A 57,671-nucleotide genomic window follows, 5' to 3' on the forward strand; every position below is an offset into this window, starting at 1 on the left:
GAAGGCCGTTCGCCCCAGCTGGCCGTGGCCGATTTCGACCTCGACGGCCGTACAGACCTGATTACCGCAGATCACACGGGCAACATTCGCCTTTTTCACGGCGCGGAGTGGGGCAAATGGACAGCGCGCGAAACATTGCTCGTTGAGCGAAACGGAAAAGTTGCGGCGCCATCATTCGGCACTTATCTGTCAGTGGCCATTGGGGATTATAATGGTGATAAGAAGCCTGATATTGCCATCGGCACCAACGCAGGCGGGCTGCGCTTACTGACGAACATTGTGCCCGTGACGATTACAGGCAACGAACCAGCCGCAGGGCCGCTTGTGAATGTTTTTCCAAATCCGGCAGCCCATTATTTAAAGATTAAATCATCAAAATCAGCAACATTCGACATTGTCAGTGTAAGCGGCAGGAAAGTCGTCCAGGATCAAAAGCTGAGTGCGAATGTCGAGCAGGAAATTGTCACGCAACATTGGTCTGCGGGGTTGTATTTGATTGAAATTAAATCGGGAAACAGCCGTGTAGTGAGGAAAGTGATGGTGGTAAATTAGCAAGTAGATAGCCGCAGGAAAGCTCTTACAAGATAAAATTCAATTTCATGCAAGCTCTTCTCGGCGTAATTTTCCATTTTATTGGCGGTTTTGCTTCCGGCAGTTTTTACATTCCATACAAACAAGTCAAAGGTTGGGCCTGGGAGTCCTATTGGATCGTAGGTGGGCTTTTTTCCTGGCTTATTGTCCCGCCGCTGGCAGCATATTTGACCATTCCGGGTTTTACCGACATTATTGCCGGCACAGACGGAGGCATTTTACTAATCACTTACATTTTTGGTGTTTTGTGGGGCATAGGCGGGCTCACTTACGGGTTAGGCGTTCGTTATCTCGGCGTCTCGCTTGGAAGTTCCATCATTCTGGGGCTTTGCTCCGTTTTTGGCGCCTTAATCCCCTCGATTTACTATCAATTTTCACCCAGACCAGGAAAGGACACCATCTCAGATTTGTTCACAAACAGCTGGGGACAAATGGTTTTACTAGGCTTGCTCGTTTGCGTGATCGGCATCGTCATTTGTGGAAAAGCCGGTGCAATGAAGGATAGCGACCTCAAAAAATCAGGTTACATTGCCGATGATAAAACGGAATTCAAAATCGGCCTCGGGCTTACGGTTTCGATCATTTCCGGCGTTTTAAGCGCTTGTTTTGCTTTCGGGATCGATGCTGGAAAAGTGATGGCAGAAGAGGCAAATGCTGCGTGGAAAGCATTGAATCCGGATCAGGGAGAGTTTTTATTCCAAAACAATGTGACTTATGTCGTGATCCTTCTGGGCGGACTTACCACCAATTTTATCTGGTGCATGCTTCTGAATGCGCGCAACAAAACATTCGGAAACTACACCGATTCCCGTACACCGCTGCTATCCAATTACATTTTCTCTGCATTGGCCGGCACGACCTGGTTCCTGCAATTCTTCTTTTACGGCATGGGTGAAAGTAAGCTGGGCAACGGTCCGAGCTCGTGGATCTTGCACATGGCATTCATCATTCTGGTCGCCAATTCCTGGGGATTGATCCTGAAGGAATGGAAAGGAATCAGTAAAAAAACGCTTACGACGATCATTTCGGGCATTTTGGTGATTGTGTTGTCTGTTTTGATAGTTGGTTACGGTAATTGGTTAAGAGAGTAATCTGCGTTTTCACTGCTCCGGAATAAATTCCGAAGGTATAATATGGTTCATGCCTGATGGCATTTCAGGAACAAGTGCCGTCAGGCACGACCCATATCCCAGAGCCGGGTTTCAACCCGGCGATAAAAGCATGAGCGCCAAGCAGTAAAATTCACCATTTGCCTTTTTTATATTACAGATACTAAATCCTTGATGAATGAAAACATTTACAAAACACATAAAATGGCTGTTCCTGGCGCAAATTCTGCTCTTTTCTACGACCAGCATTCACGCACAGACAAAACTAATAAAGGGCAAAGCGATCTCATTCAAGAAGCAGGATCTGACAACAAAATTCATTGCCGAAGGAGCAGCGATGGGCGATGTGAACAAGGACGGGAAAAAAGACATACTCGCCGGTGCTTATTGGTTTGAAGCGCCCAGCTGGAAATCGCACGAATTAGCCAAGCCGGATTCATTTATCGTCAATGGGGGTTATAGCAACTCTTTTCTGGATTTTGCCATGGACGTGAACCAGGACAGCTGGATCGATCTGATCAGAATTGACTGGCCTGGCAAAGCTGCTGTTTGGCATGAAAATCCGAAAGGCAAGCCTGGCCACTGGCCCACACATGTGATACATTCTTCGGTAGGAAACGAGTCACCGATGTTGGTGGATATGGACGGAGACGGTCGTCTGGACTTGCTATGCAACGATCCAACTGCAAAAAAAGTGATCTGGCTGCGTTGTCCTTCTGAAAAAGGGAAGACGGAATGGGAAAAATTCACGATCAGTAACGATCCGAACATTGCTACGCACATGTACACGCACGGCATTGGCTACGGGGACATTAATGGCGATGGTCGTAAGGATGTTATAGTTAAAAATGGCTGGTGGGAAGGTCCGGCAGAAGGGCCTGCTAAGGCTGCAAAAGATGCCGACTGGAAATTTCACCCTGCTGATTTAGGAAAGGATTGTTCGCAAATGTACGTGATGGACTTTAATGGTGACGGCTTGAATGATGTATTAAGTGCATCAGCGCATGATTATGGCATTTGGTGGCATGAGCAGGGCAAAGACGACCAGGGAAACGCAACATGGCGCCATCATACCATCGATAATACATTCTCCCAAACCCACGGCCTCGCCCTGGCCGACATTAACGGCGATGGCAACATTGACTTTATAACGGGCAAAAGATATTTCGCCCACCACGGAAACGACCCGGGAGAATTCGAGCCAGCTATGATTTACTGGTTTGAGTATAAGCCCGGCAAAGTCCCAAATTGGACGCGGCACGAAATTGACAATAATTCCGGTGTAGGATTGCATGTCACTGTGGAAGACATTAATAAGGACGGACTGCTAGACATTGTAACGGGAAACAAAAAGGGCGTGCGCATTTTCACTCAAAGCCGGTAACATGAAATTCGGGATCAACACCTATTTGTTCTCCTCACCATTCACGAACGAAAGCGTTTCCTTTTTTCCAAAATTCAAGGAATGGGGATTCGATTTCGTAGAAATTGCCGTTGAAGAACCATCGAACATTGATGCCAAATACATCAGAAAAGCGCTGGATGACAATGAACTGGAATGCCGTTCAGTATGCGCAGCAACCGGCCCCGGACGCGACTTGCGAGGCAACCGGAAAGAGCAGGTCACCTCATTGGAATATGTTCAAACTTTAATCGACATTGCCCCGATACTGGGAAGTCAGCTCGTTGCCGGTCCTGTTTATTCGTCCGTCGGCCGGGCGGAACTCGTTCCCGAGGATAAAAAGGACAAGCAATGGAGAACTGTCGTTAAAAACCTCAAAATCCTCGCTGATTACGCAGCTGAGCGCAAAGTTAAGCTAGCATTAGAGCCTCTAAACCGCTACGAAACCGATTTCATCAACACCTGCGAACAAGTGCTTCACCTAATAAAAGACGTGGGAAGCGACTCACTAATGGTGCATCTAGACGCATTTCACATGAACCTGGAAGAAAAGGACCCAGCCCTGGCCATAAAAATGGCGGGAGACAAATTGGCCCTTCTCCACGCATCAGGCAGCGACCGCGGAACCCCCGGCGGCGACCAGATCAACTGGGACCGAATCTTCGCCGCCTTAGACAACATCAACTACCAAGGCGACATCGTCATAGAATCTTTTACACCGGATGTGAAAATCATCGCCAAAGCTGCCTCAATTTGGAGACAAGTTGAGCCTTCGAAGGAGGCGATTGCGATTGATGGATTAAGGTTCTTGCGGGGGTTGGCGATTTGAGGTTGCGGCGACAGCTTTGATTCTAGAAAGAATCAAAAATAGTCTTATGGTCCAAATTCAGCTACTGGTAAAGTACTCCATTATTGCTTAAACACAAGCCTTCCGCTGAAAAAGGATTCCTCTGGAAGAGTTGCCAAAATGCCTGGTTGATCAGCAACTAAAGATGCTTCAACATGAATTAAATCACCTTGTTGTAACGCAATGTCAGCTGAGATGGTAGAATGAGTGTCACCGATTGTAGTATGTTTAGATCTTGCTACTACCGTTTTATTATTATTTCGAGTCAACACAAGTGAAAGTCTAAAATTGTAGTTACTTAAATTCGCAGAATAGAGGATTGTTTGCGTATCAAAATGATAGATCCCATTGTGAGGCACTATGAAGCTACTGTGAGGAGAAGCATTTGCATCATTGTAGTCATTTCCTATATCATAGTTCTGTCCAGCGAATGTGATTTTGGTAGAGCTTCCATCTCCAGGCAATTGTCCGCTTCCATTATCCAACGTCCCACTCGCCCGAAAAGCCACACCCCCCGTAATATTCTCCCAAGTAGCATTCCCATTCACATCAGACATTAGCAATTTACCATTTCCCGGAGACTGACCCGGTCCTGCAATCCGCATAGGGCCGCTTACTTCTAGTGCCTTGCCATCAGTATCTACTGCCGATGCGAAAACTCCTGTGCCTGTTGAGCCGGCATGTCCGACAACACCTTTGCCGGATAATGTAGCTCCTCTAACACCAATTGCACTGGCACCAAGTCCGCTAATGGCAACTGAATTGGCATTTGCATCCGTGTTATTGATCAAAAACAATGGACCGCCGTTTGTAGCGATTTGAGAAAACGGGAGTGTTAAACTTCCCCCTCCGCCTACTGGGCTCCATGAAGGGCTTGCCGCTGTTCCGGCATTATAGTAAAACCCAGCTTTTCCAAGTCCTGCATTCGTATTGTAAACAAGCAACGCGGTCGCGGGATTGGGGACTGTTGTGTTATCCGTAAGGGATTGTAGCGATACGCGGGGGATTAGCAGACCTTTATCCGTTCCTACAATTTCAAGGGCAGCGCTGGGGTCGGGTTGCTGGGTGTTGATGCCGACGTTTTGTGCGAAGAGGCTTTGACCGCATGACATTAGGATTGCAGATAATGCAAACTTGCCGAAAGTCAGTTTCAGCTTTTGGCTGCTGATTAATGGTAAATAGGATGTTCTCATGTTATCGCTGGATTAGGTAAAATTTACAGAAGCCAAGATTGTCAGGAACAGTCCAAGATAGCGAAAGCGATGAGCCGGCGGTGGAGTAGGGTGAGTAAACGGAAATGAAAAAGTCCCGACGCGATGCCGGGACTTTACATTAATATAATATGAAGCGAAATTTTAAGCAGTAAACTCCTCGGAATAATGTGAAGCGCCCAGTTCCAGGATTTCAGTTGTTCTAGCGCGTGTTTTGGCAGCCAGTTCAGCGTTTTTGGAAAGGGATTCTCCGAATGATGGGATAATTTTTTTGAATTCAGCCTGCCATTCTTCCGTTTTGGCTTCTTTAAAGCACTTCTGAATCAGTTCCAGCATGATCGAGACGGCCGTTGAGGCGCCCGGGGATGCTCCCAGTAATGCTGCAAGCGAACCGTCGCCAGCAGTTACCATTTCTGTTCCGAATTCCAGGACACCGCCTACTTTCTTGTCTTTTTTGATGACCTGAACGCGCTGCCCTGCCATTTCAAGATCCCAGTCTTCCAATTTTGCCTCCGGCAGATAATCTTTTAATGCTTCCAGCCTGTCTTGCGGCGACTGTCTTACCTGATCAATCAGATATTTGGTCAAAGGAATATTATGGATCCCTGCTGCCAGCATAGGGCGGATGTTGTCGAGCTTAATGGACAATGGCAGATCCAGGAATGATCCGTTTTTCAGAAATTTGGTGGAGAAACCGGCATAAGGGCCAAATAGGAGTGCTTTTTTGCCATCAATCATCCGTGTGTCCAAATGCGGAACCGACATAGGAGGAGAGCCCACAGACGCCTTTCCATAAACTTTGGCCTGATGCTTTTCAATGATTTCCTGATTGTTGCAAACCAGCCACTGACCGCTCACGGGGAAACCCCCAAATCCTTTTCCTTCCGGAATGTTGGATTTTTCAAGAAGCGGCAAAGATCCTCCGCCTGCTCCGATGAAAACAAATTTTGTTTGAACGCGCGAAGTTTTTTTGGTTGCGCGGTCTTTCACTTCGATGACCCAGGAGCCATCTTTTTTCTTATCAAAATCATCCACTTCATGATTCAGATAAAGCGCAACGCCCTCTTGCTTTTCCAGATATTCAAACATGAATTTGGTGAGCGTTCCAAAGTTGACGTCCGTGCCCAGATCCATTTTGGTTGCTGCCACTTTTATGTCAGGATCCCTTCCTTCCATGACCAGAGGAATCCAGGAATTGATCTCACTTTTGTCCTCCGTATATTCCATTCCGTGGAACAGGTGGTGTTTTGTGAGACCATCGTAACGCTTTTTAAGATATTCCACATTATCATCACCCCATACGAAACTCAGGTGTGGAATGTTGTGAATAAATGCGTCAGGAGAATCAATAATGTCATTCTCGACCAGATAGGCCCAAAATTCCTTAGAGACTTCGAAGGATTCGGCGATCTTAATCGCTTTTTTCGTGTCTACCGTGCCGTCTTCCAGCTGTGGAGTATAATTGAGCTCGCAGAAGGCGGAGTGTCCGGTTCCTGCGTTATTCCATGGGTCAGAACTTTCGGCGGTAACCCGGTCCAGTCTTTCAAAGATCGAAATGGTGATCGCTGGATTTAATTTTTTAAGTAAAACTCCAAGAGTTGCACTCATGATACCGGCCCCTATCAAAACGACGTCGGGGGCGATCGTCTTTGAAGATTTTTTGGTAATCATCGGAGAAAAAATGGTATGTTACAGGGCGGTGAAGCCCGGAATAGTACAAAAAAATAATCTGCTACAAAGTAATTAACACATCCTGCCCCGAAAATAGTTTAATTAAAAAAATAAAAATTATGACGGGATACAAGTTCTTGGATGAGGGCAATTAAAACTTCATTGATTGCAATCAGATAAAAATCGGGCAGAGTGTGGCTTGAACGTAAATGAGATGCTATAATGATGGCCGTGCGGCTAAAATAACCGTTCCATTCAAAATACAACGTAGAGTGTATTCGGCTGGAAAAGAGCATAATCAACCCAAACTTGTAACCGCCAATATTTGCCAACCTCAAAACTTGTCGTAAATTTATGTCGCATTGGTGTTACAAGTCGGTCGTAAGAGCGTTGTTATCAAGTTTTTGAAACGCATTTTGAGTCACTATTTGAACACAAATTCGTTTTAACAATTAATTCATCTAACAATTGGTATGAAAGCAAACTTTACTTTTTACACACTTCGCTTGTTGAATTTTTCCAAAATAGTCTTTATCCTCTTTCTAACGATCGCTGGGGCCAATGCTCAGAAGTGGAGCGGGGTGAATGGGAATGAGTGGTTGGCAGGAAAGTATAGCCAGCCCTGGGTTAAAATCGGTGTCACTGCGAAGGGCATACACAAAATCAATGTGAGCGACTTGCCGGACGCTTTTAAAAATGCAAATAAGGACAAAATTCAGATGTGGTATCGCGGTCAGCAGATTGCGGTCATCAAAGCAGATGCATCGGAGATTTTGTTTTACGGCGTTCCGAATGACGGAGCTTCTGATGCGCTTCTTTATCGATTCAGCACAACCAGAAAAAATCCTTATTACAGCATTTATTCTGACCAAAGTACTTACTTCTTAACAGTCAGCACTGGTGATAACGGCCTTCGGGCGGCTGCACCGGCCGTGGCAGCAAATCCCGGCGCTGTTGCATTAACGGCTCAGGTTCAGACAGATTTGAAATTATATCAAAATGAGCACACGCACTCCACGATACCTTTTTACAGACCCAGTGCGCTGAACAGCTATTTTGAAGAAGGTAAGCAAACCTCGGGATCATCTATTATGGACGAGTTTGTAGGAACTGCCATTCAAACTTCCAATCCTAAGCCAGGATCATATACCAACTCTTATGTACCGGTTCCGTTCTCCTTTCAATTGAAATCACCTGTTGGCGCTTCTGCCAAAAAAGTGACCATCCATATTAAATCCAGGACAGGAACTACAATTGCGGGCATCTATGTGGGTAAAACTGCTGCCACTTTGAGATCGGTAGGAACGTTGAACGTCAATGAATTAAATGATTACGATTACACATTTAATCTGGAACCGACGGACTTTGATGCAAACGGGAACGGAACATTGGGTTTCAAATCTACCAAAATCGGAAGCGATGGCAGTGGTTTTTCGATCTCATACTTTACGGTTGAGTACGAACAAGCCATTAACATGCAGGGCTTAACTTCTTATGAGCTTACATTCCCAGCCGTTGTAGCTGGATCGCAGTCAACACTTTCCATAGCAAATGCACCGGCCGGAACCAAAGTTTATAATATTTCGAATCCGAATGCACCTCAGATCGTGTCAGGAACTCCTTCGGCGTTGGTCATCAATCGTGACGATAAGGCCTTGAAATTGTTGGCGGCCAGTACAGTAACAACAGTTCCAACCTCAAAAATTTCCACAGTTAAGTTTACAAGCTTATCTCCTGCAGCCAATGATTATCTGATTATTTGCAGCAGTTCTCTGAACGCATCCGCAACCGATTATGCAAAATATCGTAGCACAACAACGCCAGGCAGGAAATTCAAGCCTCTGGTTATCAACATTGACGACGTTTACAACCAATTCAATTATGGAGAGCCAAGCCCGGTCGCAATCAGGAGATTTGTTGATTTTATGATCTCTGACGGGCAATTGGACAAATATCTGCTATTAATAGGCCGGTCAATCACGTATTTCGAGCGGTCCGTAAGAGAAATTCCTGACGAGGTGCCTACTATTGGTTATCCAGGATCAGATCTTTTGCTTGTAGACGGCCTCGGCGGCGTGCAGGATGATGTTCCCGCTATTCCGGTTGGTAGAATATCAGCTACGGTGAATCAACAGGTTTATGATTATTTAAACAAGGTTATAACCTACGAAAGTCAACTGGATGTGGCTTGGCGGAAAAACGTGGTTCATATGAATGGTGGGAAAACCAACAATGAGATAACCCAGTTTTCCAATTATTTAAATGGCATTTCAAATGTAGTTTCGTCTGCACCTTTTTCAGGAGCAGTACTTCCCAGATTAAAAACGGTTGCTTCCAATAATGTTATAGAAATGACATTGGCTCCCGAACTGAATGGTGAGGTTCCGGGTGTCGAAGGAGTGGGTATGATCACTTATTTCGGACACGGCGGTGTAGATAAGACAGATTACAATGCTGGCTATGTCTCAAATCCCAGCAAGGGTTATAAGGACACAAATAAGTTTCCGATCCTTTTCTACAACGGTTGTGGCGTAAACAACCTGTTCAGTGGGCGTAGTGGCGAATTCGGTTCACAACCTACAATTCTTGTCCGTCCGATGTCTCTGGACTGGCTGCTGGCGCCTAACAAAGGCGCGGTGATTGTCTTTGGAAATACCTGGGATGCGTATGCATCTACATCCAACCAATATCTGGATAAACTTTACGAGCAGATATTTTCAACAGCAGACGGAACAAGACCAGCCATCGGAAACATTCTTAAAAATGTAGCGCTTCAGACGAAGCTGGAAAAAAACTATTCCTATAATCCTGCCCAGAATGGACGGACAATGTCGTATTACGATGCTGATCGTGCTAACGTGCATCAGGTGATCCTACAAGGAGATCCATCATTACGTGTGCTGATCACTGAGGGCGCGCTGCCTGTCAACCTTATTTCTTTTCATGCACAAGCTGAGCAAGATAAAGTGAAGGTAACTTGGAAAACTGCATCAGAAAGCAACAACAGCCACTTCCTGGTTGAAAGAAGTTACAATGGAAAAAACTTCGAAAATATTGGTATGGTGGAAGGTAAAGGAACAACAGAGGCTGTGTCTGAATATACTTTCGATGACCTGAAACCGTTGAGCGGAACGAGTTATTACAGGCTTAAACAAGTTGATGGTGATATAACGATCAACGGTAAGTTGGTGAAGGGAAAAGTGACACAATCAAGATTAGTGTCTGTTTCACGGGAAGTTAGCAAATTCCTGGTCATTTCTCCTAACCCTGTTTCAGATGTAGCTGAAATAGCATTGGATGCACCGGTAGCAATCAAAAGCTGGAACTTGATAGACGTGAAGGGAAGAGCAATCAAGTCTAACCAAACCGGCCTAAAAATCGACGTTTCGAATATTGCTTCGGGAGAATACATTGTTGAAATACTGACTGAGAACGGCGACTTGTATCACAAAAAAGTAGTTAAGAAATAATTCATCAAATTCGCGGCTAAGGAAGTGCTTATCAGGTACTTTCTTAGCCGTTTCCCTTATATCCACATGAGATTAGGTAAAATTTTTCTATACACATTCTTACTTGTAACATCCGGAATGTTACAAACCGTAAACGCTCAATGGGGAGCACCATATACCAACAATTGGATTGTGTATGGCAAGCCTTATGTAAAGATCGGCGTAACCCAAAAAGGGATTCACAAATTGCCCTTTTCACTTTTGCCGACTAGTTTCCCGGTGGGCGATGTCGGTAAACTGCAATTATGGCACCGGGGAGAAGAGGTCGCAATCATCAGTACGAACAATAAAGAAATTGTCTTTTACGCGGTGCCCAATGACGGTGCAAGCGACTCCTTACTGTATCGTCCGATGAGCTCGCGGATCAATCCTTATTATAGCTTGTATTCCGATGAAAGTGCCTATTTTCTTACAGTAGGCGACAAGGCGGGAATCAGGGCTGAGCAGATTACCAGCAATGTTGACACCAATATTCCGGTTACAACATTTCATACGGGCACCAATTTAAGCTTGTATAAAGATGAATACTCTCTAGGAACTATTCCCTTTTACAGACCAGCCTTTTTTAATAGCTATTTTGAGATAGGAGCCAGCAGGACCGGAAAATCTTCTATGGAAGGCAAAGCAACGGACTATACACTACAACTAACCAACTACTATAAAGAAAGCGGCATCAAACCCAGATTAAAGCTGCTGTTGCATGGCCGGACACCTGGCAATAAGAATATCGAAATTCGGGTAGGAAAAACGGCTCAGTCACTGCGGCTTGTGCGTGCATTGAGTAATAACGGCTTCTCAGGCTCTGAGTTTTCTTTTGACCTGGAACCAGAAGATCTGACGGCTGATAATAAGGTAATATTGAATTTAAAGGCGGTAGGCAGCAACTCAGCGGATGGCTATTCGCTCACTTACTATTTACTTTCCTATCCGCAGCTTACGGATATGAAGGACAAGAAGAGTTTTGAATTTTCTCTTGCCAAATCAGCTCAACCCATAAACAGGCTGAATATAGCGAATGCACCTGCCGGTGCTACAATTCTTGATATATCTAGTGTTAACAAGCCAAAAGTAATCAACGGACAGCCTGGCAATTTAATGGTGCCGCATTCTTCTGCGCGGACGCTTAACCTGCTTGTCACGAGTGAAGCTAAAACTATCGAAAAGGCGAAGGTTACGGAAGTTAAATTCTCAGCTAAATATCCTACCAACCCTAATTACATTATCCTAACCAGTGAAAACTTACTGGATGGAGCCAATAAGTATGCAGCATACCGCGCTTCTGCTGCGGGTGGAGGTTTTGTGCCGATCGTAGTGAACATTAGAGACGTTTACAATCAGTTCAACTACGGCGAGCCAAGCCCGGTTGCAATCCGCAGATTTGTGGATTACATGGTGTCGAGCGGGACTAACGGGAAATATTTACACCTGATCGGAAGAAGCATTACGTTCAACGAAAGAATGATACGTGAACTGCCTGATGAAGTTCCTTCTGTGGGGTATCCCGGTTCAGATATACTTTTGGTAGAAGGATTGGGCGGAGTGCCGAAAGACGTGCCCGCTATCTCCATAGGCCGGTTAAGTGCGGTGACGAATCAGAATGTTCTGGATTACCTGCAAAAAGTGAAAGACTATGAACAAGGTGCAACAAGCGATTTTGGGTGGAAAAAGGATGTTCTTCACCTGAATGGCGGCAAGACAGCGGGGGAGATCACACAATTGAAAAACCTGCTAGTGGCATTGGAGCCGAAAGTCGTGAATGGTGTGGTTGGCGGGAAAGTAATCCCGTTTGTGAAGCAACAGGCAATTGGCGAGGTTGAATATGTGAACATTACTCCCGAAGTTAATAACGGGGTTGGGCTGATAACCTATTTCGGACACGGCTCAACAACCGTAACAGACCTTAATATGGGCTACATTACAGATGCAAACCGTGGTTATAACAACAAGGGAATGTATCCGATGATGTATTTTAATGGATGTGGGGTTGGAAATATCTTCGCCGGACGATTTAACCCTAATCCTGCAGCTACGGACAGATACACCTTATCGATGGATTGGTTACTTGCTCCGAATGGTGGGGCCATTGCCGTCATTGCCAATTCTTTTGAAAGCTTTGTCGGACCTTCCTCGAAATATTTAAGTCAGCTATACACATCCATGTTTACGGATTCAACCAGCTATAATCTTCCCATTGGTGATATTCAGCGGATTGTTGCCAGGAAAATTCTTGCGGAAGATGCAGGAATGTACAGCGTGGCCAACATACATCAATCCATTTTACAGGGTGATCCTGCGTTGAAACTGGTTGCTGTTGCAAATTCCGATTATGCCATTAATGCGGATAACGGAATAAAGATATTTTCTGAAAGTCCGGACAAGACGATTGCCAGTTCTTCCAAATTGAAGGTAAACCTGCTCATCCGCAATCTGGGCCGATTTGTCAAGGCTGAAAAAGTCCCTGTGGAGATTACCTACATTTATAAGGATTCACAACCCAAGTCCGCGCAAACTTTGCCAGGGTTTGCTTACAGTGACACATTGATCCTGGATATACAGAATCAAAAGGAATTGCAAAGCATCGTCGTCAAAATCGATCCCCAGAATACATTAAAGGAACTCAACAAGCAGAACAATACGGCTGAACTGCTGGTTGATTGGGAAATTGCTAAAAACGAAAATTATTATCCGCTAATGAGTGGTAAAGACATTATCGCGCCGCTACTTGATGTTAAATTCAATGGTCGGACAATCAAGAATGATGAGCAGATAAGCCCTAAACCACAAGTAACACTGACTTTACGGGATGACAGGGTCTTGACAGCCGACACCGCCCGGATCAGTATTTTCTTAAAGACCTGCGAAGACAATAGTTGCGAATTTGAGCGGGTTAATTTTTCGGACAAGTGGAAGATGGATCTGACAAATATTTCAGATCGCGTTATACAATTAAACTTAGACCCGGATCTACTTGCTGAAAACGGAAATTATGAAATGCTCGTGATTTCAAGTGATGATGCTGGAAACAGCATTGCATCGCCTTTCACAATTCAGTTTTTAATAGGCGATAATGATGAAAATGTGAAGGTGGTTGCAAGTCCTAACCCAGCCGTTGATTACATTCGGTTTGAAACCCAATTGAATTCAAAGCAACCAGTAGCAAGTATTCATTGGAAGGTCTTTAATCTCGCAGGAAAGCTGATGCATGAAGGGGAACGCACAACGCCTGCATCCGGTACAAATGAATGGTATTGGAAGCCAGATTACGTTTCCGACGGACTCTATATTTACCAGGTTATACTCAAATATCTGAACTCAGAGGAAGATAAGACTGTAACTGGCAGGTTTGTGATCATCAAATGAGGCACTAGCTCTTATGTCCTTTGTTTTTAAGCCAATTCAGCCAGATAGATAGCGATATGGTGCGCGTAATAAGAGCGTATGTAGTGGTTTTTTGCCCGAACGGGATTTTACTGTTTTGCGCGATTTTAACTTGCTCCTGAAACTTCGCCTTGTCGACAAACATCCATACTTCCTGGGAATTGTCGAGGTAATCTTGTGATTCGCGGTACAGGTCCAACGCCATTTTTTCTCCCTCACTCGAACTGACAGTGGCTTTGTTTCCCCGCGTCCGGACTTTGTCGATCAGGATTCCTTTCATCGATTCCCTGAAATGGGCACGGCCGATGCCATCTCCAAATTTGAGAATACTGGGGATGGCCATATTGAGCTCAAAAAGGTCTTTATCCATGAATGGCGCCCTGTTACTTACGCCATAGTGGCAACTCAAAACAAAGTCCTGCTCCTGCGTCCTGATGACTTGTGGATGAAATACGTCATTCAACAATTCCTGAAAGTTCTCCGGAAGATTGCCTCGCAAGGACTGCGGGAAGTTTGGCTCAGCTACACGGGAATTTGCGTGAAAATCGTTCCGAATAATAGAGCCCGGCCGCTTTGTATTCCTGTCCGCCGTGCGAAGCAGCAGACTTTTCAGCGCCCTGCCGAAGAAGTAGCTTAATGAAATATTTAAATGAGGGGAAACATCCCGATATAATTGCAGCAGTTTCGAAACCGAGCCGGACGAAGCAGAAAACCTTCTGTAGAGGGCGTTCTGTAGAACCAGATGATACTTTTTATCAAAATCATATTTATCCCAGGACGGATACAAGCGCTGCCGCGAAAAATAATTGACCCTCTTTTTAAGTAGTTCCTGGAATAGTTCGTAGTCTTTTTGATGGAATGACTGAATGACCAACTCTGATCCATCACCAATGACCGAATCTCCTCCAAAGCCATTAAGCAGAACGTCGCAGCCTAAGCTTTGCGCGGTTTTAAGTGTTTTGTGATTTGTTGCCGGCGAGAGAAATCCATTCTCTGGCTGGCCATATAGCTCAGTAGCAAGCTCTAATGATGCTAAATTGTCATTGGCCGGATCGATAAGATGTTGCTTTGAACCGATATGATTTGCAACAGCCTCCGCATACGCCCGTTCGTCGGCCTCTTTGCTTGTTGAGGGAATGTGAAAAGTGTGAATTGCCTTATCCGGATAAAGATATCTCAACACCGCACTCACAGAGGAAGAATCCAGTCCGCCGCTTAGGTGGGAGCCTAAAATACAGCAATCTCTCGAAGCATAGGAAACCGAACTCTTGAACAGTCGAGCAAGCTCTTCGTTATATTCCGTTGAGGAAGTAAGGAGCGCCCATTTACCGGGGTTGAGCTGTACATGTGGCCTGGTGCTCACATTTTGGCTGTTCACCATTAGTAAATGGCCGGGTAGAACACTTTTAATATTGGTAAAAAATGTTGAAGATGCGTTGGATGTGTAATCGGGACCATTCAAAGAGATGTAGGCAGGGATTCTGCTATGATCAACCGCGAGATGTGGTTGAACTGCTTTAAACGCGACCAGGCGTGTCAGGCTGGTTGAGAAAGCAAAAAACGTATCGGGAACGTGAATGTAGAATAGGGGAATCCTTCCGAACAACTCCCGGAACAGTGAAAAGCTTTTGGTGGATTCATCAAACAATGCTGCAATTGCAACCTGAGAATCGGAAAGACTGTAGATGTTATCGTTGTAAGATTTTGCAGAAAATGCAGCTGAGTTTGTGACAAAATCCGCCTTGACTTCATCCTGGTAACCAATAAAAAATGAATAGTAACTATCGGTGCGGGACTTTAAGCCCTTTTCCGCAACAAACCAATCATCAAAAAAAAATCCATTATCATAAAAATGTCGACTTGATTCAACATTTTTGTGATAATGGATAATTCCTTCTAGTAACACAGACTAAGAAATGGTAGAAGCCATGCCTTGACTAGCTCTCTCCCAAATCGTCGCGGAAGGCTGGTTGTCCTGATCCGTCGAATCCGCTTCCCAACTTACCCTTCGTCAGTTTACTTACACTTCCAAGCTTGTTAAGGCTAGGCTTAGCATAATTTTTTTTCGTCTGTGTAGAGTGCATATTAACTGTTTTCATAACTGTTTTGTTAGATTTTTTAATAGTCCGTTGTAAAGGTAAGTATTTTTGGCAATTTTCAAAAAGATAATAAAAAAAAGTATAAGCTGCAATGTCTGTTGTAAAACTTACTTAACTGTCCCAAACTGAGATACCATTTTAACTCTATGATAGCCTGACTCAATTTTTTTGATGTCACTTGCGAAGCATTCTTCTGTTTGGCAATACTCATAGGCTATTTGATCATCAAAAATCAGACCAACTCCCAATGCATATTTCTTGATGCCTACATATTGATTGATGGCTGAGGAATCCCTACGTTCAACGACCGTTATTGAATTGTCAAATGAAAGCTTAGAAACTGTCGTGTGTTTATTTAGGGATTCGTAATGGTATTTCTGCGCGTCTGCATTGTGATATGTGTTTCCGTTCCACTCAGTTTGTCCGTTGAGAGGAAAAATCAAATTCATATCCGTTCTATTGTCAACAGTAGTTAGAACCTTATCCGGATATACTTTAACGCTATATTCCTTAGACTTTTCCCAGGGCGCTGTTTCAGAAGTTCGCACTGATCTGGAAAAAATCAGCGTAGTAATTGATTCACTATCAACCGAATTTTTTATAACCTGGTCTTTTTCCTGCCATTTTTTAACTACTGGTTGATCTTTTCCGGCAGAATAAATATGTTCTTCAATATCTGAAATTACAAATTGGCCCACGGATGTAGGCACATATTGGTAGGGGTCAACGGAGGGGCGATCTGACTTTTCGCAGGATGCGAGAAGTATAATCATGGGCACTATAACCCAGTTTAGATATTTTTTCATAGAGTGAATTATAGTGTTGTGGCAGACATTTAAGCAATAGCTGGTAATGAAATATATACTAATACTTCACTACCAGCACTGTTCTACTGTTTTGTGAATATTTGAACCGGTGGAGTCTCTACCCTGCCAGTCTTTTTAGACGTTGCGGTAGAAGAGAACGTTAGTGTTTTTCCAGAAACGATTCCGACACCTTTAATCATGAGAACATCACCTGGTACGGTTTCTTCATCAGTTAAATTTAAAACTACGCTATTTGCCAAAGTGGTTGAAAGCGTGATGTTTTCTATGGGAGTAACAACAGTCTGCGATGTGTATTTCGGATCTTTGGAGACAAATCTGTAAGTGGACACAACCTTTACAGCATTCTCCGATGCCTTCGTAATTTCCCAGTCGGAGCTGTACTCGTACCCTTTCTCTTGTTTAACTACGCCCTTCCAGGTTCCGACAAAATCCTTTGTCAAATCGGGATCAACGTCGTCTTCTTTGCATCCTAGAAGCACAAATGAAAACAGAAAGATAAAAAGCAAAGCTTTCATTTTGCCTAAATGATTAGATAAGTTTGGTGTTAGCAAGGTGGTTTTCATATTGGAACTTAGGTAGAAATGGTAAAAATGATTCCTTTGGTGTCTAAAAAAATTGTACCAACGCGGGCTCTGTATCAGCACATGATGTAATTAACGCAGTCCGACGTATATGCATTGCAATTTAGAGATTATTTTTCCTCTCTGCCAGCTTTCCTTTTAAAAAACCTTTTAACACTTCCAGGCCGGTGTCGAAGCGGGTGTTGTTGTTGATGATCATATCTGCCTCAGAACGTAGCGGCAATATAAATTTATCATAAGTCGGCGCTACGTGGTGTTCCCAGCGGTAGAGCACATCATCCAGGTCGTAACCGCGCTCATTATTATCACGAATAATTCTGCGTTTTATTTTAACATGCTCCTTGGCATCTACGAAAATTTTTAAATCGATCAGCCTGGCTATTTCCGGGAAGTAAAAGACGAAAATACCTTCTACAATGATGATGGGCCGTGGTTCGAAGACCAAAATTTCGGGTTTGATCAGCGGATTGTTGAATGTATACTCTTTTTGATGCACTTCCCGGCCTGCCCGCAGCACAGCAATATGTTCTGCAAATAAATGGTGGTCAATGGTTTCGGGCAAATCAAAGTTTTCAACGCCGTTTTCATCCCTGGGAATCTCGTGAATGGGGCGGTAATAGTTGTCCTGGGAAATGCGGGTGATCTCTTCTTTCTCAAACGAATCGATCAGGCTTTTCATGAAGAATGTCTTTCCCGAAGCGCTTCCGCCGGTAATGCCTACAATATAGGGTGCAAATTCTGGGGTCGTCATAGTTAGGTTTGTTGATTTACGAGGGCGTAAATCGCATTTCTGTTTTTTAATTATTAATCAATTACCGCCAATTTTCCGGCAAATGTTTCACTGCCATCGGGCGTTACAATCAGGACCATATAGATCCCTCCTTTGGCACGCTTGCCCGCATAATCATTCAAATTCCAGGTCGCAGTTCCGCCTTGTGATTTTGTTTCGTAGATCAGGCGGCCAGAAAGTTCGGTGATTTTTACAATGGATTCATTTTTTAAACCCGTTATCCCAACTGTCCCGCCATAACCTGGATGAACCGGATTTGGGAAAATTTTAACATTCGAAAAATGTTCAGCTGAGGTTGTCGCATTGCTCCGGTAAGACACCATTCCATTGGGGGTGTCAATAAACAAAATGCCCGTTTTCGAATCAAAATCCAATGCGCGGATTGAATCGGATGGCAAAGGACTGTCTGCTGATGTGAATTTTTGGACAAGCTCGGTGCCATCCACATTAAAAAGATAAAGGCCATTTCGCGTCCCAATCCACTTCCGATTACCCGGCTCAATGGCAAGGGCTGTACATTTCTCATTGGCAAAAAGCTTCCTCTGACCGTATATTGGCAGAACGGCATCAACCCTGGCTGTATTCAGGATATTTTCCGTTACAAAATACCCGACGCCCCTGTCGCTGGCAAACCAAATGTTTCCATCCAAATCCATGGCCAGACTATTAATGATGGAAGAGGGCAGGCTCCCATTGCCAACATTCGTTGAAAGTACGCGTTGCTGGTTTTGCGCATTCTTTACTAAAATTCCTCCTCCCAGATAATCAGGAAGCCGTGTCCAGATCAAACCGTTCAGATCCGTAATGACAGAGTCTTTCTTATTGATAATGGTAGTGTCAGCCTGCAATGGTGTGAAAGATTGAAATGCCTGACCTTCGTTGTGGAGCAGGCCATTTTTCGAATCCGCCACCCAGATTTTCTCACTATTTGCATGAACAGATTCCTGCGGAGATTTAAATAAAGGGCTCGCAAAAGTGTTTACGACGTTTTTTGGATCCAATAAAACGACCTTGTCATCCAATGTGACCGTAAGCCCCCTATCGGATGCGGATATAAAATAGGCTTGACTGCCCGATGATAAGACAGATTTCCAGTTCCCTTTTTCTTGTAAATACAAACCCTTACCTGCACAACCTATATATAACTGAGAACCATTTGACGCAACGGCCACCGTTTTTGCCGGCGTAGCAATGGTTTTCCAATTGGCAAAATACTGGCGGTTAACCGCGGGCGACATGGATGTGCCGATCATTCCTTGCGGTGTTATAGCGTAAAGCGAGTCCGAAGCAAATGCAATGTCACTAACTGAAACCTGCATTCCGTTTGGGCCTATGTAGCGGTAAGTTTCATCAACTTGTTGATTTTTGGTGTCCAAAACCACAATGCCAAAACTGGTGCAGAGGTAAGCGAGGTTTTCCCGGATAATGATGCGCCTAATGTCCTTGTTTTCCGGTAAATCGGGATTTTGAGAAAAGACAGGCCAGGGTTTAATTTGTTCTGCCTGAGCAGATTCATCCAGATACACCAGATCAACATGGCCATTCCGATAAGCTAAAAGCAAGAGATTCTGCTCTTCTTCAAAAGCCATGCTCGCGATTCCGGTGCTAGTCAGGCCATCCGATTTTGACCAGATTTTGATCTGTTTGTCAGCAGTATGAATGCTGAAAAGTCCATTATGCGAGGCGCAGAAAATATGATCATCAACCCGGACAATGTGCTTTGCCGAAAGATAGTTGAAATGGGTTTCCCACTGGCCCAAAGCCACATTTTGCCCCCAACTCATCCGGGACAGCGCGCCGCAAAGAAGCACAAACAAAACCAGCCGCTTCATGATCACATCCTTTTACGGCGATAAGCTGCCTTTGCGTGTTAATTGGAAACCGTAACCAATGCCGATCCTTTTCCTGTTCCCGTGCCGCAGCCGCTTTTCAGCGAGCTGATCGTGTATTCCGTCGTCGTCTTGGGAGAAACAGAAATCAGATATGGGTTCAGGAATGTGCCGTTGATGGCGGTTCCGTCTGATAATGTGAACGACCAGGGCGGTAATCCGTTCTTGAATTTCAATTGAATACGTGTGGTTCTTCCGGCAGTAATGGTGCCTTTGCCAGAGACTTCTGCGATTGCCTTGTCCGGCGCGACAATATCCAGCTCTTCAATGGCGCTTGACACGGCAGGCGACGAGGAAATGATCCTTATTTTCTGCGTCCTGATCGTGTCGCCTTGCGCTGCATTGCTCAGTTTTACCTTCATGGTTGCAGCCGTTACGGTTGTTGGCAGGCTTACAAAACGGCCCGATTTGTCCGTAATCTGGACACTGAATTTGTTATTAGGATTGTAACGGCCTTCCGTTTTGTATGGTATTTCAATGGTAGAACCGGCGCAAACCATATTCTGAGGCAACTTTTCCAATGTAATGCTGGCAGGCGGGCTCTTCACCGAAACTTTCGCAGATCCTGAAAATTTACCTACTCCACACAAACCACCTGCGGAAGTGATCTGATAATTTGTATCAAAAACAGGCTTAACCTTCACTTTATAAGGCGATTCCTGAATGTTATTCTCATAGGTCCCGTCGGAAAGCAGCACAAACCAAGGGCCGCCGCCGGTAAATTTCACTGTTAGTTCCCCTGTTTCATTTTCTCCCAATCTGAGGGAATCCCGCTGCAAAGTGGCAACAGTAGGCGACACGATGGTAATGTTGGTTGTCTGGCTTACCAGGTAAGGAGCCGAAGAAACAACGCGCAGTTTGTACTCGCCAGGTTTGTAATCGGTCGGGATCTGGGTGGTAATGTAACCCGTTGTGTCCGGGGTGGAAATGGTTTTGAAAGCACCTGTCCGTTCTGCAATCTGCACCACAAACTTGTTTCCATCCTTGTATTTCCCTGTTGCATTGAAAGGCACCTGGAAGGGAATGCCGCTGCAAAGCTTTGCAATTTTCTCCACTTCTTTTAATTCCAGTTTCGGCTCGGGATTGTTATTCACATTCACGATGGCTTCTCCTGAAACATTCCCGCTTCCACACGCATTGGCAACGCCGGTTAGTCTGTAAGCTTTTACATCGTTTGGTTTTACAGTAAGATAATGTGGATTAGACATTGTCTGATATACAACTGTGCTGTCCGACATAAGAAACGACCATGGCGCCGCACCCGTAAAATTCACTTTGAGATTAACTTCCTGGCCCGGCATAATGCGCACAGACTGGGTCCCGTCGATCACTTCCAGTCTCGCGCTGGCCATTTGGAGGAGGCGGATAGGCACTTCCTGGCTCCTTACCACCGGAATAGAAGCCACAATTTGTATCCGGTAAACTTCTCCGCCTATTTTGTAAGATGGAATTACTGCTTTAACCGGACTTTTACTCACCGGCAGCGAGATCGGAACCGATTTTCCACTCGCGTCAATCAGATGTGCAATGAATGTGTTGCCTTCGTCATAAGGCCCGACCGTTTTAAACGGGATGTTAATGGTCGTTCCCGGACACACGGACAGATAAGAAATATTGTCAATGATGATTTTGAAGGATCTTACGCTGTCTGCGGCCGGTTCTGTTTTAGCAAGCCTTTCTTCTGCTTCTTTTTCCGTGAGCGTGTCCGAAGAGATTTCAACATTGCTGCTATCCTGCGTGATAATGGTGTCCCGGACGGCGTCGCGAACTGCTGTTGTATCCGCTGTGGGCGCAGCTACGGGCGCTGCCTGCGTTGCCCGTGGCGCGATAGCCGTGTCCGCTTTGGGCGTTACGGCTGGCCTGGTAGGGACAGGTGGCTTTTTCTTCGGAGCAAAAATTTGTCTTTTAGGTGTGCTGGTTCTTCGCTGGGCATTGGCCTGATTTGAAAAAATCAATAACCCGCAAAAGATAATAAAGACGAATCTGAACATGTAAAAGTTGTTAGTATTTTAACTTAATTCATTGCTACCAAAGTGCTTCCGCGCAAAACCGGCACAACATCATAAAGGTCTTTTTGCAAACAATAAGATATATCTTTCTGAATTCCCAAACGCTGCAACCTGCGCACGTGGGATGAATTGGAAACGCTGGCCAGCAGGTTGTTACGGCTCTGGTCGTAAAGTCGTTGCGCCATCAATGTGCCATCTTCCAAGAGCATAAACTGGTCTTTCAGCGCGTCTGCAAGCGCACCTGCAAACAATGTATCTTCCAGGTTAGGCCGCCCTTTCCAGCCCGCGCAAAGCACCAGGATGTCGTAAGGCTCCGAACGCAAATGATTCGTCAATGCGCCCAGGTTCAGGAATGATCCGATCATTACTTTCACTGCCGAGGCTTTTGCTTTGGCAATTGATAACGTTCCGTTTGTCGTTGTCATTGCGATTTGAGAGCCGATCAGCCGCTCGTTCATATAGCTGAAAGGCGAATTGTCCAGATCAAAACCTTCTACTTTCCGTGCGTCGCGTTCCGCAGCTGCAATGAAACCCTTATCCTGTAACAATTTACATTCCTCAATACTGGCAACAGGTGTAATGCTCTTGACACCATAAGCGAGGCCGGTAACCATGCACGAAGTAGCCCTGAAGACGTCTGCTACAACTACAATTGAATTATCCAGTTTGTGTAAATGAAGCAGGTCGGGTGTAAGGCAAACATCAAGTTGTTTCATAAAATGCAATCGATACTATGGAGTGAATTTGGGAGAGATAATTAGTTTTTTACAAAAGGCAGTTTGACAACTTTTGCTTTCAGTAACCTGTCGCGTACTTTCACGAAAATCTCCGTCTCAGGCTTGGCAAATGCGGCTGGAACGTAGCCCAGGCCAATTCCTTTTTGTAATGTGGGTGATTGTGTTCCCGAAGTCACTTCACCCAATTTGGTGCCGGATTCATCGCAAAGCTCATAATGCCCGCGCGGGATTCCCCTGTCGATCATTTCAAAGCCGACCAGGTTTTTTTGTAAACCCGCTTCTTTCTGCTCTTTCAGTTCCTTTGCGTGGATAAAGTCTTTGGTGAATTTGGTAACCCAGCCTAAGCCAGCTTCCAGCGGTGACGTGTTATCATCAATGTCGTTTCCGTAAAGGCAGAAGCCTTTTTCAAGTCGCAATGTATCGCGGGCGCCTAGTCCTACGGGTTTTATTCCAAATTCCGCTCCGGCCGCAAATATGGCTTTCCACATGTTTACTGCGTCGGCGTTCTTAACATATATTTCAAATCCGCCTGCACCGGTGTAACCTGTTGCCGAGATGATCACATCCGGAATCCCAGCCATTTCGCCTATTTTGAAGGTATAATAGTCCATAGCGCCCAGATCCACCGCAGTAAGCTTTTGCAAAGTTGGCGTCGCATTCGGCCCCTGAACTGCAAAAAGACACAGGTCATCGGAAAGATTTTCCATCGTAACGCCTTCTGCACTGTGGCTTTGGATCCAGTTCCAGTCCTTGTCAATGTTGGACGCGTTTACGACCAGGAAATATTCGTCTTCTTTAATTCTGTAAACCAATAAATCGTCCACTACACCGCCTTTTCCATTAGGCAGATAACTGTACTGCACTTTTCCATCGAACAAAGCAGCAGCATCATTGGAAGTAACTTTTTGTATCAAATCCAAAGCCTTCGGCCCTTTAATGCTGAATTCGCCCATATGGGACACATCAAATACGCCGACATTATTTCTTACAGTGTGGTGTTCATCCAGATCCGAGGAATAACGCACAGGCATTTCAAAACCTGCAAATGGGACCATTTTGGCACCCAAATCAATATGGACCTGGTGTAATGGGACAGTTTTCATGAATGGTAAATTGGTTCACAATAATTTACAAAAGTAGGTAAAGCCGATCAAAGCGACACAAAAAAGTCTTTTTTCAAATGCTGTTGCGCACTTTTGAAGTATATTGGGAAAAAATATGCTTAAATAATTAGAAGGGCAATTGCCCCGAAACAGAGACTATGAAGAGAAAATTTTTACTTTTTGCCCTCACATTGGTTGCAGCGAAAACGGTTGCTCAGACAGCGACTTTTGTAGGGGAGGTTATTGATGATAAGATCAGTATAGGTTATGGCGTCACGTCCGGCGACGTGGACGGAGACGGCAAGCCGGACATTTTACTGGCAGATAAAAAGGAAATTGTTTGGTATAAAAATCCAGGAAAAAAGGCAGAAAAGTGGACGCGCTATATCATTGCCAGAGACCTGACCGAACAGGATAATGTATGCATTGCTGCAAGGGACATTGATGGTGATGGAAAAGTTGAAGTGGCCGTTGGTGCGCAGTGGAACCCTTCGGAAACAAAGAATTTGAAACAATCGGGAGCGGTTTACTATTTATCGGCCCCCAGTGACAGGACGCAGCTTTGGGAGCCAGTCCGCCTGCATCACGAAGTGACCATTCACCGCATGCAATGGTTGAAGAAAGCCGACGGCACATTCCAGCTTGCCGTGCTTCCCTTACACGGCGAAGGAAATTTGGGTGGCGAAGGTGCTGGCGTTAAACTTATTGCATTTGATGTTCCTCAAAATAAAACAGGAATCTGGGGATTTGATCTGGTGGAAACCGGCATGCACATGACCCATAATATGCACCCCATGGAAGTGCCCGGCAGAATGCTGGGCCTGGCTGTGGCAGGTAAGGAAGGCGTTCAGGTATTTTTGGACGGCGCGGAAGGTTTGGCGCCATCAGGCACCTGGATGGTCCCGCAAACAGGAGTAGGAGAGGTTAGAACGGGAAGTCTGGGCAAAAACCAGCTTTTCACCGCCACCATCGAGCCCATGCACGGCAACACATTAGTCGTTTATTCCAAAGACAACAGAACAGTTTTAACAGATAAAATCAAAGAAGGCCACGCACTAGTCTGCGCCGATTTCTTCGGCCAGGGCCGCGACCAGGTCGTAATGGGCTGGCGCAACCCGAATGTTACCGGGGAAACCGGTGTCAGGATTTTCGTTGGATCAGATCCCGAAGGAAAAAAGTGGCAGGAATATGCGCTCGACGATAAAATCAAGATCGCTTGTGAAGACATTACGGCTGCGGATCTGGATGGAGATGGGGATCTGGATATCCTGGCGTCAGGAAGATCGACGCATAATGTGGTTGTGTATTGGAATCAGAAGAAGAAATGAAAAAAGGTCTGAGAGCTTGTCTCTCAGACCTTTTTAGTTGTTGGTGTTAACAACCCCTGTCAGCCTGAGCGGAGCCGAAGGCACGTGCATGACGCCTTCGACAAGTAGCGCGCCTTCGGCTCCGCTCAGGCTGACAGGGGTTGTCAACATTATGGTCGACTAGTAACTTTCCTTAGTCCCTCCTCCCCATCAACAGACTCACATAATAAAGCAACGTCGCGAGTGAACCGATCGCAGCAACCAGATAAGTCCTGGCAGCCCATTTCAAGGCATCGGCAGACATAACATATTCTCTCTCATTCACAATCCTGTTGTTCTTAATCCAGGCAAGTGCTCTGTTACTTGCGTCGTATTCAACCGGCAATGTGATGAAACTGAATATTGTCGTTGCGGCAAATAATGCTACTCCGATTGCCAATGGAATAGGCGTTGTATTTAACAAAACGATTCCGCCAAGGATAATCCATTGCATGTAAGATGAGGCAATGCTTAGAAAAGGCACCATTTGTGACCTGAACTGTAACCATTTATACGCGGTTGCGTGTTGCACCGCGTGCCCGCATTCGTGGGAAGCGACAGCGGCAGCCGAGACACTTCTTCCGTGATAAACGTCAGGGCTCAGATTGACTGTCTTATCCTGAGGGTTATAATGGTCGGTTAGGCGTCCTTCGACAGACAAAACCCGAACATCATATATTCCGCTTTCGCGCAGCATGGTTTCAGCGATTTCTTTTCCGCTCATTCCATTGCTCAGCCCTACTTGCGAGTATTCTTCAAACTTACTTTTGAGACGCCATTGCACATAAAGGCTAATAAGCATCACCAAAATACCAATTACATATGCACCAGCCATATTTGTGTTAGTTATATCCTTGTTTTATTTTCTCAATCAGCGCGGTAGTCGAGTAACCCTTTACAAGAGCGATCGTCTTTACCTCACCTCCTTTACCTAAAACAAAATCCGCGCCAGCAATAGTTTCAACGGTATAATCGTCTCCTTTAACCAAAATGTCAGGTTTTACAGCTTCAATCAACTGACTAGGCGTCGGTTCGTCGAACAAAATGACAGCATCAATGAAGGAAAGTGCTGCCATTAATCTTGCTCTTGCATACTCATTGACGACGGGTCTCAATGGTCCTTTGAGGCGGCTTACGGAGGCATCAGTGTTCAAGCCTAAAACAAGCCTGTCGCCCAATGCACGCGCTTTTTCGAGATAGTCTATATGTCCTAAGTGAACAATGTCGAAGCAGCCATTGGTGAAAACCACTTTTTGTCCGGCGCGCTGCCAGTCTTCAATGGTTGGAATGGCTTCTTCGAGTCTTAAAATTTTGCTTTCGGTGAGGTTCATGGAATCAATCGGTGTAAGGATTTTTGTAATGTTAGTACGATGTCATACGCGCTTTTGATATAACCGGACTACAAAACAGCCATTAATTTTCAATCGGGACCTGATTCTTTTCGGAAACCGATTTTTTGTTCTGAACTAAAACGTATAGGAATGCCAGTGCGCCGATAATGAGCATAAAAATCATTTGCGCACCATGAATAAACGTAGCCAATGTAATGCCGTCATTTTGAGATAAACCATACAAAATCATCACGTTACCAACAAGCAAATGATAAGCTCCGATGCCGCCTTGTGTGGGTGCGGTCATACCAATGGCGCCTACAACCAACAATGTCAAGCCAGCCAATGGTCCCAGATTCGAAGTCTCAGGAATGCAGAAAAACAGCACATAGGACACGAAATAATAGAAAACCCAGATGCCGATCGTGCTAAGAATAAATAATCCCGGACTCTTTAATTTGCGAATGCTCAAAAACCCATCAAGCATTCCTTTTGCGAACGTGACGATCTTCTGGATCAATGCATTCTGCTGCAAACGGTCTCTTAAGGCGACATTTTTATAAACCGCAATGCCCGCAGCAACCACCACAACCATGCCCGTAACCAAAATCCCCGCCAGGATTCCAGTCCCTGTGCTGCCGCCTTCGCCGCCTGAAACTTTACTTTGGAAAAAATCAGTGAAAAATTTGCTGAGGCGATCAAATTCGAGAATAAAATTCAAACCGATCATGATGAGCAGGATCAGCACATCGAATATACGTTCCGCGACAACGGTCCCAAAGCTAAGGTTGACGGGAATGCGTTCCAGCCTGTATAACGTGCCGCAACGCGTTACTTCGCCCATTCGGGGCACAATGTAATTGGCAAAATAACCGGTTAATACGGAGATAGAACTATTGAAAAGTCCGGGTTTGTGGCCCAGCGGCTCCATCAGCATGCCCCAGCGCCAGGCTCTCGTTACGTGTGCGCAAAGCAGTAAAAAGCAGGATAATGCTATCCATCGCCAGTCCGATTTGGCAAACCTGTCCAGCATTTCTGCGAAGTTGATGTCTTTAAAGACAAACCAGATCAGGCCGCCTGCCAGCGCAAGCGAAATGATGTAACGTAAAGCGCTTTTCATAGCTGTTTAAAGAATTTTGAGAACCCGCAAAGAAAAGAAGTTTGACCTACACCACAAGATGATTGTTATGATCCGGAAACACGACCATTGGCTTGAATGTCCTGGCCTCTTCCTGGCTCATGGAGCCGTATGCAATGATAATGATGATGTCGCCGATCTGAACCCTGCGTGCCGCGGCACCATTCAGGCAGATCATTCCGGACCCTCTTTCACCCTTGATAACGTACGTTACAAAGCGCTCTCCGTTATTGTTATTGACAATGTGAACTTGTTCATTTTCAACCAATCCGGCAGCGTCGATAAGATCTTCGTCGATGGTGATGCTGCCTACGTAATTCAACTCCGCCTGAGTCACCTTAACCCGGTGAATCTTCGATTTCATGAGTGTTATTTGCATTACCAGGTAATGTAAGTCGGGAATTTATTAATGTCCTTATTCACCCCAAAGTTAAGGGAATAATATACAGCCTTCAAAACATCGGCGTTATGGTTACGGTTCCCATTCACAAATGCAGGGGCTGCAAGTAATTATTATGACAAGTATGCTTTAAACAATATTATCCACTTTATCTTTTCACTATCAAATCAGATGCGTTCAGAAAATAAACCGAAGGATGTGAAGCGCCGGGAGTTTTTGCAAAAAACGACGGCAGCAGCGATTGGAAGCTTTTTTATTGTGCCACGGCATGTGCTGGGCAAAGGCTTCGTGGCACCAAGTGACAAATTGAACATTGCGGGAATAGGGGTTGGCGGAAAGGGTTTTTCAGATACAAATAATGCATGGAATAAAGGTGCCGAAAATCTGGTAGCACTTTGCGACGTGGATTGGAACCAGGCCAAAAAGAATTTTGAGCTGCACCCGACTGCAAAAAAATACAAGGACTTCAGAAAGATGTTTGATGAAATGGAAAAGGACATAGACGCCGTAACCGTTTCCACAACCGACCATATGCACGCCATTATCGCGATGGCAGCCATGCAGCGCGGCAAGCACGTGTATGTGCAAAAGCCATTGACGCACGACATTTACGAGGCGCGTATGCTCACTGAAGCAGCACGTAAATATAAAGTCGTAACGCAAATGGGCAACCAGGGCGCTTCCAACCCTGCGCAAACCCAGATGAAAGAGTGGTTTACCAAAGGTCTGATCGGCAATGTGCACGAAGCGCATGTCTGGACCAACCGTCCCGTATGGCCACAAGGAATTCCGGTTCCAACCGAAAAATTCCCTGTTCCTGCAGACATTGACTGGGAACTTTGGGTTGGATCGGCTGAATGGGTTGATTACAATCCGGCGTGGCATCCATTCAAATGGAGAGGCTGGTGGAATTTCGGAACGGGTGCACTAGGCGACATGGGTTGCCACCTGATCGACCCCGCTTTCCGCACATTAGGATTGGGTTATCCAACCGAATTAGAATGCAGCGTAGGACAAGTTTTCATCAAAGACTGGACGCCCGAATACATTCCCGAAGGCTGCCCGCCATCATCGAGGGTTCAGCTTAAATTCCCTGCAAACAAGATTAACAAATCCGAAGTAACATTAACCTGGCACGACGGCGGCCTACGTCCTTTCCATCCGGACATTATCCCCGCCAACGATCCGCTTGGTGAGCCAGACAGCAGCAATGGTGTTTTGTTAATAGGGCAAAAGGGCGTAATGACTTGCGGGACTTATGGTATTAACCCAAAAGTTTACCTGAACGACGGTACGAAGCTGGAATACAAGCAGGGTGATTTTGGAAACAAATACACACCAATGCCAGAATTCGGTCACCACGTCTCCTGGACAGACGCCTGCAAAGCCGGTTTCAACAGCAAAGAACACAAAGCATTAACCTCATCATTCGACTACGCCGGCCCATTGACCGAAACCGTCATCATGGGCAACCTCGGAATCCGTAGCTATAACCTGCGCACAGCGAAAGCAGACGGCAAAGGATTTGACTATCCAGGTCGGAAGAAATTGCTTTGGGATGGTAATAATATGAAGATTACCAATTTCGACGAGGCGAATCAGTTTGTGAAGAGGAAGTATCGTGGGGATTGGAAGTTGTCGTAAAGGGGGAGGAGTTTTATGTCGGCTGGGCTGACCCGGTCAGCCTGAGTTAACCAAACCCTGTCAGCCTGAGCCAATCAAGCCCTGTCAGTCTAAGGCAATCAAGCCCTGTCAGCCTGAGCCAACCAAGCCCTGTCAGCCTGAGCGGAGACGAAGGCGCGCTACCGTACAAGTAACGCGCCTTCGTCTCCGCTCAGGCTGACAGGGTTTTAAAACACAACATTATCAATCAACCTTACCGGCCCTAAAAACGCCGCAACGCAAATAGCATTCGTCCCGGCAGCACCAACAGTGGCAATTGGCTGCAATGTCTTCACATCCGCCACTTCAAAATAATCAAGCTTAAACTCTGGGATAGCATTAAATGCATTGCTAGCAGCGGAAACGGTTTCTGTAATGTCCTTTCCTGCCAGCAAACTTTGCTTTGCTTCTTCCAAAATCCTGTAAATATGCGGAGCAATGTTGCGTTCGGCGTCATTAAGCCTGCGGTTGCGGGAGGACATGGCCAGGCCGTCGGTTTCCCTTATGGTGGGGCAGACGATCAGTTCCAGGTTAAACGCAAGGTCTGAGACCAGCCTTTTAATGATGGAAACCTGCTGCAAATCCTTTTGTCCAAAATAAGCGCGGTGCGGGCTTACAATGTGAAAGAGCTTGGAAACGACTATGCCGACACCATTGAAGTGTCCTGGTCTTGAAGCCCCTTCCATCACACTTTCCAAAGTGCCGAAGTTGATCAGTAAGGACGACTTTTCAGGATACATTTCGTCTACGGAAGGCGCGAAGACGGCAGTGCAGCCTGCTTGTTCAAGCATAGCACAATCTGCTTCTAACGTACGCGGATATTTGAGCAGATCTTCCGGGTTATTAAACTGCGTAGGGTTAACAAAAATACTGGCGACCGTAACGTTATTCTCTTTGATAGATGCGTCAACGAGTGAAATGTGGCCTTCGTGCAATGCGCCCATAGTGGGAATTAGCCCAATGGTTTTTTGCTCTGAAAGTTGTTGATCGAGGAAACTGCGCAGGCCTTTGATTGAAGTAAATACTTCCATTGAAAAAGTGGAATCAGAGGGAGTAATCAAACCGCAGCGGATGCTTTTCTGTCATGTGAGCAACTATCTGTGGGCGATGAAAAAATTTGGAATGGGAATTCCCAAACTGAGCGCAATATGACATTTAGTTTGGAATATTTTTTGATTTTGCCATTTTTTTTGTATAATTTTGCAAAACTTTTTTTCACAAACTGCTGAAACATCTATGGAGAAACTACGAATTTTGTATGTAGCCAGTGAAATCAACCCTTTCCTCCAAACCACCGATGTTGCCGATTACGTTAGGAAACTTCCTCAGGCAATGCAGGAACGAGGTGCAGAAATCAGAATTCTTGTTCCCCGTTTTGGTCTTATCAATGAACGCAAAAACCGGCTTCATGAAGTAGTTCGACTGTCAGGAATAAATATTACCGTAGGAGATGAAGAAAAGCCTTTGATCATCAAAGTTGCTTCTATCCCTAATGCGAAGTTGCAAGTCTATTTTATCGACAATGATGATTATTTTCACCGCAAATCGGTGTTCTTTGATAAGGAGAATAACTTTTACGATGACAATGATGAGCGCGCGATCTTCTTCTGCAAAGGTGTATTGGAAACCGTTAAGAAACTGGGCTGGGCTCCTGACGTAGTGCATTGCAACGACTGGATGACTGCTTTGATTCCATTGTATCTGAAAACCACTTACCGCAACGATCCGATGTTTAAGGATACGAAAAGTGTGTTTACGGTGCATAACAATGCTTTTGACTATAAATTTGACGCAGATTTACATAACAAAGCGAAAGCAATGGATGTAAGTGATGAAGCTTTGGCTCATTTGCGCTCCAACGACTTTGAAGGATTTGTTAAAATTGGCTGTGCATACGCGGACGCTGTTTTGAAAGCGGACGATCATTGCAGCGAAAGTCTGAACCAGATTTTCAACAATGCGCCGAAACGTGTTGAGCTTGACGAACAGGATGAGAAGTTCTCGGAATCATATTACAATCTTTATACGGATCTGATGAACTGATCCCGGACATATCACTGAAAATGATGGCGGCCGTAATGGTCGCCATTTTTTTTGTACTAATCGTAAAAATCGCGGAATCGGATATTTACGATGTGTTCGAGCACTCATATGAAATTGGATAATTTTTAGTAATTAATTATAATATAGCTTGTTAAGCATTCCTGATTGCTATTTATTTGCACTGTATCATTTAACATACACTCAATTTAAATTCTTAAAATATGTGTGGAATTGTAGCTTACGTGGGAGGCAGAGAAGCTTATCCCTTAATTCTCAAAGGTCTTAAAAGGTTGGAATACCGCGGTTATGATAGTTCCGGAATTGCCTTGCTGGAAAATGACAAATTGGATATTTATAAGAAAAAAGGCAAAGTATCCGACCTCGAAAGTGAGCTTGCTTCCAAACATCTTACCGCCACAATCGGCATCGGGCACACGCGCTGGGCCACACACGGGGAGCCAAATGACGTAAATGCGCACCCGCATTACTCCAATAACCGCCGGCTTTCCATCATTCACAACGGCATTATAGAGAATTATGCTTCGATCAAACAAAATCTGGTCACAAAAGGGCATAAGTTTCTCAGCGATACAGACACAGAAGTTCTCATTCATTTTATAGAAGACATTCAGCAGGAGACGGGCGGTTCGCTGGAATCTGCTGTGAAACACGCGCTGAAAGAAGTCGTGGGCGCTTATGCAATAGTGGTGATGTCACTGGATCATCCGGGACAACTTATTGCAGCAAGAAAAGGGAGCCCGCTGGTAATTGGCATTGGAGAAGATGAATTTTTCTTTGCTTCCGACGCCACGCCGATCATCGAGTATACCAAAGATGTGGTTTACCTGGATGATTATGAAGTTGCTGTGATCAGCGAAGGCCGGTTAAGCATTCAAAATCTGGATAACACGGAAACGATTCCTTATATCCAGAAGCTGGAAATGGAGCTGGAAACCATCGAAAAAGGTGGTTATGACCATTTCATGATCAAAGAAATTTTTGAACAGCCGCGTTCCATCGCCGACAGTATGCGTGGAAGATTGCGTGCGGACGATGCACACTTGCAATTAGGCGGGCTGGCAAATTATCTTGATAAACTGGCAGAAGCAGACCGCATTGTAATCGTAGGCTGCGGCACTTCCTGGCACGCAGGTCTCGTAGCAGAATATCTTTTCGAAGAATTGGCAAGAGTGAACGTAGAGGTCGAATACGCCTCCGAATTCCGTTACCGAAATCCGGTTATCAATGAAAAGGACATCGTTATAGCCATTTCACAATCCGGTGAGACTGCGGATACATTGGCTGCCATAGAGCTGGCTAAGTCAAAGGGCGCGACGATATTCGGTGTTTGCAATGTCGTGGGTTCTTCCATCGCCCGTGCAACGCACGCAGGCGCTTACACACACGCAGGGCCGGAAATCGGGGTGGCGAGTACGAAAGCATTCACGGCCCAGGTGACAGTGCTAACTTTGATCGCTATTGCTACTGCGAAGCGCAAAGGCACAATATCCGAAGAGACTTACCGCCAACTGCTCATTGAGCTGGAAACCATTCCTGCGAAGGTGGAAAAAGTGTTTGAGAACGCTAATAAGATCAAAGAGATCGCATTTATATTCACCTATGCACGCAACTTTATTTATCTCGGGAGAGGTTTGAATTTCCCGGTGGCGTTGGAAGGCGCTCTCAAATTGAAAGAGATTTCCTATATCCACGCCGAAGGTTACCCTGCCGCAGAAATGAAGCACGGGCCTATCGCGCTCATCGACGAGGATATGCCGGTGGTTTTCCTGGCAACGAAAGATGGTTCTTACGAGAAAATCGTTTCCAACATTCAGGAAGTGAAGGCACGGAAGGGAAGGGTTATTGCCATTGTTACTGAGGGCGATACGCTCATTCCAGGCATGGTCGATTTTGTGATCGAGGTGCCTAAAACTCACGAGTTACTAACCCCGTTGGTTTCGGTAATTCCGTTGCAATTGTTGTCTTACTACATCGCTGTTATGCGCGGCAGGAATGTGGATCAGCCCCGGAATCTTGCGAAATCAGTGACTGTAGAGTAATATTTGATTTATGATCTTAAAAAAGCGAAGTTGTCTTAATGGCAATTTCGCTTTTTATTTTGCACAAACCTTTGTAGGAAATAATGTAATGTTGTTTTCGTTAAGTTTGCGCGTTCAGTTTTATAAAAGAGATCATTTCAATGTATAAAAAAATACTGCTTTTCTCTGTCATATGCATTATATCAGCCGCATGCAGTAAAAAAGAAGCCAGTTATGTTCCTAAGCCTAAGGGTTTTAACAGAGTGGATCTGCCGCCGCATACTTATCAAAAACTGACGCAGGAGCATCCCTATACATTTGAATTTTCTAAATACGCAGAGGCTGTTCCTGATACATTTGCAACGGCAGGTAAACATTGGATCTTCATCAATTACCCTCAGTTCAAAGCCAACATTCAAATCACTTATAAGGACGTTGCCAATAATCCTGCATTGCTGAAAGCTTACATTGACGACTCTTACAAGCTTGCCAGCAAGCACCAGATCCGCGCTTCGGCCATTCAGGAACAGCGCGTTTTGAGCAAGACTGGGAAAACGGCCATTTTGTTTAAAATAGAAGGCGACGTGCCCAGCCCTTGCCAGTTTTATACTACGGACAGTACAAAACACTTTATGCGCGGCGCTATATACTTTCCGACTGCCACAAAAAACGATTCGCTGGCGCCTGTCATCGATTATTTGCAAAAAGACATGATCCAGCTTTTGAACACATTGGACTGGAGATAAAAATCTAAAAGGCTTTGTTGCTGAATGTGCAAGGCTGTATCTTTGAAGTTCGGACCTCAACAACTGAAACACTATGGCTAAAAAGCAACCAAAGAACCAGCTACTTCTCGATTTTTCGGTGCGTGGTAACCGGATCGTCCTGCATCTTGGTCAGGTGGAGAGCCAGCGGTTGGCTGATGCGCTTTTTGAGGGATTGGTAAATGGAGATTGGATGATAGAGCCTGCGGGAGCGGTTGCGGACATTTCTTATGCGCAGGACATTGTACACCAGATAGGTCACAAACTGCCATATCCTGAGGGAATTAAAATTGCCCAGCTGCATAATGTGGATCCGAATTTCAAAGGATTTTCTGCAATATATCGTCAAAAAGGATGGGTGTTTGTCAATGCCGCTTCGGAGATAAATGAACGTAATTATCACATTCATTTGCTGACCGTGTCACTAGGTTTGCATACATTATATACGAATACAACCTCACTGGCAGCGCGTTCTGAGCGATTGATATTTGAAGCCTTGCTTCCTTTTGAAGAAGTAGAAAGCTTTTTCAGAAATGACATTTCAAAAATCCCTGATTTCCTGGCTGCTGACATAGCCAATTTCTTCAAAGTCCCGTTCCCAATGGTGCTGAAAAGAGCGTTGACTTTGAAAATCATCACAGATGCTCAGTATCGGACATTCATGACGGTTATTCCCGTCGCCTCTTCCAAGCCCCGTGAGCTTTTTGTTTCGCCGGATGGCAATATTGATGACCTGGAAGCACAGCTGTTTTCACAGGGAATGGAAGATTAATCCTTATTTACCTGCAGGTTACTCAGGTCGGGTAGGGGGCTTACCGAAGTCCAGCCGCCGTCCACGACGAGGCTTTGCCCTGTAATGTGCCCGGAATGCGGGGATAACAGGAATAGGGCAGCATTAGCAATGTCTTCACAAATCGCCGGGCGGCCCATAGGTGTGATCGCAGACCACATTTTCGGATAAGTCGGATCTTCGGCCAGTGTCCTTTCGGTCAATGTTGCGCCGGGGGCCACTGTGTTAATGGTGATGCCGTGCGGGGATAATTCCAGCACGAGATTTTTTGCCAACATTTCCAATCCTGCCTTTGTCATCGCATATGCGCCTAAAAACTGGTGCGCCTGATGGCCCACAACCGAAGACATCAGCAATATTCTGCCACCCGCTTTTTGCGCACGCATTTTCCGGGCTGCGGCTTGTGTAAGCAAGAAAGATCCCATCAGATTCACTTCCAGGACCTTTCTTAAATTTTCTTCCGGATAAGTAAAAAAGTCGCCGAAGAGCGTAATGCCTGCATTTGCAACCACAATGGAAAGTTTTCCAAAGCATTTAACAGCCTCTTCCACCATTCCATCGATCACTTCAACTTTGGAAGCATCGCCTGCAAATGCAACACATTCGCCTTCCATACTCCGTATTTTGCTCGCAGCTTCTTTGGCGAGGTCCTCGTCAAAGTCATTCAAAATCACGCAAGCTCCCTGTGACGCGAGTTGTTTTGCTATCTCATACCCGATTCCCTGTCCTGCTCCCGTTACGATCGCTACTTGATCATCAAATAATTGGCTGCTCATTATAATGTTATGATTTTGAAAGGGCGTTACTCAGCCTGACTTAATGCGAATCTCTTGATACTTTATCTCCGGATCCTCCAACCAGAAAATCGAGATCAGCACCTTCGTGCGCCTGCATGACGTGATTGATATGCAAATTCACATAACCCCGGTTATAGCCCATTTCCAACGGTTTCCAGAATTTGGCGCGTTCTGCAAGTTCCTCGTCCGACACTTCCAGATTTAGTTTCCTGTTTTCAACATCCAGCTCAATATAGTCGCCGTCCCTGACCAATGCGAGCGTTCCGCCCACAGCCGCTTCGGGTGAAATGTGCAAAACAACCGTTCCAAATCCGGTCCCGCTCATGCGCCCATCTGAAATCCGCACCATATCGATCACCCCCTGAGCAAGCAGTTTTTTCGGTAATGACATATTTCCTACTTCCGGCATTCCGGGATAGCCTTTCGGGCCTACATTTTTAAGAACCAGAATACTGTTTTCATCCACATCCAGGTCCGGATCGTCAAGGCGCGCTTTATAATCGTCAATATCTTCAAATACGATTGCCCGTCCACGGTGTTGCATCAGTTCCGGTTTCAATGATGCCGAGGGTTTGATCACCGCACCATTTACGCAAAGATTACCTCGCACAACAGCCAATCCGGTAAGGTCTTTAACGGGCTCTGCCAGCGTAGCGATCACTTCCGGATCGAAGCATTCGGCCGTGGCACAGTTCTCCGCCATTGTTTTCCCGTTCGCTGTAATCACATTCTGATGCAGCAATCCGAGCATTTCTTTTATTACAACAGGCAAGCCGCCTGCATAGTAGAAGTCTTCCATGAAATAGCCGCCGGAAGGCTGCAAATTAAGCAGTAGGGGCACCTTCGCACAAAGCGCATTAAAATCATCCAACGAAAGATCAACACCGATCCGACCTGCAATGGCAAGAAGGTGTATGACAAAATTCGTCGAGCCGCCAATGGCCGCATTGAGCATAATAGCGTTTTCAAAAGCTTCTTTCGTTAATATCTGGGACAGGCGCAGATCCTCGTGCACCATCTGCACAATCCTGCGACCCGACAAATGAGCAAGCACTTTTCTGCGCGAATCCGCTGCCGGGATAGCCGCATTTTCGGGTAGGGTAAGCCCTAATGATTCCACCATACAAGCCATCGTGGAAGCGGTTCCCATTACCGCACAATGTCCGTTGCTACGGCACATGCAAGCTTCTGAGGTAGTAAACTCTTCCTGTGAAAGTTCACCTTTGCGGTACATTTCACTGAACCGCCAGATGTCACTCGTGCCAATGCTTTTGCCCCTGTAACGACCTGTGAGCATTGGCCCGCCTGAAACTACGATTGTAGGAATATTTACACTGGCAGCACCCATGACAAGCGATGGCGTGGTCTTATCACAACCACAAAGCAGCACAACGCCGTCAACCGGGTTGGCACGGATCGATTCTTCCACATCCATGCTCGCCAGGTTCCGGTATAGCATGGCCGTGGGTTTCATTAATGTTTCGCCTAGCGACATAACCGGAAATTCAACCGGGAAGCCTCCTGCTTCCCATACGCCCCGTTTTACCGATTCTGCCAGTTCCCGAAAATGACCATTACAAGGCGTTAATTCCGAAAATGTATTGCAAATGCCGATTACCGGTCGTCCGTCGAATTCATCTGCCGGGTAACCCTGATTTTTCATCCAGGCCCTGTATATAAATCCATCCTTACCGGACTTTCCGAACCATCCGCGGCTGCGCAATTTATTTTCCTCCATTATTTCGCCCATGTTTATATTCAAATAAGTAAAGGCCGCTGGCAGTAAAATATAATTCCATTAACCCTTTAAAATAAATATTGTATCTTCGTTTTACACGTGCCCGGGGATTTCCATGATTTTGTTACGAGGTTATAAATTGTTGCTATACTTGCTCTTACCATTGGTTTCGTTACCTTCCACCGCACAATTTCAGGCCGACAACTTTATTGAAAAATTACTGAAAAAGCATCCCGATAGATTTGCCGAGCTCCTTAAAGATCCCGATAAATACCAGATCCAGATCCTCTACACGAAGATTGACAGAAACCGCAAAAACGAGCCGCATTTCACCACGCACCGCTATCAGGTTGATAATTCAAACTACTTTTATCCGGCGAGCACCGTCAAGCTTCCGGCTGTTGCGCTGGCTTTTGAAAAACTGAACAAACTGGGCATTAATAAGGATACACCCATGTTTACAGGAGCAGAGCGTCCCGAGCAGACGGCTGTAAAATCAGATTCAACCTCTGAAAATAAGTTGCCATCCGTTGCGCATTATGCCAAGAAAATCCTCCTGGTAAGCGACAATGATGCATTTAACCGGCTGTACGAGTTTATCGGACAGGAAGAGTTCAACGATTCTCTGCATAAAAAGGGCTTCACCAATGTAAGGATCACGCACCGGCTGGATTCACCCATAGGACCTGAAAACAACAGATATACCAATCCGGTCCGGTTTGAAAAGGATGGCAAGGTGGTTTTTGAGCAGCCGGCGAAATATGCGGCAAAAGAACTGAAATCGTCTACGCCTATTCTGATAGGGAAGGGTCATATGAAGGACAATGTGCTGGTGAATGAGCCTTTTGATTTTTCAACGAAAAACTACTTTGCGCTGGAAGATCAGCATCGGTTGTTAAAAACCCTATTCTTCCCTGAGCAGGTGCCCGCCAGCCAGCGGTTTAATCTTACTCCCGAAGATTATCGTTTTATGTATCAGTATATGTCCCAATTCCCGGTTGAGACAAGCTTCCCGGAACATTATACGGACGATTACTATGACGGTTATGCGAAATTTCTGCTATTTGGGGCGACTAAAACGCGGTTACCAAGGCATATCCGGCTTTTTAACAAGGTAGGCGATGCCTATGGCTTTCTGCTGGATAACGCCTACATCGCAGATTTTGAGAAGGGAATTGAATTTATGCTGACTGCCGTTATCTATTGCAACGAAGACCAAGTCTTCAATGACGACAAATATGATTACGAGACGGTTGGGTTTCCATTTATGACCAACCTCGGTAAAACTATTTTTGAGTATGAGGTAAACCGGAAAAGGGCCAACAGGCCCGATCTGAGCCGGTTTGAAGTCGAGTACGACAAATAAAAGCTAAGAAACTTTCCACTTCATCTTAGGAGCGATCTGACAGATGTACAGATTGATCAAATGTCCTACGATCAGCAATCCCGAGCCAATGTAACCCAGCCAGGTGAATACAGGATGTGCCGCTTCGAAAATCAATGATACCGAAAACAACGCCAATGCTCCCCATAAGATCGTCCTTACAGCAATTGATTTATGGTTTTTCGTTGCGTAAAAGACGGCAACGCCGTTAATCAGAATAAAAAGATAATCAAGGGAAACCAATCCGGCGTGGTGGTGATGCGAAGACATCGCGGTGCCGAATGCCAGTGCAGGCATCAGCAGGCAATGCACGATGCACAACACAGAACCCAGGATTCCGATATAATCTGCTTTGCTATGTGAGTGTTCTGCTTTCATCCTATATACAATAATGTTGCAAAAATAAACCTATCTGGCATCACTTGCAACAGAGTTGCACAATTATTTTTGTGATCAGTCGGTTCTTCATTTTTGCATTACCCAAATCCCTTTTGAAATTGTTACACTTAGAACTTAACTTTGACGGGAAAGGTTTTATAAAAAACGTACCTGGTATGGAATGCCCGGTATAGAATGCCCGGTATGGAATACCCGTAACGGGATTCCAAAAATCAATTATTGGAAACAATGGATCAGTTAAGAGAAACATTGAAAGGGCATCATCTGCGGACGACAACATGCCGTGAAGATGTACTTTCGACATTTATAAGTAAGAAAAATGCGTTGTCCCATGGTGATCTGGAAGGGGCGCTTGGCGAAAACTATGATCGGGTGACCATTTACCGAACATTGAAAACCTTTCTTGAAAAAGGCATCATTCATAAGGTGCTGGACGATGAGGGATTGCGCTATGCATTATGCTCGCACAATTGCTCGGAGGAAAAACATCATCACGACCATATCCACTTTAAATGCAGTGAATGTGGAGAAACCAATTGTCTTGAGAATCTACACATTCCTGCCGTTCAGCTGCCAAAGGGTTATCACCCTGAAAATTTCAACCTGTTGATCCAGGGAGTTTGCCCGAAGTGCGGTTAATTACTGCACTTTCAGGTTAAAATCAAGATTTACATCGTCGCTTCCAGGTCCTGGCGTTCCATTCTTAGTGTCAGGCTGGTGACGCAGCTGAACTTTCAACTTTCCTAATCCTGCTACAGTAGTCACTGCTTTTCCGGTTAACCCAATTGGAAAATTATTCTCATCCTTATCACTATAAGTATAAGTAAGCAATGCGGATGGTGAAGGCGTGTACACAAATAAATGCTCGTCCGACTCCTCAGCAACTTCCTCCGTAATGTTATCCGCAGGCGTTTTGCTCTCGTCCAGTAACTCAATGGCCACCGTATAAGTTTTGTTGGGTTTCAACGCAATGGTATCGAATTGAGTTGGTGCATTCCCACCGTCACCATCGGCATCTTTGTACGAAAATGATTGGACATTGGTCGTTCCGTCCTCTGTAAATTTCAATGTTACGGAAGTGATCAATTCGTTTTCGTCGTCGATCTGGACATCATCGCCGGCATCTTTGCATTGGGTAAAGGAAACGGTCGCAGCCAGAAGCAGCATCCAGGAAATTTTACGGTTCATTTTCATAGGTAAAGTATTTATGTAATTGAGTAAAAAAGATCTCACGCACCAAACTTCCATTTCAGGCGCAACGATGCATTGCGGCCCATGTCATCCGCGTAATATCTGAACCGGTTCAAATAGTCGCGGTAAGCCACATTGAAGAGATTTTGAACAGACAATCCGACTTCGAGCTGCTGTTTTTCGGAAATATTGAATGTCGTTCCCATTTGTACATTCCACAACGAATAGGCCTTGGGCGGCGCCAGAAAGTCACTAGCCGGCGGCACACGCTTCTGCTGTGCTACAAATAAATTTCCGATGGAAAAATAAGCCTTATGCCATTTGGCATCTTCCGGCAGTTCATATTTGATCTGATTATCGATCCTGTTGGCAGGAATTAATACCAGATAATTGTCGTTCCGCCGATCATAAACACGCAGATAGCTCAACTTGCTCGAAACAGTCGTGTGTTTCATAAACTCCCAGGTCGCCGAAAGGTCTATGCCTTTGAAACTGGCGTCTGTTTGGGTGTATTTAAAATATGGAAACGCGCCCCGAACGGTTAAAATTGGCTCGGCTTGTGGTTTCAGGTAAATAAAATCTGAGATAATGTTGTAGTAACCGCCGATTTCCGCTGTAAACTTCGGGCTTGCATATTTTACGCTGGCAATGCTATTAAGCGCCTTTTCTGCGTTTAATGTGGCGTCGCCTTTCTCAAAAGCAGCAGCGCCATGATGCACGCCGTCGCTGAACAGTTCACTCACATTAGGCGCACGCCATGCCGTTCCGAAATTGAGTCTTGCCGAGAATTTTTCTGAAAAATTCCGGGTTGCACCCAGTGTTCCGGAGAAATTGGCGAATGTGAAATCATGCGATACTTTCTCACGGTTCACGATCCGGAAAGACGTCAGTGAGCGATAATCGTAACGCGCGCCCGCTTCCAGTTCCCAGCCATTGGTCACATATCGCTCCATCCAGAAAAACCCAATGTTGAACTGATTGAAGTTGGGGATCAGCGGCCGGCCATCCATTAGGTTAAACTGGTATAATGTGCTGATTCCGAGCTGCCCGGCAAGTTTTCCGGCAATGGGCTTATGATCCCAGACTACATCATTGGTTAATGTGGTCAGTTTAAATGTCAGTTCGGGATGGTTCAGGGCTGCTATGGAGTCATTTCTGGGGCGGTGCAGATCAAATTCGTTCCTATCGTTCAATTGCCGCGCAATGGTCCATTGAAATCGGTTGCCATTTTGAAAATGATAATGTGTCTCCGCCTTCATGAGCTCATGGCTCACATTCTGGTTAGGCCGGCCAATGTTATAGCTAAAACCCGATTTAATAAACGGCTCGCCATTCTCAATCACACTTAACAGGTCCGTAACGCTGCCAATGTGAGATCCGGAAAATATACCGATCTGCGTATCGAAGCGGCTATAAAAGACATCAATTCCTAAGCCCTTATGCCGGTAACCCGCTGCAAGTGAGAAGTTTTTCTCGCTGATGCCCGTATTATCCAGGAAATAATCGGGCGTCCGGATATTTCCGCCTCTTTTCACAGTTCCCTGCGCCCGCCAGCCAAAACCTTTGAAACCCTTAATGCTGCCTTGCAATGTTCCCGACAAAACGCCTTGCCTGCCATTGGTAAAACCAACTGCGTTCACTTCGCCGCTTAATGTTTTATCAAAAGGAAGCTCCTCCGGCTCCACGAGAATTACGCCGCCGATCGCATCCGAGCCGTAACGTACACCCGCAGCGCCTTTTACAACCGATAACCGGGTTGCTATGAAAGGGTCAATTTCGGGTGCGTGCTCGGAACCCCATTGCTGGCCTTCCTGCCGCACACCATTGTTCATGATCAGGATCCTGTTGCTATGGAGGCCGTGAATGACAGGTTTTGATATCGACGAGCCCGTTTGCAGGGATGTAACGCCGGTCATTCCTTTTAAACTTTCTGCCAGATTTTGCCCGCGCGTTTTGTCAAGATCGGCTCCTGTAATGGTCGATAACGGTTGCGAGCTTGGCGCATCGGTCCTGTGTGCCGTGATCTCAACATCCTTTAAATGCACCTCCTGTTCCAGCAAATTGAAGTTTTCTTCATGACCAGCAGTTAAATCCAGCTTTTCACGGAAAGGATTGTAACCAATGATCCTGCATTCTAATGTATAAGCGCCAGGACAAAGATTCCGCAGCTCGTACCGCCCGTTCTCATCTGTAAAAACACCGCTGTTTTGTCCAACTATCAGGACCGTGGCGCCAACAATCGCCTGCCCGGTGTGCTGATCCTTCACCACTCCCTTTACAAAACAAGCGCAATCCTTGGTCTGGGCATGTGCAATGAAGGAGGTAAGAAATAGAAGGAGAACAGTGGCAATCCGTTTCATGTCAGCACTTTATGCCTTAAAAGAGAAGTTTGTGTAACATTGAAGTGTTACAATGTTGCAAAAATATGTGTTTTGCAACTGCGTTGCAAATAAAAGCTTTAACAATTTTCGGATTTTAACGGCGATTTAATAGCTGAAACGTAAATTTGCGTCACATTTTATGCCCTGTCGTTTTGTCTGATCTGCTTCTTGCCAAAATACTGCTTATGCCTCCCCTAATTGCGGGCGTTACACTTGCCGTCAGAAAATGGGGTGAAGGCTTAGGCGGCTGGATCGGCGGATTTCCCTGGGTTGCCGGGCCTATTTCCTTTTTTATTGCATTGGAACACGGCCCGTTATTCGCCGCTTCCACGATCACTTCTGCATTGCTGGGCTCGGTTGGGACCATATTGTTCGCATTGGTCTATTCCGTCCTCTCGTCCCGACTGTCATGGTTGCCCACCGTTCTGATCAGTTACGTGGTGTTCTTTATCGTGGCGATTTTATCATTGGGAAGCACCATATCATTGGTCTCAGCCGTGATCCTGAATCTCGTTGTGTTAACGGCAGTTTTGTATTTTTTTCCAAAACCAAAAGGAAAAGGGGAGGTGAGGAAGCAGCCGGTTTACGACATTCCGTTGCGTATGCTCGTTGCAACGTTTTTTGTGGTGTTACTAACTCAGGCCGCAGATTATCTCGGGCCCACTTGGAGCGGAATCTTGACTCCTTTCCCGATCATGACCTCCACATTGGCCGTTTTTACACATTCGCAGCAAGGATCTGACGCGGCCGTGCGTATTCTTTACGGGTTGCTTTTGGCAGGTTATGGGTTTGTGGCGTTCCTGGTGGGTGTGGCGATGCTGGTGCCGCAAATGTCCATTGGCGCGGCCTATGGGATCTTGACCGTAGGCACAATGGTCATCAATGGGATTACAATCAAGCTGATCCGCTGAGGGAGCGAATCAGCCCGAATGCTTATTCTAAACTCTTTCCAGTTTCACAGGATACGTTTTCTTGGCGTTCCACTGGCAAACATAAATATTCTCATCCTGGTCTACGCACACGTCGTGGCAATGCATGAAGATGGGTTTTTCCTGCAATATTAACTGCAATTCGCCCTTCTGATAAACAGGCGCTGTTCCGCCGGGATTCGAAATAACCTTGTTGTTTTTATCAATAATGGTCACAAAACCAGAGTTTGGTGTCTGGTTCAGATAACGCAGCCTTGACCAGCAGACACCCGCGAAAAGAGTGTCGCCGTGAAATACGGGACGACAAACGAATGCGCCGGGCAGGAACAATGTGCTCAAATATTTTCCGTCTAATGTAAATCTTTTGAAAGCATTGTGCGCGCGGGAGGTGATGAGCAATGTTGGATTCGCTTTGTCCCGGTAATCGATCGATATTCCGTGGGCTGTTGAAAACTGTGCGTCGCCATCTCCAGATCCACCGAATTTATCGATGAATTCACCTTTCTGATTGTATCTCAAAATCCACTGTGAGCCGTAACCATCTGCAACATAAATCGTTCCGTCGGGCCCGATGGCCGTTTCTGTGGGTTTGAATGGATCGGCTTCTTTATAGGCACCAACTTTTGAGGGATGTTCAATGGTCAGCAGGATTTTTCCTTTTAAATCTGTTTTGAAGACCTTACCCAGGTTGGGATCGCTGATAAACAGGAACTCTTCGCCGTTTGCATTCCATAGCGTAAGGCCATGCCCGCCTGGAAATTCGTGTCCCCAGGTTTCCAGCAATTTGCCGGACCTGTCGTAAATAAGAATGTTGTTTTTAACTTCATCACCCACCATAATCAGCCTGCCTTTGCTGTCCTGCACCATTTCGTGGCAATTGTTAACCGGAAACTTTGCAGCATCCAGATTGCCCCAGCTTTGTTGCACCTTGTATTTATAGGATCCGTGGCCGATCACTTCCCCATCCACTTTTGGTTTGGCATGAAGAATATAGAACGGCTTGAATGTGATGGCAGCGGCAGTTAATGCTGTTAATTTGGCAAAATCGCGGCGGGTATGTTGTTCAGGCATAACGATTGTTTTCTATGCAAAAGGCGGATGCAAGGAAATCTTACTATTTTACCTTTTTACATAAAATCAACTCGCAGAATAACGTTTGCCGTAGCGATTCAGCCAATCCATGAGGCGGTTCACGTCCTGCATCTTAAACAGTTCGCTTCCAGAGTTCATCGTGGCCGCGGTTCCGCAGGCAACGCCCATTCTAACCGCTTCCCGCACGGATTTCCCCTGGGATAGTGTCCATATAATGCCGGCAAGCATGCTATCGCCCGCTCCGACTGTACTTTTGGGTTCCACAGGAGGAGCCGGGATATGTTCCACCTGGTCTTCGGTGACGAGCATTGCGCCCATTGCGCCCATTGAAACGACAACAATTTCGCATTGACCGCGGATGATCAATGCCCTTGCAGCATCGTCCACTTCATCCAGTTCCAGTTTTTCAACGCCTACCAGCTCAGCGAGTTCGTCAATGTTGGGTTTGAGGAGATAAATTCCTGCTTCTGTGGCATAGCGTAGCGCATCCCCGGATGTATCCGCTATGAATCTGGCGCCCTGCTTATCAGCTATCTTTGCGATCTGACCATAAAAGTCTGCCGGAACCCCTGGCGGCAAGCTCCCACTGGCAATGATATAGGACGGTTTTGGATCGATGTCTTCCAAGGTTTCAATGATCGAGCGGACTTCCGTTGGCATCATCTCGGTTCCCGGCATCCCAAAACGATATTGAAAACCGGTGCTTTTTTCGAGCACATGGAAGTTTTCACGCGTCCACTGCTTGGTTTCAATCACCATTGTTTCCACGCCTTCCGCTTTCACCAGTTTGTGCAAACGCTGGCCTGTTGGCCCGCCTATCGTAAAGATGGCGATGGGGTTCCCACCTAACCTATGCACGGCTTTGGCCACATTGATCCCTCCGCCACCCGCTTCAAAGTTCGGGGCGTCGCAGCGCAGTTTATTATCAGGCACAATGCGTGAGACATTTGAGCTTTTATCAAGGGCTGGATTAATTGTAAGCGTTACAATGGGGCCGGTTGCCATATATTTCTATTGCGTAAGTTAAAAACCAACAAGTCCGAAAGAACTTATTAAACGAATTTACGCGAATAAAAGAAAAAAAGCGATCTGTGGTGCAGCCTGCATAATTTCTTCACACAACTATGACCTGATAACGCTTAGAATTGGCCATCCGTAATCTCCCAGCCACCATCGACTGTGAAGATTTGCCCGGTCGTAAAGCGCGCATAATCAGACATAAAATAGACCGAAGCGCCATCCAGGTCGCCCGCCAAGCCATAACGTCCGCCATCGAGGGGTTGTTTGCTTCTGATATATTGGTCTGAGGCCTCCGAGCTGTTCTCAACGCCCTCAATGATGCCGGGCGTTAATACATTGACGCGGATATTTTTGGAGGCATAGGAAGCTGCGATGGATTTTGAAAAACCAATCACGGCAGATTTCGCAGTGGCATAAGCATGATTGGCAAAATGCTGCGAAGCCGGAGCATGCGCCAGCACGGAGCTCATATTGAGAATGCTGCCACCTTTGTTCATGCCTATAAATGTGCGGATAGCAGCCTGGTTTGACAGCATGAGCGAAGTTAAATTGAGATCCAGTGTCTTATTCCAGCCTTCGAGCGAGAGTTCGTGCAGAGGGCCGTCGCCGAATTTTTCACCGCTTCCGCCGGCAACGTGGTATAGTCCATCAAAACTGCCGAATTCCCGGATACAAAGCTGAATTGCGTCCAATGCAGTTTGCGGATGCGTGGCGTCGCCTTGCTTGGCGCGGGCCGTATTGCCCAGGTGCAGCTCGGCCACGAGGCAGTTCTCCGGATTGCGGCCTACAACGACCACATTGGCACCATTTCTCACAAAAGCCTTAGCAGCGGAAAAGCCCAGCCCTGTTGTTCCTCCAATTATTACAATAGACTTATTTGCTAACCAATTTTCCATTTCAGAATTTAATTTTAATGCAAAATAGGACTATTGCCATAAAAAGTAAAACGCTCTGAATTCCGGTGAGGAAAGCAGAGCGTTTCAATATTGCTAATCGCTTGTTTAAGCCACTGAGCGAAGTAATGACATGGAGGATTTCTCGAACTTGTCTTTGGCGTAATCCAGCGAAAGCGTGAATTCTTTCACATCTTTTTGGGAAGGCAAATCAAACATCGCGTCTGTCATGATCGACTCGCATATCGCGCGGAGACCACGTGCTCCCAGTTTGTAAGTCATGGCCTGGTCAACGATAAAGTCCAGCACTTCGTCTTCAAAATGAAGCGTGATGCCCTCCATGGAGAACAATTTTGCATATTGTTTTACCAATGCGTTTTTAGGCTCTGTTAAAATCCTGCGCAATGTTTCGCGGTCCAATGGATTCAAATGAGTCAAAACAGGCAGACGGCCGATCAATTCTGGGATCAGACCGAAGGATTTAAGGTCCATAGCAGTCACATAACGCATCAGATTTCCTTTATCAAAGATCTCGATAATGCGGTTATCTCCCGAAAAGCCGATCGGACGCGTGTTAATGCGTTTTCCAATGTGCCTTTCAATGCCGTCGAATGCGCCTCCGCAAATGAACAGGATGTTTTCCGTATTCAAAGTGATCATTTTCTGGTCGGGGTGCTTGCGTCCGCCTTGTGGTGGAACATTCACAGACGAGCCTTCCAGTAATTTCAAAAGGGCCTGCTGGACACCTTCGCCGCTGACATCCCGTGTAATAGAAGGATTATCCGATTTACGCGCGATTTTATCAATTTCATCAATATAAACAATCCCACGCTCAGCTGCTTCCACATTGTAATCAGCCGCTTGCAGCAGTCTGGTCAAAATCGTTTCAACATCTTCACCAACATAACCCGCTTCTGTAACAACGGTTGCATCCGCCACGCAGAAAGGAACCTGGAGAATGCGTGCGATGGATTTGGCCAAATAGGTTTTCCCGGTTCCCGTTTCGCCTACCATTATAATGTTCGACTTTTCGATCACAACGTCATCTTCGGAAGTCGGCTGGTTGAGGCGCTTGTAGTGATTATAAACGGCAACTGCCAATGAGCGCTTTGCTTCGTCCTGGCCAATTACATATTGTTCGAGGAAATGCTTAATTTCTTGCGGGGGAATGGGTTTCAGCTTGGGTAACTTGGTCTTTTTTTCCTTTTTATCTTCTTTGGACCCCAACTCCTCTGTTATTACCTGATGTCCCTGCGCGATGCAGTGATTACATATATGTGCATCGATTCCGGAAAGTAATAAATCTACTTCGTTTTTCTTACGTCCGCAGAACGAACAACTAACTTGTGCCATTGATTTCGCTGTATTTTAAATAATTGCAGGTTTGTCGCCAACTTGAACTTGCTGTATGATTACAAACCAGGAGCCACATTAACAAGAAGACTGAAATTAATGTTTCAAAAATCTTACCGATGTTGACCTGTGTAGAGACAATATTACAAATTTCCGGTTTTTTGTCGGGGTTACCAAATCGGCCCCGGGCCTTATAATAAGAACCGCCCGGACAGGGAACCTATCCGGGCGGTTAAAATAAAAGCATTCAGACCTTATTTGTCTCTTGTCAAAACTTCGTCAATCAGACCGTAATCCTTTGCTTCCAAGGCTTTTAACCACTTGTCGCGATCGGAATCGATAGCAATTTGCTCAGGTGTCTGACCTGTGTGGTTTGCCAGGATTTCGTACAACTCGTGACGCAGTTTTACAATTTCACGCGTGGTGATTTCAATGTCAACCGACGTTCCCTGCGCACCGCCTGATGGCTGGTGAATCATTACACGGGCATGTGGAAGTGCGGATCTTTTTCCTGCCGCGCCGCCTGCCAGAAGCACCGCACCCATAGAAGCTGCAAGGCTCGTACAAACCGTTGCCACATCCGGACGCACATATTGCATCGTGTCATAAATTCCCAAGCCTGCGTACACAGAACCGCCCGGGCTGTTGATATACATTAAAATATCTTTTTTTGCATCAGCCGATTCAAGGAACAAAAGCTGGGCAACTATTATGTTGGCAATGTTGTCGTCAACACCGGTTCCCATAAAAATAATGCGGTCGGCCATCAGGCGCGAAAAAACATCTACTTCACGGAAGTTCATTGGACGCTCTTCAATTACTGAACGCGTCATATTTTCAACTGTGTGGTTTACGTAGCCGTCAACTGTAAGACCATTCATTCCAAGGTGGTGAACGGCGTATTTTCTAAATTCATTTCCGTGGTTCATCGATCAATTTAAATTTTAATTGAAGTAATATTAAAGGGCAAATAAGTAAAAGAACAAAAAGCGCTATCTGTTAGTTTCTGTTAATAATCCAGCCTCTTTATTCTTTGGATTTCACAAAATTGATTATTTCATTGAATAATCCTTGTCTATTCAAGCGATAAATTATCGAAAATTGCGAGAGTCAGCGAAGAAGGTCTTTATTACATTGCACAACAAATGATAAATCGGCATGAAAAACGCGGTGGCTATGAATGTTACATCAAACTTGTCTGAAAAAATTCGCCTGATCCGGCTGCAAAAAGGCCTTTCTCAGGAAAATATGGCTGATATGCTCGGCCTTTCCACAACGGCATACGGTGATCTGGAACGTGGCCGGACTGAGCTTTCTGTTTCCAGAGTCGAAAACATTGCCAAATTACTCGACGTCCCGCTCCCGGAATTACTGGGCTTCGACGGATTGACCATGTCAGAAACCGAATGGCTTCGTCAGGAAAATACACGGTTACTCTCGGAAAACCGCCGAATGCAGAACGAGCTTGATCAATGGAAGATGAAATTCAAGCAATGGTTCGGCGACGGGATCATTCGGCATATTGGAGAAGAACGCGAACGCATTGGTTTTAAATAAAAACACCGTTCATGCAACTGCAATGAACGGTGAAAAAAAATATTATCAGAACTGGTTACGCGGCTACTTCTTCGCCTTTCGCTAGTTTTTCAAATTCGCTTACTTCAATGGTCTGCTCGTCCGTAGAAACCTGGCTGCGGATGATCTCCATTACTTTGTTATCAAAAACCTGATTAAAAACCTGTGTATAGTTATCACGCTCTTTATCAGCAAGGTAACCCTGAGCCACGCGGTCGATGGTTTCTTTCATGTTGTCATCGTCTCCGTAGATACCGAACTGTCCTTTTACCATGTTGCGGGTAAATTCAAGGATTTCAGGATATTCTACTTTAACGCTTTCTTTGTCAGCCACTTTATTTTTGATCAGGCTCAATTTCAATGATTTTTTGAAATCTTCGAATTGCTCTTCGATCTGCTCGCGAGTGAATTTGCCTTCGTTCGTGCGTTCCAACCAGTCTTTCAAGAAGTCGCCCGGAAGTTCGATGGCAATGCTGTCCAACAAAGCATTCTCGATATCGCGACGAAGCAATGCTTCTGTTTCGCGCTCGTAGTTTCCTTTGATGATTTCCAGAAGCTTTTCGTTGAACTGCTCTTCGTTTTCAACCTGGCCAGGTCCCAAAACTTTATCAAAAAGATCCTGGTTCAGCTCCGATGCAGCTGAACGCGTTACATCTTCAACAACCAATGTATAGTCGCCGGAAAGCGTTGCTACATCTTCTTTTTTCTTACCGGTAACGTGTGCAATCGCTGCTTCGTCGGCAAATGTATTTTGAATGTCAAAAACGACTTCGTCGCCTTTTTTAACACCAATGAACTTCGCCAATGCATCTGCTTTCACTTGCTTGGTAGGGATCGCAGTGCGGGTCGTAAACTCAGAAGATTCTTGTTTCAGCTCTCCGAAGATCATATCACCTTCTTCGCTCATTTCGGGATGAATGTTTTCTGCAAAACGCTCACGCAGGTTTTCGATTGTTTTAGACAATTCTGTATCGTCAACATTAATCGTGTAACGTTTTACGGCGGGAAGCTCGGAGAAGTTAATTTCGAAATCCGTAGCAACACCCAGGTCATAAATGAATTCCAGTTCGCTTGGGCTGTCCCAGTTTACTTCGGCAGCTTTTTCGCGGTTGGGAACAGGATCGCCCACAACCTGTAATTTATTTTCTCTGATATAGCTGCTTACGGCAGTGCTCAACAGGTTGTTCACCTCATCAACCAGAATGCTTTTACCATACATGCGCTGAATCACATGGGATGGCACTTTGCCAGGACGAAAGCCTTTCAGGTTAACCTTTTTTGAGTAATCCTTGATCGTCTTATCAATTTTAGGCTGATAATCGTCTTTCGTCAACGTTACTTTAAGAGAGGCTAATGTCGGCGAATTTTGTTCTAATACAACTTCCATGTGTCGCTTATGCTATGGGTAAAACTTTTAGATTAAATAGAAAAGAAAAACAAAAATGCCCTCAAAACTAAGTCCTGAGGGCATTTGACGGGTTTTACTTCGGAGCAGCTCATTTTTCTTATCGAGATAGGAATCTTGACGCCCCGTCATTCCCTTGTTAATCGTACGGGCGGAGGGAATCGAACCCCCACGCCTTGCGGCACTAGATCCTAAGTCTAGCACGTCTACCAGTTCCGCCACGCCCGCTCACTTATTTCCCGTTTTCGACGCCTTTTGTCGAATTGGGAGTGCAAAGGTATTCTTATTTTTTAGATAGATGCAAACTTTTTTGAAAATTTTATCTTTGGGTAAAATTAAATTGAAAAATGTCGCTGGAATTTGTTATTTTGGTGAAGCATACCAATTAAAATATAGCAGTGGAGCAACTCGTTGAACCCCTCACCATTGATCTGGAACAGGAGCGGAAGGATATTCTCAAAAAATACCGGAGGTTATTACGAACAGCCAAGCCCTTCTTAAAGGATAATGATGCCAAATTAATCAAAAAAGCCTTTTACACTTCCGTGGACGCGCATAAAGACATGCGTCGCCGCTCGGGAGAGCCCTATATTTACCACCCGCTTGCCGTTGCCCAGATCGTAGTTGAAGAGATCGGATTGGGTACGACGGGCATTGTGGCCGCCTTGCTGCACGATGTTGTGGAAGATACGGATATGCGTATCGAAGACATTGAGCGGCTGTTTGGCAAAAAAGTAGCAAAAATCATCGACGGACTGACCAAAATTTCCGGAAGGTTCGAATATGGCAGTTCACAACAAGCTGAAAACTTCCGCAAAATGCTGCTCACATTGTCTGACGATGTGCGCGTAATTCTCGTGAAACTTGCCGACAGGCTGCATAACATGCGGACGCTGGACAGCATGCCGCGCGACAAACAGCTGAAAATTGCTTCCGAAACGATTTTCATTTACGCACCGCTGGCGCACCGGCTTGGACTTTACAGCATTAAGTCGGAGCTGGAAGAGCTTTACCTGAAATATACCGAACCCCAGGAATACCGTGCTATTGCTAGGAAACTGAGAGAGACCAAAGGCATCCGCGACCGGTTTATCTCGAAGTTTATGGAGCCGATTGCGCAGGATCTGGAATCTGCGGGATTGAATTTTATCCTGAAAGGCCGCCCCAAATCGATTTATTCGATTTGGAACAAAATGAAAAAGCAGAACAAGCCTTTTGAAGAAATCTATGACCTTTTTGCCATTCGCATTGTCCTGGAATCTTCGGCCGAGAATGACAGGGAAAAAGCGATCTGCTGGCAGGCGTATTCCATTGTTACCGACCATTATAAGCCCAACCCGGACCGTTTGAAAGACTTTTTGAGCACACCGCGTGCCAATGGTTATCAGTCACTCCACTCGACGGTTATGAGCAAAAGCGGACAGTGGGTGGAAGTGCAGATCCGGACTTCGCGCATGGATGAAATTGCGGAGAAGGGCTATGCGGCGCACTGGAAATACAAGGGCAATGATACGAAAGTAAGAGGCAACATTGAGCAGTGGATCACTCAGGTGAGGGAGACATTGGAGAACGGTTTTGGGGACAAAACGGCCGCTATCGAATTCCTGGATGAGTTCAGGAGCAATTTGTTCAACGAGGAAGTTTTTGTTTTTACACCAAAAGGAGAACTGAAAGTGCTGCAAAGCGGTGCTACTGCACTGGATTTTGCATTTGACATACACTCGGAAGTCGGCGTGCATTGCATGGCCGCGAAAGTAGGAGGGATCCTCGTTCCGATTAGTTATGTGCTCAATAATGGGGATCAGATCGAGATTATTACATCCAGCAAACAGAAACCGAATGAGGACTGGCTGCGGATCGTAGTAACCTCGAAAGCGAGGGCCAGGATCAAGGACTTTCTTAAAGAAGACAACCGCCGTTATGAAACAGACGGACGGCAGATGGTCGAGAAAAAGCTGAAAATCCTTGGAATGGAGCTTACGGCTGAGGTTGTGAACCAGTTGAGAGCATTTTTTGAATGTAAAACGACTAGTGATTTCTTCTACCGGATCGGAAAAGGATACATTCATCTGGACGAATTAAAGCGGTTTAAAAGAGATAAGGAAGCGAAAGAGCGCAAAGCAACGGACAGCAACCCGGCGGCTCCCTCACCGACAACAAATGCGGGCGACGGCAAAACGCTTACCAAATTTCTCAAACACATTCATGGCGACCGCGCAGACAGCGATACGCTCCTGATCGGCGACGACATGGATAAAATCGATTACAAACTCGCCATATGCTGCAATCCGATCGCCGGAGATGACGTTTTTGGTTTTGTAACGATTAACGAGGGCATCAAGATCCACAGGACGACCTGCCCGAATGCCGCGGAACTGATGTCCAAACATGGAAACCGCATCATTAAGGCCAAATGGGAATCGGGCAAAGACGAAGCGTTCCTGGCAGGCTTGTATCTTTCCGGAACCGACCGGGTGGGATTGGTTAACGACGTAACCAGGATCATTTCCAACGAGCTGCACATTAATATGAGAGGTCTGACCATTGACACAAAAGATGGTGTTTTTAATGGTGATATCAAGCTTTATGTGCAGGATACCAAGCACTTGGATATTCTGATCGGGAAGTTGGAGCAGGTGGAGGGTGTATACAATGTGCAGCGTTTCGACACCAACCTAAACGGCAAATAGCCGCAAGGAACCATTCACATACTAAGGTGTTATAAAACTGGACGGTCAGAACTAAGACTGTGAAAGTGACTGTGATTTAAGTAAAAAAGCGTATTTTCGCGCAAGAATATCAGAGATATGCCACAAGCCAGCAAACCGAATTTTGAAGCCGCAAAGAAAATCTTAACGGCTTACCTGGAAAATAAAGGACTGCGCAAAACGCCTGAGCGTTTCGCGATCCTGGAAGAGATCTACACCAGGGAAGATCACTTCGATGTAGACGAGCTTTACATCAGCATGAAAAACAAGCGTTACCGGGTGAGCCGCGCGACTGTTTACAATACATTGGATGTTCTTGTAGATTGTGACCTGGTTACCAAGCATCAGTTTGGTAAAAATCTGGCGCAGTTTGAAAAATCCTATGGTAACAAGCAGCACGATCACCTGATCTGCACGGATTGCCATAAAGTGATGGAATTCTGCGATCCGCGCATTCAGTCGATCCAGAATATGGTGGGTGAAATGCTGAATTTCAGTGTCATGCACCACTCACTTATTTTTTACGGGAACTGCACAAAAGAAAACTGTCAGAACCGGAACGAGGTTCGGGAAACTTCTGCGGTTTACGAAGACAGATAACAAAACATTGGGCCGGGCAGCATTCGTTGCCTGGCCCACCTTACACCATATTAGTTTCAGTAATCATAAATTGAATGAAAGTTGACGTATTACTTGGTCTTCAATGGGGAGACGAGGGAAAAGGTAAGATTGTGGACGTTCTCGCGCCACGTTATCAGGTTGTAGCCCGTTTTCAGGGAGGACCTAATGCGGGTCATACATTGGAATTTGATGGCATTAAGCATGTTTTGCACCAAATTCCATCAGGCATTTTCCGCAGCGATATTCAGAACATTATCGGAAATGGTGTCGTTTTAGACCCCATTGTTTTCAAAAGAGAGATTGAAAATCTCGCTAAATACAACCTTGACCTGATCAGTAATCTGTTTGTTTCCAAAAAGGCATCGATTATCGTTCCTACCCATTCGCTGCTTGACGCCGCTTATGAGCGCTCGAAAGGTGATTCCAAGATCGGTTCAACATTAAGAGGAATTGGTCCGGCTTATCAGGATAAAGTGGCAAGATTGGGCCTTCGTGTAGGCGATGTGCTTTCTCCAAACTTTGCTGATAAATATAAAAGACTGGTTGACGCACATAAAACCATCCTCGATTTCTACGCATTCGATTACTCAGAAGTGCTTCCAAAATCGGAAGAGAACTTCTTCGGTGCGATCGAATTCATGAAGCAATTCACGTTGGTTGACAGTGAATATGTTGTCAATGAAGCATTAGCAGCCTCGAAAACTGTTTTAGCAGAAGGCGCACAAGGATCATTGCTGGATATCGATTTCGGTTCTTATCCTTTTGTTACGAGCTCTACTACAATGACGGCTGGTGCCTGCACCGGTTTAGGCATTGCTCCAAGCCAGGTAGGAGAGGTTTTCGGGATTTTCAAAGCTTACTGCACACGTGTAGGAAGCGGCCCATTCCCAACAGAATTATTAGAAGAAACAGGCGAGAAAATGCGTCAGGAAGGCCGCGAATTCGGCGCCACAACCGGACGCCCACGCCGCTGCGGCTGGCTGGATTTGCCTGCATTGAAATACGCAATCATGATCAACGGCGTTACGCAATTGATTATGATGAAAGTGGATGTGTTAACAATTTTCGACAACATCCGCGTCTGCACCAACTACCGCCTGCCAGACGGCACATTAACCGACCATTTGCCATACGATCTGTGCGATGAAACGGTTGAGCCGGTTTACAAAGATTTCAAAGGATGGCAACAGTCATTGGACGGAATCCACGACTTCGATGCAATTCCTGAGGAGTTGCTGGCTTACGTGAAGTTTTTGGAAGATGAGTTGAAATTACCCATTACCTTTATTTCAACCGGGCCGGATAGAGAGGCGTTGATTAGTAGGGGGGCTTCGGCGTTGTCGGTTTAGGGTCGGAGAGTTACTTGCTCTGTCAGTCTAATTAGAGCCTCTGTCAGCCTGAGCGGAGTCGAAGGCGCGTTACTTGCCAGTAGCGCGCCTTCGACTCCGCTCAGGCTGACAGGGCTTTAGGGCTCAGGCTGACAGGGCTTTAGGGCTCAGGCTGACAGGGCTTTAGGGCTCAGGCTGACAGGGCTTTAGGGCTCAGGCTGACAGGGCTTTAGGGGTTCACGCCAACAAATTCAACACATCCTCCCTGCTCAGCGACTTTATAAACCCTTCCTCATTAGATATCAAATCATCTGCCAGCTGCTTCTTGGTCCTCTGCAGTGCCAGGATCTTTTCCTCTACTGAATTCTTAGTGATGAACTTATAAGTGAATACAGTGCGGTCCTGGCCGATGCGGTGGGCGCGGTCTACGGCTTGGGCTTCTATGGCGGGGTTCCACCAGGGGTCGAGGATGAAAACGTAATCTGCGGCTGTGAGATTGAGGCCTAAGCCTCCGGCTTTTAGTGAGATCAGGAATATTTTAATGTCATTGTTGTTTTGGAACAGTTCCACTTGCTCCTGGCGGTTTTTGGTTGAGCCGTCGAGGTAAGCGTAAGTGATCTCTTTTTCGTTCAAAAACTGACGGAAAAGATCGAGGTGCTTAATGTATTGGCTGAAAATCAATATTTTGTGATTTTCGCTGATAGCGGTTTGCATCTTGTAAAGCACATCTTCAAACTTGCCGGAACCGTGTGAATATTCCGGATCAACCATCAGGGGATGATTGGCCAGCTGCCGGAGTTTGGTCAGGCCTTGCAGAACAACGAGTTGCGATTTTGAAATCCCATCATTATCAATGCTTTGCAGGATCAGATTGCGATAATATGCTTTTGCTTCTTCATAAGCTTTTTCCTGCTCATCGGACATATCGCAGTATTGAATGCTTTCAACCTTTTCCGGTAAGTCGGTGGCGACCTGCGATTTTAACCTCCTTAATATGAATGGCTTAATGAGATTGTACAGCCTTTTTGTCTTTTCTTCATCCCCGCGCTTCTCAATAGGAACCTGAAATTCATCCCTGAAAAATGACTGGCTGCCCAGCAAACCCGGGTTCACAAATGACATTTGAGACCAGAGATCTAATGTGTTATTTTCGATCGGCGTGCCTGTTAAAACCAGCCTGTTTGCTGCATTGAGCTTCTTAACTGCCTTTGTAATGATGGAAGCAGGGTTTTTGATCGCCTGGGACTCGTCCAGGATAACGTAATTGAAACGGTAAGACTGAACGAAGTCAATGTCGAGCCGGACAATTCCGTAAGACGTCAGGATCAGGTCGTAATGATCGAACTGGGCGGTGTCTTTTTCACGGTTTGTGCCGGTATATAGCAACACTTTCATGTCCGGCGTAAAGCGTTTTGCCTCTAACTGCCAGTTATAGAGCAGCGAAGTGGGCATAATGAGCATGGAAGGCTCTTTTACGCCTGTTTCCTTTTCGGCTTGCAGCAATGCCAGCGTTTGCACGGTTTTTCCCAAACCCATATCATCCGCAAGACATCCGCCGAAGCGATATTGTTTCAAAAACCTTAACCAATCG

Annotated in this window: 47 protein-coding genes and 1 tRNA gene (2 of these 48 cut by a window edge); 19 read left to right on the forward strand and 29 right to left on the reverse strand. The window is 45.7% G+C overall.

The features are described from left to right. The 4 genes from G395_RS0113530 to G395_RS0113545 form a co-directional block, all read left to right on the forward strand. Positions 1-552, forward strand: partial view of a T9SS type A sorting domain-containing protein gene (locus G395_RS0113530; RefSeq protein WP_026630533.1) — the end only. It extends 1,698 nt beyond the left edge of the window; the window shows 552 of its 2,250 coding nt (coding positions 1,699-2,250); the start codon falls outside the window, past its left edge; it ends in the stop codon at positions 550-552. 47 nt (positions 553-599) lie between these two features. Then, positions 600-1,682, forward strand: coding sequence for an L-rhamnose/proton symporter RhaT (gene rhaT, locus G395_RS0113535; RefSeq protein ID WP_026630534.1), 1,083 nt, complete (start codon positions 600-602; stop codon positions 1,680-1,682). Positions 1,683-1,878: 196 nt separating this feature from the next. After that, entirely contained in the window at positions 1,879-3,084 is a 1,206-nt protein-coding gene (locus tag G395_RS0113540) for an FG-GAP repeat domain-containing protein (RefSeq protein ID WP_026630535.1), read from the forward strand. Position 3,085: 1 nt separating this feature from the next. After that, entirely contained in the window at positions 3,086-3,931 is an 846-nt protein-coding gene (locus G395_RS0113545) for a sugar phosphate isomerase/epimerase family protein (protein WP_026630536.1), read from the forward strand. Positions 3,932-4,011: 80 nt separating this feature from the next. Here the strand turns inward: G395_RS0113545 and G395_RS0113550 are convergent, their stop codons facing one another. Continuing rightward, complete coding sequence (locus tag G395_RS0113550) at positions 4,012-5,142, reverse strand: phage tail-like protein (RefSeq protein WP_026630537.1); 1,131 nt, start codon at positions 5,140-5,142, stop codon at positions 4,012-4,014. A 162-nt stretch (positions 5,143-5,304) separates the two neighbouring features. Then, on the reverse strand, positions 5,305-6,831 hold the full coding sequence (locus G395_RS0113555; RefSeq protein ID WP_026630538.1) for a malate:quinone oxidoreductase: 1,527 nt from the start codon (positions 6,829-6,831) through the stop codon (positions 5,305-5,307). Positions 6,832-7,304: 473 nt separating this feature from the next. Between G395_RS0113555 and porU2 (G395_RS0113565) the strand changes: the two genes are divergently transcribed. After that, on the forward strand, positions 7,305-10,301 hold the full coding sequence (porU2, locus tag G395_RS0113565; protein ID WP_026630539.1) for a putative type IX secretion system sortase PorU2: 2,997 nt from the start codon (positions 7,305-7,307) through the stop codon (positions 10,299-10,301). A 66-nt stretch (positions 10,302-10,367) separates the two neighbouring features. Then, entirely contained in the window at positions 10,368-13,700 is a 3,333-nt protein-coding gene (porU2, locus tag G395_RS0113570) for a putative type IX secretion system sortase PorU2 (protein ID WP_084439621.1), read from the forward strand. A gap of 4 nt (positions 13,701-13,704) precedes the next feature. Here porU2 (G395_RS0113570) and G395_RS0113575 read toward each other — a convergent pair whose 3' ends face one another. From G395_RS0113575 to gcvT, 9 genes are all read right to left on the reverse strand, one after another. Then, a complete protein-coding gene (locus G395_RS0113575; protein WP_026630541.1) occupies positions 13,705-15,624 on the reverse strand; it encodes an asparagine synthase-related protein in 1,920 nt (639 codons plus the stop codon). A gap of 31 nt (positions 15,625-15,655) precedes the next feature. Next, positions 15,656-15,817: a lasso RiPP family leader peptide-containing protein gene (locus G395_RS32100; RefSeq protein WP_157486698.1), complete on the reverse strand. Its 162-nt coding sequence runs from the start codon at positions 15,815-15,817 to the stop codon at positions 15,656-15,658. A 107-nt stretch (positions 15,818-15,924) separates the two neighbouring features. Next, positions 15,925-16,623: a hypothetical protein gene (locus G395_RS0113585; protein ID WP_035361321.1), complete on the reverse strand. Its 699-nt coding sequence runs from the start codon at positions 16,621-16,623 to the stop codon at positions 15,925-15,927. Positions 16,624-16,706: 83 nt separating this feature from the next. Next, positions 16,707-17,207 (reverse strand): hypothetical protein, encoded by a 501-nt coding sequence (locus tag G395_RS0113590; RefSeq protein ID WP_026630543.1) that lies wholly within the window; start codon positions 17,205-17,207, stop codon positions 16,707-16,709. Positions 17,208-17,328: 121 nt separating this feature from the next. Beyond that, entirely contained in the window at positions 17,329-17,976 is a 648-nt protein-coding gene (locus G395_RS0113595) for a uridine kinase family protein (protein ID WP_026630544.1), read from the reverse strand. Positions 17,977-18,029: 53 nt separating this feature from the next. Next, positions 18,030-19,847, reverse strand: coding sequence for a PorZ beta-propeller-like domain-containing protein (locus G395_RS0113600; RefSeq protein ID WP_026630545.1), 1,818 nt, complete (start codon positions 19,845-19,847; stop codon positions 18,030-18,032). Positions 19,848-19,885: 38 nt separating this feature from the next. Further along, positions 19,886-21,895 (reverse strand): hypothetical protein, encoded by a 2,010-nt coding sequence (locus G395_RS0113605; protein ID WP_026630546.1) that lies wholly within the window; start codon positions 21,893-21,895, stop codon positions 19,886-19,888. 23 nt (positions 21,896-21,918) lie between these two features. Further along, the gene (locus tag G395_RS0113610) at positions 21,919-22,629 is read right to left on the reverse strand and encodes a 2-phosphosulfolactate phosphatase (RefSeq protein ID WP_026630547.1); all 711 of its coding nucleotides are present in this window, start codon (positions 22,627-22,629) and stop codon (positions 21,919-21,921) included. A 41-nt stretch (positions 22,630-22,670) separates the two neighbouring features. Next, on the reverse strand, positions 22,671-23,753 hold the full coding sequence (gene gcvT, locus G395_RS0113615) for a glycine cleavage system aminomethyltransferase GcvT (protein ID WP_026630548.1): 1,083 nt from the start codon (positions 23,751-23,753) through the stop codon (positions 22,671-22,673). A 158-nt stretch (positions 23,754-23,911) separates the two neighbouring features. On the opposite strand from gcvT, the gene G395_RS0113620 reads away from it, so the two are divergent. Next, positions 23,912-25,081 (forward strand): FG-GAP and VCBS repeat-containing protein, encoded by a 1,170-nt coding sequence (locus G395_RS0113620; protein WP_026630549.1) that lies wholly within the window; start codon positions 23,912-23,914, stop codon positions 25,079-25,081. Between the two features lie 172 nt (positions 25,082-25,253). On the opposite strand, the gene G395_RS0113625 is transcribed toward G395_RS0113620, so the two are convergent. The 4 genes from G395_RS0113625 to panD all read right to left on the reverse strand — a co-directional run bounded on the left by G395_RS0113625 (position 25,254) and on the right by panD (position 27,947). After that, positions 25,254-25,934, reverse strand: a complete 681-nt coding sequence (locus tag G395_RS0113625) for a zinc metallopeptidase (protein WP_026630550.1) — start codon at positions 25,932-25,934, stop codon at positions 25,254-25,256. A gap of 7 nt (positions 25,935-25,941) precedes the next feature. Next, complete coding sequence (gene rfaE2 / locus G395_RS0113630; RefSeq protein ID WP_026630551.1) at positions 25,942-26,430, reverse strand: D-glycero-beta-D-manno-heptose 1-phosphate adenylyltransferase; 489 nt, start codon at positions 26,428-26,430, stop codon at positions 25,942-25,944. An 82-nt stretch (positions 26,431-26,512) separates the two neighbouring features. Continuing rightward, positions 26,513-27,550 carry a lysylphosphatidylglycerol synthase transmembrane domain-containing protein gene (locus G395_RS0113635; protein WP_026630552.1) on the reverse strand — a complete coding sequence of 346 codons (1,038 nt, stop codon included), beginning with the start codon at positions 27,548-27,550 and terminating at the stop codon, positions 26,513-26,515. 46 nt (positions 27,551-27,596) lie between these two features. After that, positions 27,597-27,947, reverse strand: a complete 351-nt coding sequence (gene panD / locus G395_RS0113640) for an aspartate 1-decarboxylase (RefSeq protein WP_026630553.1) — start codon at positions 27,945-27,947, stop codon at positions 27,597-27,599. A 192-nt stretch (positions 27,948-28,139) separates the two neighbouring features. Between panD and G395_RS0113645 the strand changes: the two genes are divergently transcribed. Continuing rightward, entirely contained in the window at positions 28,140-29,612 is a 1,473-nt protein-coding gene (locus G395_RS0113645; RefSeq protein ID WP_026630554.1) for a Gfo/Idh/MocA family protein, read from the forward strand. Positions 29,613-29,818: 206 nt separating this feature from the next. Here the strand turns inward: G395_RS0113645 and panC are convergent, their stop codons facing one another. Further along, positions 29,819-30,661 (reverse strand): pantoate--beta-alanine ligase, encoded by an 843-nt coding sequence (panC, locus tag G395_RS0113650; protein WP_026630555.1) that lies wholly within the window; start codon positions 30,659-30,661, stop codon positions 29,819-29,821. Positions 30,662-30,866: 205 nt separating this feature from the next. On the opposite strand from panC, the gene G395_RS0113660 reads away from it, so the two are divergent. From G395_RS0113660 to G395_RS0113680, 4 genes are all read left to right on the forward strand, one after another. After that, a complete protein-coding gene (locus G395_RS0113660; protein WP_026630556.1) occupies positions 30,867-31,673 on the forward strand; it encodes a glycogen/starch synthase in 807 nt (268 codons plus the stop codon). A gap of 221 nt (positions 31,674-31,894) precedes the next feature. Next, entirely contained in the window at positions 31,895-33,733 is a 1,839-nt protein-coding gene (gene glmS, locus G395_RS0113665) for a glutamine--fructose-6-phosphate transaminase (isomerizing) (RefSeq protein ID WP_026630557.1), read from the forward strand. A 140-nt stretch (positions 33,734-33,873) separates the two neighbouring features. Further along, positions 33,874-34,458: a gliding motility lipoprotein GldD gene (gene gldD / locus G395_RS0113675; RefSeq protein ID WP_026630558.1), complete on the forward strand. Its 585-nt coding sequence runs from the start codon at positions 33,874-33,876 to the stop codon at positions 34,456-34,458. 73 nt (positions 34,459-34,531) lie between these two features. After that, positions 34,532-35,248: a hypothetical protein gene (locus G395_RS0113680; RefSeq protein WP_026630559.1), complete on the forward strand. Its 717-nt coding sequence runs from the start codon at positions 34,532-34,534 to the stop codon at positions 35,246-35,248. On the opposite strand, the gene G395_RS0113685 is transcribed toward G395_RS0113680, so the two are convergent. Both G395_RS0113685 and G395_RS0113690 read right to left on the reverse strand, forming a co-directional pair. Beyond that, complete coding sequence (locus tag G395_RS0113685) at positions 35,245-36,042, reverse strand: SDR family NAD(P)-dependent oxidoreductase (protein WP_035361324.1); 798 nt, start codon at positions 36,040-36,042, stop codon at positions 35,245-35,247. The genes G395_RS0113680 and G395_RS0113685 overlap by 4 nt on opposite strands. A gap of 40 nt (positions 36,043-36,082) precedes the next feature. After that, positions 36,083-37,801, reverse strand: a complete 1,719-nt coding sequence (locus G395_RS0113690; protein ID WP_026630561.1) for an IlvD/Edd family dehydratase — start codon at positions 37,799-37,801, stop codon at positions 36,083-36,085. Positions 37,802-37,952: 151 nt separating this feature from the next. Between G395_RS0113690 and G395_RS0113695 the strand changes: the two genes are divergently transcribed. After that, complete coding sequence (locus G395_RS0113695) at positions 37,953-39,167, forward strand: serine hydrolase (RefSeq protein WP_229204167.1); 1,215 nt, start codon at positions 37,953-37,955, stop codon at positions 39,165-39,167. A gap of 3 nt (positions 39,168-39,170) precedes the next feature. Here the strand turns inward: G395_RS0113695 and G395_RS0113700 are convergent, their stop codons facing one another. Then, on the reverse strand, positions 39,171-39,563 hold the full coding sequence (locus G395_RS0113700) for a MerC domain-containing protein (protein ID WP_026630563.1): 393 nt from the start codon (positions 39,561-39,563) through the stop codon (positions 39,171-39,173). A gap of 249 nt (positions 39,564-39,812) precedes the next feature. Here G395_RS0113700 and G395_RS0113705 point away from each other — a divergent pair, with 249 nt between their 5' ends. Beyond that, on the forward strand, positions 39,813-40,223 hold the full coding sequence (locus tag G395_RS0113705; RefSeq protein WP_026630564.1) for a Fur family transcriptional regulator: 411 nt from the start codon (positions 39,813-39,815) through the stop codon (positions 40,221-40,223). Here the strand turns inward: G395_RS0113705 and G395_RS0113710 are convergent, their stop codons facing one another. Beyond that, entirely contained in the window at positions 40,224-40,778 is a 555-nt protein-coding gene (locus tag G395_RS0113710) for a hypothetical protein (RefSeq protein WP_026630565.1), read from the reverse strand. 35 nt (positions 40,779-40,813) lie between these two features. Further along, complete coding sequence (locus G395_RS0113715; protein WP_026630566.1) at positions 40,814-43,135, reverse strand: TonB-dependent receptor; 2,322 nt, start codon at positions 43,133-43,135, stop codon at positions 40,814-40,816. Positions 43,136-43,341: 206 nt separating this feature from the next. Between G395_RS0113715 and G395_RS0113720 the strand changes: the two genes are divergently transcribed. Next, positions 43,342-44,067, forward strand: a complete 726-nt coding sequence (locus G395_RS0113720) for a hypothetical protein (RefSeq protein WP_035361392.1) — start codon at positions 43,342-43,344, stop codon at positions 44,065-44,067. Positions 44,068-44,094: 27 nt separating this feature from the next. Here the strand turns inward: G395_RS0113720 and G395_RS0113725 are convergent, their stop codons facing one another. The 5 genes from G395_RS0113725 to G395_RS0113745 form a co-directional block, all read right to left on the reverse strand. Further along, complete coding sequence (locus tag G395_RS0113725) at positions 44,095-45,156, reverse strand: 6-bladed beta-propeller (RefSeq protein ID WP_026630568.1); 1,062 nt, start codon at positions 45,154-45,156, stop codon at positions 44,095-44,097. 66 nt (positions 45,157-45,222) lie between these two features. Continuing rightward, positions 45,223-46,182, reverse strand: coding sequence for a 1-phosphofructokinase family hexose kinase (locus G395_RS0113730; RefSeq protein ID WP_026630569.1), 960 nt, complete (start codon positions 46,180-46,182; stop codon positions 45,223-45,225). Positions 46,183-46,316: 134 nt separating this feature from the next. After that, positions 46,317-47,093, reverse strand: coding sequence for an SDR family NAD(P)-dependent oxidoreductase (locus G395_RS0113735; protein WP_026630570.1), 777 nt, complete (start codon positions 47,091-47,093; stop codon positions 46,317-46,319). A gap of 105 nt (positions 47,094-47,198) precedes the next feature. After that, entirely contained in the window at positions 47,199-48,443 is a 1,245-nt protein-coding gene (gene clpX / locus G395_RS0113740; protein ID WP_026630571.1) for an ATP-dependent Clp protease ATP-binding subunit ClpX, read from the reverse strand. 254 nt (positions 48,444-48,697) lie between these two features. Beyond that, complete coding sequence (locus G395_RS0113745; protein ID WP_026630572.1) at positions 48,698-49,372, reverse strand: ClpP family protease; 675 nt, start codon at positions 49,370-49,372, stop codon at positions 48,698-48,700. Between the two features lie 247 nt (positions 49,373-49,619). On the opposite strand from G395_RS0113745, the gene G395_RS0113750 reads away from it, so the two are divergent. Beyond that, complete coding sequence (locus tag G395_RS0113750; protein ID WP_026630573.1) at positions 49,620-50,000, forward strand: helix-turn-helix domain-containing protein; 381 nt, start codon at positions 49,620-49,622, stop codon at positions 49,998-50,000. A gap of 55 nt (positions 50,001-50,055) precedes the next feature. Here G395_RS0113750 and tig read toward each other — a convergent pair whose 3' ends face one another. Both tig and G395_RS0113760 read right to left on the reverse strand, forming a co-directional pair. After that, positions 50,056-51,405, reverse strand: a complete 1,350-nt coding sequence (gene tig / locus G395_RS0113755; RefSeq protein ID WP_026630574.1) for a trigger factor — start codon at positions 51,403-51,405, stop codon at positions 50,056-50,058. 164 nt (positions 51,406-51,569) lie between these two features. Further along, positions 51,570-51,651 (reverse strand) — tRNA-Leu (locus tag G395_RS0113760). Between the two features lie 170 nt (positions 51,652-51,821). Here G395_RS0113760 and G395_RS0113765 point away from each other — a divergent pair. The 3 genes from G395_RS0113765 to G395_RS0113775 all read left to right on the forward strand — a co-directional run bounded on the left by G395_RS0113765 (position 51,822) and on the right by G395_RS0113775 (position 56,101). Then, entirely contained in the window at positions 51,822-54,113 is a 2,292-nt protein-coding gene (locus G395_RS0113765) for a RelA/SpoT family protein (protein WP_026630575.1), read from the forward strand. 117 nt (positions 54,114-54,230) lie between these two features. After that, the gene (locus G395_RS0113770; RefSeq protein ID WP_026630576.1) at positions 54,231-54,731 is read left to right on the forward strand and encodes a Fur family transcriptional regulator; all 501 of its coding nucleotides are present in this window, start codon (positions 54,231-54,233) and stop codon (positions 54,729-54,731) included. 74 nt (positions 54,732-54,805) lie between these two features. Then, complete coding sequence (locus G395_RS0113775; protein ID WP_026630577.1) at positions 54,806-56,101, forward strand: adenylosuccinate synthase; 1,296 nt, start codon at positions 54,806-54,808, stop codon at positions 56,099-56,101. 216 nt (positions 56,102-56,317) lie between these two features. Here G395_RS0113775 and G395_RS0113780 read toward each other — a convergent pair whose 3' ends face one another. Beyond that, positions 56,318-57,671, reverse strand: the end of a protein-coding gene (locus G395_RS0113780; protein WP_026630578.1) for a DEAD/DEAH box helicase. Its footprint extends 1,586 nt past the window's final position; only the last 1,354 of its 2,940 coding nucleotides appear in the window; its start codon lies beyond the right edge, outside the window; its stop codon occupies positions 56,318-56,320.

The sequence above is a fragment of the Dyadobacter alkalitolerans DSM 23607 genome, assembly GCF_000428845.1.
GTDB classification, from domain to species: Bacteria; Bacteroidota; Bacteroidia; order Cytophagales; family Spirosomataceae; genus Dyadobacter; species Dyadobacter alkalitolerans.

Bases quoted from the DNA above. Each gene is read 5' to 3' on its own strand.
- G395_RS0113750 (WP_026630573.1), top strand. From the start codon at position 49,620: ATGAATGTTACATCAAACTTGTCTGAAAAAATTCGCCTGATCCGGCTG.
- rhaT (WP_026630534.1), top strand. From the start codon at position 600: ATGCAAGCTCTTCTCGGCGTAATTTTCCATTTTATTGGCGGTTTTGCT.
- panD (WP_026630553.1), bottom strand. From the start codon at position 27,947: ATGCAAATAACACTCATGAAATCGAAGATTCACCGGGTTAAGGTGACT.
- rfaE2 (WP_026630551.1), bottom strand. From the start codon at position 26,430: ATGAACCTCACCGAAAGCAAAATTTTAAGACTCGAAGAAGCCATTCCA.
- G395_RS0113660 (WP_026630556.1), top strand. From the start codon at position 30,867: ATGGAGAAACTACGAATTTTGTATGTAGCCAGTGAAATCAACCCTTTC.
- G395_RS0113730 (WP_026630569.1), bottom strand. From the start codon at position 46,182: ATGGCAACCGGCCCCATTGTAACGCTTACAATTAATCCAGCCCTTGAT.
- clpX (WP_026630571.1), bottom strand. From the start codon at position 48,443: ATGGCACAAGTTAGTTGTTCGTTCTGCGGACGTAAGAAAAACGAAGTA.
- G395_RS0113635 (WP_026630552.1), bottom strand. From the start codon at position 27,550: ATGAAAAGCGCTTTACGTTACATCATTTCGCTTGCGCTGGCAGGCGGC.
- G395_RS32100 (WP_157486698.1), bottom strand. From the start codon at position 15,817: ATGAAAACAGTTAATATGCACTCTACACAGACGAAAAAAAATTATGCT.
- G395_RS0113715 (WP_026630566.1), bottom strand. From the start codon at position 43,135: ATGAAACGGATTGCCACTGTTCTCCTTCTATTTCTTACCTCCTTCATT.
- G395_RS0113625 (WP_026630550.1), bottom strand. From the start codon at position 25,934: ATGGCTGGTGCATATGTAATTGGTATTTTGGTGATGCTTATTAGCCTT.
- G395_RS0113690 (WP_026630561.1), bottom strand. From the start codon at position 37,801: ATGGAGGAAAATAAATTGCGCAGCCGCGGATGGTTCGGAAAGTCCGGT.
- G395_RS0113540 (WP_026630535.1), top strand. From the start codon at position 1,879: ATGAAAACATTTACAAAACACATAAAATGGCTGTTCCTGGCGCAAATT.
- G395_RS0113545 (WP_026630536.1), top strand. From the start codon at position 3,086: ATGAAATTCGGGATCAACACCTATTTGTTCTCCTCACCATTCACGAAC.
- G395_RS0113555 (WP_026630538.1), bottom strand. From the start codon at position 6,831: ATGATTACCAAAAAATCTTCAAAGACGATCGCCCCCGACGTCGTTTTG.
- G395_RS0113710 (WP_026630565.1), bottom strand. From the start codon at position 40,778: ATGAAAATGAACCGTAAAATTTCCTGGATGCTGCTTCTGGCTGCGACC.
- G395_RS0113680 (WP_026630559.1), top strand. From the start codon at position 34,532: ATGGCTAAAAAGCAACCAAAGAACCAGCTACTTCTCGATTTTTCGGTG.
- G395_RS0113685 (WP_035361324.1), bottom strand. From the start codon at position 36,042: ATGAGCAGCCAATTATTTGATGATCAAGTAGCGATCGTAACGGGAGCA.
- G395_RS0113620 (WP_026630549.1), top strand. From the start codon at position 23,912: ATGAAGAGAAAATTTTTACTTTTTGCCCTCACATTGGTTGCAGCGAAA.
- G395_RS0113610 (WP_026630547.1), bottom strand. From the start codon at position 22,629: ATGAAACAACTTGATGTTTGCCTTACACCCGACCTGCTTCATTTACAC.
- G395_RS0113595 (WP_026630544.1), bottom strand. From the start codon at position 17,976: ATGACGACCCCAGAATTTGCACCCTATATTGTAGGCATTACCGGCGGA.
- tig (WP_026630574.1), bottom strand. From the start codon at position 51,405: ATGGAAGTTGTATTAGAACAAAATTCGCCGACATTAGCCTCTCTTAAA.
- G395_RS0113590 (WP_026630543.1), bottom strand. From the start codon at position 17,207: ATGAAAACCACCTTGCTAACACCAAACTTATCTAATCATTTAGGCAAA.
- gldD (WP_026630558.1), top strand. From the start codon at position 33,874: ATGTATAAAAAAATACTGCTTTTCTCTGTCATATGCATTATATCAGCC.
- porU2 (WP_026630539.1), top strand. From the start codon at position 7,305: ATGAAAGCAAACTTTACTTTTTACACACTTCGCTTGTTGAATTTTTCC.
- glmS (WP_026630557.1), top strand. From the start codon at position 31,895: ATGTGTGGAATTGTAGCTTACGTGGGAGGCAGAGAAGCTTATCCCTTA.
- porU2 (WP_084439621.1), top strand. From the start codon at position 10,368: ATGAGATTAGGTAAAATTTTTCTATACACATTCTTACTTGTAACATCC.
- G395_RS0113770 (WP_026630576.1), top strand. From the start codon at position 54,231: ATGCCACAAGCCAGCAAACCGAATTTTGAAGCCGCAAAGAAAATCTTA.
- G395_RS0113700 (WP_026630563.1), bottom strand. From the start codon at position 39,563: ATGAAAGCAGAACACTCACATAGCAAAGCAGATTATATCGGAATCCTG.
- G395_RS0113705 (WP_026630564.1), top strand. From the start codon at position 39,813: ATGGATCAGTTAAGAGAAACATTGAAAGGGCATCATCTGCGGACGACA.
- G395_RS0113775 (WP_026630577.1), top strand. From the start codon at position 54,806: ATGAAAGTTGACGTATTACTTGGTCTTCAATGGGGAGACGAGGGAAAA.
- G395_RS0113645 (WP_026630554.1), top strand. From the start codon at position 28,140: ATGCGTTCAGAAAATAAACCGAAGGATGTGAAGCGCCGGGAGTTTTTG.
- G395_RS0113725 (WP_026630568.1), bottom strand. From the start codon at position 45,156: ATGCCTGAACAACATACCCGCCGCGATTTTGCCAAATTAACAGCATTA.
- gcvT (WP_026630548.1), bottom strand. From the start codon at position 23,753: ATGAAAACTGTCCCATTACACCAGGTCCATATTGATTTGGGTGCCAAA.
- G395_RS0113720 (WP_035361392.1), top strand. From the start codon at position 43,342: ATGCCTCCCCTAATTGCGGGCGTTACACTTGCCGTCAGAAAATGGGGT.
- G395_RS0113735 (WP_026630570.1), bottom strand. From the start codon at position 47,093: ATGGAAAATTGGTTAGCAAATAAGTCTATTGTAATAATTGGAGGAACA.
- G395_RS0113550 (WP_026630537.1), bottom strand. From the start codon at position 5,142: ATGAGAACATCCTATTTACCATTAATCAGCAGCCAAAAGCTGAAACTG.
- panC (WP_026630555.1), bottom strand. From the start codon at position 30,661: ATGGAAGTATTTACTTCAATCAAAGGCCTGCGCAGTTTCCTCGATCAA.
- G395_RS0113605 (WP_026630546.1), bottom strand. From the start codon at position 21,895: ATGTTCAGATTCGTCTTTATTATCTTTTGCGGGTTATTGATTTTTTCA.
- G395_RS0113745 (WP_026630572.1), bottom strand. From the start codon at position 49,372: ATGAACCACGGAAATGAATTTAGAAAATACGCCGTTCACCACCTTGGA.
- G395_RS0113600 (WP_026630545.1), bottom strand. From the start codon at position 19,847: ATGAAGCGGCTGGTTTTGTTTGTGCTTCTTTGCGGCGCGCTGTCCCGG.
- G395_RS0113585 (WP_035361321.1), bottom strand. From the start codon at position 16,623: ATGAAAAAATATCTAAACTGGGTTATAGTGCCCATGATTATACTTCTC.